Origin of the sequence: Plantibacter sp. ME-Dv--P-095 (assembly GCF_030209365.1) — a bacterium.
In the GTDB taxonomy this organism is placed as follows: Bacteria; Actinomycetota; Actinomycetes; order Actinomycetales; family Microbacteriaceae; genus Plantibacter.
In genome coordinates this window covers 229,305-284,089 of sequence record NZ_JARVSB010000007.1, presented here as the reverse complement: position 1 = coordinate 284,089, position 54,785 = coordinate 229,305, and the positions used below count along the sequence as shown (strand labels likewise).

Sequence of the window (54,785 nt, the reverse complement as noted above, 5' to 3'; positions counted from 1 at the left end):
CGGACCGACCAGCGGTCGCTCGACGGGGCGCGGCGCGCATTGAGCGCGCGCGACTGCGTTCCACCGCGGCCGTTGACGTTGCCTGGCGACTGCCGCCACTCGATGAGGTCGGCCGGGATCTCCTGGAGGTAGCGACTGGGCATCGCGACGGCGGTCTCGCCGTATTGCGCCCTGGTCATCGCGAGCGACAGGTAGAGACGCTTTCTGGCGCGGGTGATGCCGACGTAGAACAGACGACGCTCCTCCGCCGGGCCGCCGGGTTCACTCGCCGACATCCGGTGCGGGAGCAGGTCCTCCTCGATGCCGGTCAGGAAGACCGCGTCGTACTCCAACCCCTTCGCCGTGTGGAGCGTCATGAGGGAGACGCTTCCGGTCGCGTCGTCGAGGTCGTCGGCGGCGGCGACGAGCGAGACCTCGGTGAGGAAGTCCACGATGCCGCCGTCCGGGTTGTTCTTCGCGAACTCCTTGGTGACGGCGACGAGCTCGTCGACGTTCTCGGCACGTGCCTCGTCCTGCGGATCGCGGCTGTTGCGCAGGGAGTCGAGGTAGCCGCTCTTCGTCATGAGGAGGGCCAGGACGTCGCCGACGGCGGTCGCCGACGCGGTGGGGCGGTCGGCCGCCGCGGCGTCGTCGAGCGCGGCCTGCGCCTCGTCGAGCAGCGCGGACAGCTGCAGGATCGCGCTCGTGACCTTCGGGCCGAGCCCGAGCGCGTCGGCGCGCCGCATCGCCTCGCGGAAGGTGACGCCGTTGTTCTCGGCGAAGCTCGCGAGTGCCGTCTCCGTCGCCGGACCGATGCCGCGCTTCGGGGTGTTGAGGATGCGCCGCAGCGCCATGATGTCGGCGGGGTTCGCGACGGACACGAGGTACGCCAGTGCGTCCTTGATCTCTGCTCGTTCGTAGAACTTGGTGCCACCCATGATCCGGTAGGGCAGCGCCGCCCGGATGAAGATCTCCTCGAGCGCACGGGTCTGGGCGTTGGTGCGGTAGAAGACCGCGATGTCGCTGTACGCCGTGCCGCCGTTCCGGAGCTTCTCGATCTCGTCGGCGATGAACTGCGCCTCGTCGTGCCCGGAGTAGCCGGTGAACCCGACGATCTTCTCGCCGTCGCCCACGGCCGTCCACAGCTTCTTGTCCTTGCGGTCGAAGTTGTTGGAGATGACCGCGTTCGCCGCCGAGAGGATGTTCTGGGTGGAGCGGTAGTTCTGCTCGAGGAGGACGACCTTCGCTCCCGGGAAGTCCCGCTCGAACTCGGTGATGTTCCGGATGTCCGCGCCGCGGAACGCGTAGATGGACTGGTCCGAGTCGCCGACGACCGTGAGCGAGGCGCCGTCCGCCTGCGCGATGGCCAGGTGGTCCGAGCCGGCGGCGGGTGCACGGGTGAGTTCGCGGATGAGCGAGTACTGGGCGTGGTTCGTGTCCTGGTACTCGTCGACGAGGATGTGTCGGAACCGCTGCTGGTACTGCGCGGCGACGTGCGGGAACGCCCGGAACAGGAACACGGTCTGGCTGATGAGGTCGTCGAAGTCGAAGGCGTTCGCGTCGGCGAGCGCCCGGGTGTACTTGCGGAAGATCTGCAGGAACACGAGTTCCTGCGGATCGTTCGTGTTGATCGTGCGCGAGTACGACTCGACGTCGGAGAGCTCGTTCTTCAGCTTCGAGATCTTGGCCGAGGTGTTCGACGGTGTGAACCCGTAGGCGTCGGCCTCGAGCTCCTTGATGATGCGCTTCAGCAGGGCGCGCTGATCGCCGCTGTCGTAGATCGTGAAGTTCTTCGTGAACCCGAAGTGTTCCGCCTCCCGACGGAGGATGCGGACGCAGGCGGAGTGGAAGGTCGAGATCCACATCCCCTGGGCGGCCTGGCCGACGAGCGCCTCGACGCGCTCACGCATCTCGGCTGCGGCCTTGTTCGTGAAGGTGATGGCCAGGATCTGGCTGGGCCAGGCCTCGCGCTGCTCCAGCAGCAGGGCGATCCGTCGCGTGAGCACGCTCGTCTTGCCGGAGCCGGCGCCGGCGACGATGAGCAGCGCCTGCCCCCGGTACTCGACGGCGATCCGCTGCTGCGGATTGAGTCCGTCGAGGAGACGACTCCCGGCGGCATGCTCGTCTGAGGGCGTCCCGGGGATGGACGCTGTGGGCCAGTCGACGATCACCGGTTGGACGGCGTCGGCGTTCGAAGAAGGAGTGCTCGCCATATCGCCTGCAAGTCTAGGCGCTGCCTCCGACATCGGCCCGCCCCGGACGCCGGGGCGTCAGTGCTCCCGCCGAGGAGGGAGGGCCGAGCGGGCGGCCACACCGAGGTCGGCGTGGTCGACGAAGACCCCGTCGACGCCCGTCGAGAGCACCAGGGCGAACTCCGCCCGCCAGTCGCCGAAGGCGGCCGGGTCCTCCCCCGAGCGGAACGGCGGCGCGAGGAAGCGGTTCTCCGGTCGGAGCGTCCAGGTGTAGACCCGGAGGCCGGCCGCGTGTGCGCGCTGCACGAGATCGGTCGGGCAGGGGCCGCCGGCCGCGTCCAGATCGATCAGCAGTGCCTTGTCGACGCTGATGGCGTCGACCTCGCCCGCGAGCGTCGCGAGCCCGGCGTCGGTCATGGCGTCGGCGTACGTGGGAGCGGCCTCCCCCAGTCGCGCCACCAGATCGCTCGGCCTGCCGGACCGTTCGAGGAGGTAGACGAACTCCGCTCGCACGTCACGCCGCTGCACGGCCGTGAGCACGGACTGCTCGAACGATTCGACGATGAGCGGTTCGGCGGCGGCGTCCGCGCCGAAGCCGGTCGTGTCGAGCGCATCGGCGAGCAACCGGTCGAGTGGCAGCCCGACGGACGCGAAATGGGTCGCGTGCTTCACCTCCGCGACGATCCCGAGCGGGCGCCCGTGCTCTCGGGCGGCGTCGCGGACGATGGCGACGAGATCGGTGAACCGGAGGATGGGCGACGTCCCGTCGTGGTCGGCACTGCCAGGACGCAGCGCGGGGATGCGCTCCCGGGCGGTCAGCGTCGACAGTTCGGCCCAGGTGAAGTCCTCCGTGAACCACCCGGTCAGCTGATCGCCGTCGATGGTCTTCGTGGTCCGCCGATCGGCGAAGTCCGGCCTCGAAGCGACGTCCGTCGTCCCCGAGATCTCGTTCTCGTGGCGCACCACGAGCACGCCGTCCTTCGACGCGACGAGGTCGGGTTCGACGGCGTCGGCGCCCAGGGCGAAGGCGAGTCGGTAGGACGCCTCGGTGTGCTCCGGGCGATACCCCGGCGCTCCACGGTGTCCGATCACGAGCGGGCTGGGCAAGGAGTCGATGCGCACGCGATCAGCCTAGGGCGAGGATCAGGCGGCCTGGCCGGGTGCCGGCTGTCAGCTGGCGGCGAACATCCGTCGGCGTCCAGACCTTTCCAGGCCCGATCCGGCTGTTTCAAAGGGAACTCGGATACTCTGGGTGCCAGCAGCGCCGCTTGGCGCGACACAGCCTCCACGACTGAGAGTAGGAATCAGCCATGGCCCTCGACAATCCCGCGTTCTCGAAGAACCCGGCATTCGCGAAGCAGGGAGGCGGGACGCTGCAGGCAGCTCAAGCAGCGAACCCCTCGCTGACCGCCGAACAGCTCCAGAAGATGTACGAACAGCCCACCGCACCGGCGGGCGTCGGCACCGCCGACCGCATGACGATCGAGAACACGCTCGTCAAGACCCTCGGCTCGTTCGCCGTCCTCGTCGTGTTCGCCGTCATCTCCTGGATGTGGACGACCTCGCTCCTGCAGGCAGGCAGCGGCTACGCCCTCCCCATGATCATCGGCATGATCGGCGGCCTCGGCCTCGGTCTCGTCAACTCCTTCAAGAAGGAGCCGGTCCCCGCGCTCATCCTCGGGTACGCGGTCTTCCAGGGACTCTTCGTCGGTGGCATCTCGCGCGTCTTCGAGGCGAACCCGGCCTGGTCCGGCGTCGTCGTCCAGGCGGTCCTCGCGACCCTCGCCGTCGTCGGCGTGACCCTCGCCCTCTTCGCGAGCGGCAAGGTCCGCGCCTCGAAGAAGCTCACGAAGGTGTTCCTCGTCGCCATCATCGGCTACGGCGTCTTCCAGCTCCTCAACCTGGTGCTGATGTTCACCGGTGTCCTCAACAACCCCTTCGGGCTGTACGGTGCGACGATCTTCGGCATCCCGCTCGGGATCGTCATCGGCATCTTCGCGGTGCTGATGGGTGCGTACTCGCTCGTGCTCGACTTCGACTTCATCCAGCGCGGCGTGCAGAACCGCGCACCCGCCAAGTACGGCTGGACCGGCGCCTTCGGCATCATGGTCACGGTCATCTGGATCTACGTCGAGATCCTGCGCCTGCTCGCCATCTCGCGCAACTAGCAGCCCGGTTCCACCGAAGGCCCGTCCCATCCGTGGGGCGGGCCTTCGTCGTGCCACCGGGCCGCCAGACGACGGAAGGCCGCCCCGAGACGGGACGGCCTTCCGGTGGATCAGGGAGTGATCACTCCCACTCGATGGTCCCCGGCGGCTTCGACGTGACGTCGAGCACGACGCGGTTCACGTCCTTTACCTCGTTGGTGATGCGGTTGCTGATGCGCGCGAGGACGTCGTATGGCAGGCGCGTCCAGTCGGCGGTCATCGCGTCTTCCGAGGACACCGGGCGGAGGACGATGGGGTGGCCATAGGTGCGACCGTCGCCCTGGACGCCCACGGACCGGACGTCTGCGAGGAGGACGACGGGGCACTGCCAGATCTCCTGGTCGAGGCCGGCCGCGGTGAGTTCCTCGCGGGCGATCGCGTCGGCGTCGCGGAGGAGGTCGAGGCGCTCGGCCGTGACCTCACCGACGATGCGGATGCCGAGCCCCGGGCCGGGGAACGGCTGACGACCGACGATCGCCTCGGGCAGTCCCAGCTCGCGGCCGATCGCGCGCACCTCGTCCTTGAACAGGGTGCGGAGGGGCTCGACGAGCTCGAACTGCAGGTCTTCCGGCAAGCCGCCGACGTTGTGGTGGCTCTTGATGTTGGCCGTTCCCGACCCGCCACCGGACTCGACCACGTCCGGGTACAGCGTGCCCTGCACGAGGAAGCGGATGGGCTCCCCTTCGTCCTGGGCCTCCTTGACGAGGTCGATCTCCGCCTGTTCGAAGGAACGGATGAACTCGCGACCGATGATCTTGCGCTTCTGCTCCGGGTCGCTCACCCCGGCGAGTGCCGACAGGAACTGCTCGCGGGCGTCGACCGTGACCAGTCGGACGCCGGTCGAGGCGACGAAGTCCTCCTCGACCTGGCGACGCTCGTCCTTGCGGAGGAGTCCGTGGTCGACGAAGATGCAGACGAGCTGGTCGCCGACGGCCTCGTGCACGAGCGCAGCGGCGACCGCGGAGTCGACACCGCCGGACAGCCCGCAGATGACCTTGGCGTCGCCGACCTGCGCACGGATGCGCTCGACCTGCTCGGCGATCACGTTACCGCTGTTCCAGTCGGCGGGGATGCCCGCCGCCCGGTGCAGGAAGTTCTCGAGCACCTGCTGCCCGTAGGCGGAGTGCTTGACCTCCGGGTGCCACTGGACCCCGTAGAGCCCGCGCTCGGCGTTGGCGAACGCCGCGACCGGGGTCGAGGCGGTCGAGGCGAGGACCTCGAAGCCCTCCGGCGCCTTCGAGACGGAGTCGCCGTGGCTCATCCACACGTTCTGCTCAATCGGGACGCCGTGCAGCAGCGTGCCCGGGACGTCCACGACGCTCGTCGCGTCGGTGGCGCCGTACTCGCGGAGACCGGTGTGCGCGACCTCGCCACCGAGCTGCTTGGCCATGACCTGGAAGCCGTAGCAGATGCCGAAGGTGGGGACACCGAGCTCGAGGATGCCCTCGTCGAGCGACGGAGCACCCGGCTCGTAGACGCTCGACGGGCCACCGGACAGCACGATGCCGACAGGGTTCTTGGCGGCCACCTCGGCAGCGCTCACGGTGTGCGGCACGATCTCGGAGTACACGCCGGCCTCGCGGACGCGTCGGGCGATCAGCTGGGCGTACTGTGCGCCGAAGTCGACGACCAGGACTGGTCGGGCGGCGGTCTGCTCCGCGACGGCGGGGGTCGGTTCACTCACTGCATGGACTCCACGGGTTCGGCGGCCGCCGCTGCTTCGCGACCGGAGAGGTAGCCCTTCACTTCCCGCGGGATGCGGCTCTCGAAGAAGAAGGACAGGAACGGGATGATGCCGCCGAGCGCGAGCCAGAGCAGACGCAGGACGTTCCACCGCATAAGGCTCCAGAGCCGGAACGCGGCGAACAGGTACACGACGTAGAACCAGCCGTGGATGATGAGGATGCCCGTGCTCAGGTTGACCGCGGTGGCGGTCCCGGACGGGACGAAGGCGAGGAAGCCGTAGGCGCCACCGAGCTCGAGCTCGAGGCCGAACGCGTACTTCATCAGCATCTCGGCGCAGAGCGACAGCAGCAGCACGCCGGTGATCGGCGCGGCCACCTGGTAGAACTTCAGCGCGCCTCGGATCGCGGGAAACGTCGACGGTTTCGGCTGGAGGGGCATGCCCTCCATCTTAGCCGCGGCCATCGGGGCTCCGGACATCACGCGGTGGGCTGCGACGCCTGTTCCTCGGCGTCCTCGAGCTCCTCGATCTCGCGCTCCCAGGCGTCCTTGGCGAGGCGGTACCAGAGGAAGACGGCGAAGCAGGCGAACACGACCCACTCGGCCGCGTAGAAGATGTTCAGCCAGTTGAGCTGGATCTCCTGGCTGGGCGCCGGCGACGAGATGGTCTCGAGTCCGTCGGCGGCGTCGTCGTCCACCAGGAACGCGGTGAACACCCGCAGGCCGTCCGCATCGGACCACCGGTTCAGCAGGGCCGCGACCGACATGTTGTCGAGATCGGTCGGCGCCGCGTCCGACGCGGGCTCCTCCGGTCCCTCCGGCGGGTTCAACCGCCCCTCGAGTTCGACGACACCGCTCGGAGCGTCGGCATTGAGTGCGTCCGCGACCCGGTCGGCGACCTGTCGGTCCTTCGTCCAGCCGACCGCAACCGCGAGGCCCGCCGCATCCGGCCGATCGGTCGCAAGGTGCCCGGTGACCCAGTAGCCGAGCACGCCGTCGTTCACGCGGTCGCCGACGACGAGGTAGTCCCCCGGCACCCAGGTGCCCGTCACGCTGATCCGCTGTCCGGCGTCGACCTCTCGGATCCCGACCCCGGGCTCGAGGACGTCCGCGAGCGGCCGGACCGATTCGGTCTCGCTCGGGACGACCTGTCCCGATTCGATGGCACGGGCCAGCTGCCACTGGCCGAGGGCCGCGAACGCGCCGGCGACGGCCAGGCAGAGGACGAGCACGCCGATCCACCGAGGACGCAGCATGACGGAGCGGAGCGTCGGACGGGCCTGACCGTGGTCGGTCGGCACTGGTGCCGACGGGGCGGGGCTAGTAATCGGGCTCTCGCTTTCGTGCTGGTGGTTCCTGGTCGTTCATCGCCTGTTCGACGAGTCGGTCGATGGCCGCCTGATCGGTGTCGGGAGCGCTGTCGTCCGGGTCGTCGGCCGTCCCCGCGACGAGGGCGATCGCCTCGTCCTCCGTGCGGTCGGGGCCGTCGGGGTGGTCGACGCGCTTCGGCTTGCGGCGACGCGGCCTGAGGATGAACGCGCCGATCTGCTCGGAGCGGCCGGCCACGATGGGACCCATCACCGCCATGATCAGCACATAGAGCCCGGCGAAGGGCTGGATGAGGGGGTTCAACCCGGCACTCAGGGACAGGGTCGCGAGGATGAGCGCGAACTCTCCTCGGTTCTGGAGGATCACCGCCGCGTTGATGCCCGCCTGTGGTCCGAGACCGTTCAGCCAGGCGACGAACTGCCCGGCGATCACGTTGAGCACCACCGTCATCAGGACGGCGAGCAGCACCGGGACGAGGACGCTGCCGAACTTCGTCGCGTCGAGCGCGAGACCGAAGTTCAGGAAGAAGAAGGCACCGAAGACGTCGCGGAGCGGGATCGCGATCTGCTCGATCTTGTTGCGGAATCGGGTCGCGCCGAGCACCAGACCGATGAGGAAGGCGCCGATCGCGTCGGTGACCCCGAGGATCTCGCCGATGCCGCCGAAGGCCACCGCGAGGCCGAAGAACAGAATGGTGAAGAGCTCGTCGTCCTTGGTGCGGAACAACCGCGAGACGAAGCGACCGCCAAACCTGGCGATCGTGAACATCACGAGGATGAACGTGAACGCGATCGCGAGCTTGCCGATGACCGGCCACACCTCCGTCTCGCCGCTCAGGACCACGCCGACGATCGCGAGGTAGATGGCGATGAAGATGTCCTCGACGACGGTGACGCCGAGGATCATCGGTGTCTCGTCGTTCGTCAGTCGCTTGAGCTCGATGAGCAGCTTCGTGACGATGGCACTGGAGCTGGTGGCGGTGATCCCGGCGATGATGAGCGCTTCACGGGTCCCCCACCCGACGAGGAACCCGAAGACGAGGCCGGCGGCCATGTTGACGAGGATGTACGACCCGCCGGACACGATCAGCTTCCCGGCGTTGCCGAAGAACTCGTCCTGGTCGAACTCCAGACCGAGGTTGAACAGCAGCAGGACCAGGCCGAACACCGCGATCAGTTCGATCTGCGCGCTCGCGAAGTCCAACGGGAACCAGCCCGTGTACGGACTCGCGAGGAGCCCGACGAGCATGTAGACGGGGATCGACGGGAGCCCGATGAGCTTGCCGAGACGGCCGAGGATGTAGGCGATGACGAACAGGACGCCGAGGATGAGGAGATCCTGGCCGAGGTGGGGGTTGTCGGTCGCGGCGTGCAGCATCCCTACCCTCCGGGCGGGGCGTCGACGGCGACCTTCTTGACGGCGCCGGAACGGAAGTAGGCGAAGGCCTTGGCGACCTTCTCCGGGCTACCGGCCACGACGAGGGTGTCGCCCGGGAACACCCGGAAGTCGGCCGCGGGGGCCGGGTTCGCAGAATCGCCTCGGACGACGGCCACGACCGTGAGGCCGACCATGCCCTTCTCAGCGGGGTTGCCGAGCGGCTGTCCGGCGATGTGGTCTTCGTAGTCGACCGTGAACCAGTCGATGCTGAGCCCGGGGATCTGGTCGAGTGCGCTCAGCGATTCGGTGATCTGCGTGCCGCCGAGCAGCTCCGCCAGGGTGTGCGCCTCGTCTTCGTTGAGCCGGAGCGACACCTTGCCGGCGTCTGCGCCGTCCTCGTGGTCGGCGAAGGTGATGAGGTCGCTGTGGCCGGATCGGTGGGCGATGACCCCGACCTTGCCGCCGTCGTCCGTGACGAAGGTGTGCAGCACACCGACCCCGGGAAGTTTGACCCGCCGAACATCCACCATGGCTGTACTCCTCAGGCTTGTTGTGGCAGTCCTCCTAGTCTATCCGCCACGCCTGCGTCGCTCGCCCGAGGGGCCCGCAGCGGTTGCGCTGCGGGCGATCACCGGACGGTCAGGCCCCCGGGACGATGTCCGGTGCCTCGAGCCGCACGCGGTCGGCGGCCTCGTCGTTCGGCTGTTCCTGGGACGCCCGCTCGGCGGTGACGCGCTCGAGGTAGTACGAGACCTCCTTGGCGATCCGTTCCTCGTCCCACCCGAGGACGCCTCCCATGAGCTTGGCCGCGACCGGAGCCGCCGACACACCGCGGTCCCAGGCCTCGATGGAGATCCGTGTCCGGCGAGCGAGGACGTCGTCGAGGTGGAGGGCACCCTCGTGGGACGCCGCGTAGACGACCTCGGCGCCGATGTAGTCGTCGGCTCCGGGGAGCGGCTCGGCGAGCGTCGGGTCCTCTTTGAGGAGGTCGAGCAGCTCGTCGGTGAGCACGCCGTAGCGGTTCAACAGGTGCTCGATCCGTGCGGTGTGGACGCCGAACGCACGAGCGATCTTGCCGCGCTTGTTCCACGCGGCCTGGTATCCCTCGGCACCGAGCAGCGCGATGTTCTCCGTCGCGCTGGCCGGGATCTTCCCGTCCAGGGCGTCGACGGCGGCGTCGATCGCGTCCTTCGCCATCACCCGGTACGTGGTCCACTTGCCACCGGCGATCACGACGAGACCCGGCACCGAGTGGGCGACGAGGTGCTCGCGCGACAGCTTCGAAGTCTGCTCCGACTCCCCCGCGAGCAAGGGACGGAGCCCGGCGAAGACCCCCTCGACGTCCTCGCGGGTGAGCGGGACGGCGAGGACGGCGTTGACGCGCTCCAGCAGGTAGTCGATGTCAGCGGCCGTCGCCGCCGGGTGCGCCTTGTCGAGGTGCCAGTCGGTGTCGGTCGTGCCGATGAGCCAGTGGCGGCCCCAGGGGATGACGAAGAGGACGCTCTTCTCGGTGCGCAGCAGGAGACCCATGCTCGACTGGAACCGGTCGCGGGGCACGACGAGGTGGATGCCCTTCGAGGCGCGGACCTTGAACTGGCCGCGCTCCCCCACCATCGACTGGGTGTCGTCGGTCCACACACCCGTCGCGTTCACGACCTGCTTGGCCCGGATCTCGAACCGTTCGTCGGTCTGGAGGTCGTGCGCCTTCACGCCGACGACCCGCTGGCCGACCTTGATGAACCCCTCGACACGCACCCGGCTGGCCACGTGCGCGCCGTAGGCGGAGGCCGTCCGAGCGAGGGAGGCGACGTAGCGCGCGTCGTCGACCTGGGCGTCGTAGTAGGTCAGGCCACCGACGAAGGCGTCCGACTTCAGGCTCGGGATGGAGCTGAGCACCTGGCGCTTCGACAGGTGTCGGTGGTGCGGGACGCCCGGCGGACGGCCACCCGTCCAGCTGAAGAGGTCGTACAGGAGCATGCCGGCGCCGATGTACAACCGCTCGAACACCGGTTTGTTGAGCGGGTACAGGAAGCGGACGGGCTTCACGAGGTGCGGGGCGATGCGCTGCAACAGCAGCCCGCGTTCGATGAGGGCCTCACGGACGAGCCGGAAGTCGAGCTGCTCGAGGTAGCGGATACCGCCGTGCACGAGCTTGGAGGAACGGCTGGAGGTACCGCTCGCCCAGTCGCGGGCCTCGAGCAGGCCGGTGCTCAGACCGCGGGTGACCGCATCGAGCGCCGCTCCCGTACCGACGATGCCGCCGCCGACGACGAGGATGTCGAGTTCTTTGCTCTTCAGCGCTTCGATCGCGGCGTCGCGTTCCTCCATCCCCAGCTTGGTGGATCGGGACACGTTGTTGGGCGTGGTGGCCATCGTCGAACTCCGCTCGCTGGAACCGCCCTCGCGACGGTCCTGCACTGCAGGAGCTCGTCTGCGAGGCTCTGCTTCCGAGGCTAGCGCCGAGCTTCCGAGCCGACAACCGCTTGCGGGAACCCGTGGGCTCCCGCAAGCGTCAGTTGCCCTGGTACGGCGCGACGACGACCTCGACGCGCTGGAACTCCTTGAGGTCCGAGTATCCGGTGGTGGCCATCGAGCGACGGAGCGCACCGATGAGGTTGGCGGTGCCGTCCGACTTCGGCGACGGCCCGTACAGGATCTCCTCGAGCGTGGCGACGGTCCCGACCTCGACACGACGACCGCGCGGCAGCTGCAGGTGGTGCGCCTCGGCACCCCAGTGCCAGCCACCACCCGGCGCATCGGTCGCACGGGCGAGTGCGGTGCCGAGCATGACGGCGTCGGCACCCATCGCGACGGCCTTAACGATGTCGCCGGAGGTGCCGAGACCGCCGTCGGCGATGACGTGGACGTACCGGCCGCCCGACTCGTCGAGGTAGTCGCGGCGAGCGCCGGCCACGTCGGCCACCGCGGTCGCCATGGGTGCGTGGATCCCGAGCGAGGCGCGCGTGGTGGAGGCCGCGCCGCCGCCGAAGCCGACGAGTACGCCGGCCGCACCGGTCCGCATGAGGTGCAGCGCCGCCGTGTAGGTGGCCGCACCGCCCACGATGACCGGGACGTCGAGTTCGTAGATGAACTTCTTGAGGTTGAGCGGCTCCTGGTTCTTGGAGACGTGCTCGGCGGACACGGTCGTGCCGCGGATCACGAAGAGGTCGACACCCGCGGCGACGACGGTCTCGTAGAGCTCCTGCGTGCGCTGCGGCGACAGGGCCGCCGCGACGGTCACGCCGGCGGCGCGGATCTCGGCCAGGCGAGCGGTCACGAGTTCGGGCTTGATGGGCTCGGCGTAGATCTCCTGCATGCGAGCGGTCGCGCGACCGACGGGCAGCGAGCGGATCTCGGCGAGGAGCGGCTCCGGGTCCTCGTACCGGGTCCAGAGGCCCTCGAGGTCGAGGACGCCGACCCCGCCCAGCTGGCCCATCATGATCGCGGTCGTCGGCGAGACGACGGAGTCCATGGGTGCCGCGAGCACGGGGATCTCGAACTGGTAGGCGTCGATGGACCACGACACCGAGACGTCCTGCGGGTCGCGGGTCCGCCGCGACGGGACGACGGCGATGTCGTCGAAGGCAAACGCGCGCCGGGCGCGCTTTGACCGGCCGATCTCAATATCCATGCTCACCCGACCAGCCTATCGGTCGCCTACGACGACGACGGTCCGGCAGGCGGGCGCCTGCCGGACCGTCGAGGTCACGCGGGGGTCACTTGCGGTAGTTCGGCGCCTCGACCACGATCTGCACGTCGTGCGGGTGCGACTCCTTGAGACCGGCGGAGGTGATGCGGACGAACTTGCCCTTCGCCTTCAGCTCGCCGATGTTGCGTGCGCCGACGTAGAACATGGACTGACGCAGCCCGCCGATGAGCTGGTACGCGACGGCCGAGACCGGTCCGCGGTATGGCACCTGGCCCTCGATGCCCTCGGGGATCAGCTTGTCGTCGCTCGGGACGTCGGCCTGGAAGTAGCGGTCCTTGGAGTAGGACGTCTTCTCGCCACGCGTCTGCATGGCTCCGAGCGAACCCATGCCCCGGTAGTTCTTGAACTGCTTGCCGCCGACGAACACGAGGTCGCCGGGGCTCTCGTCGGTACCGGCGAGGAGCGAACCGAGCATGACCGTGTCGGCACCGGCGACGAGGGCCTTGGCGATGTCGCCGGAGTACTGCAGGCCGCCGTCGGCGATGACCGGGACGTTCACCTCGCGGGCCGCGAGCGACGCCTCGTAGACCGCGGTCACCTGGGGCACGCCCACACCGGCGACGACACGGGTGGTGCAGATGGAGCCCGGACCGACGCCCACCTTGATGGCGTCGGCACCCGCCTCGATGAGGGCCTGGGCGCCTGACCGCGTCGCGACGTTGCCGCCGATGACGTCGACACCGGCGAACGCCGGGTCGGCCTTGAGCTTGCGGATGATGTCGAGCACGCCGGCACTCTCTCCGTTGGCGGTGTCGACCACGATGACGTCGACGCCGGCGTCGAGCAGCTGACCGGCACGGGACCAGGCGTCACCGAAGAAGCCGATGGCCGCGCCGACGCGGAGCCGACCGGAGTCGTCCTTCGTGGCGAGCGGGTACTTCTCGCTCTTGTCGAAGTCCTTGACGGTGATGAGGCCCTTGAGCTTGCCCGCCTCGTCGATGAGCGGCAGCTTCTCGATCCGGTGCTGGGCGAGGAGCGCCATGACCGCGTTGCGGTCGGTGCCGACGGGAGCCGTGACGAGGCCCGTGCTCGTCATGACCTCGCTGACCCGCGTGGTCGCCTTCTCGAACGGCGACACGAACCGCATGTCGCGGTTGGTGATGATGCCGACGAGCACGCCCTCACCGTTGACGACGGGGAGCCCTGAGATGCGGAACTGGCCGCACAGTTCGTCGACCTCGGCGACGGTGGCGTCGGCGGTCGTCGTGATCGGGTTCGTGATCATGCCCGACTCGCTCCGCTTGACGCGGTCGACCTGCTCGGCCTGGTCGGTGATCGAGAGGTTCCGATGCAGGATCCCGATGCCGCCCTCGCGAGCCATCGCGATCGCCATGCGTGCCTCGGTGACGGTGTCCATCGCACTCGACAGCAGCGGCGTGTTCACCGTGATCCGCTTCGTCAATCGGGACGAGGTCTCCGCCTCGCTCGGGATGACGTCGGTGTGCCCGGGGAGCAGCAGCACATCGTCATACGTGAGTCCTACGAATCCGAACGGATCAGGCTGGTCCATTTATCCCTCTCATAGCCACGAACACACCGGAGCAACGCAGACCTGCCGGTATCACCATCGTAACCGAGCAGGGCGTACCCCTATTCCACGATCCCGACAAAACCATGCGCAGAAATACGCACGGGCGAAACATGTAGGCAATAATCAGGTTCTATCGTCGAACAGCGTTGTCCGACGCAGGAGAACGGTCCACGAATGTGGGCTGGCACTGGAGGTGCAGTGAAGTTCGCTGGAACAACCCGAAACCCGAGACTGGCACGGAGATTCGTGCTCCTCATCGCCTTGCTGTTCGGGGCGATCACCCTCACGTCCGTCATGAGCGCCGTCCCGGCTCATGCCGACGAAGTGGGTGAGGAGTACGACTTCTACTTCGCTGGGAACGTCAAGTACGACGACAAACCACTCGACGGCGTGAACATCACGGTCGACGGCAACGGCTACAAGGCCGACGTCGACACCGATGCCGACGGCAAGTGGAAGATCGGCGTCCCCGAGAAAGGTACGTACAAGGTCACCCTCGACGAGGAGACCCTCCCGAAGGGCGTCATCGTCGCCGAAGGCGGCGCGACCATCGAGGCCGAGTTCGGCCTCACCCAATCGAAGTCCGTGAACTTCTTCCTCGGTGAGGGCGAACGCGTCACCGTCAGCTTCTGGGATCAGCTCGCCGAACGGCTCGTCAACGGGCTGAACTTCGGACTCATGCTCGCCCTGGCGGCCATCGGAGCGTCGCTCGTGTTCGGCACCACCGGCCTCAGCAACTTCGCCCACGCGGAGATGGTGACGTTCGGCGCGATCATGGCGCTCGTCTTCGGGGTGTTCCTGCAGTGGCCCATCTGGCTGGCCATCATCATCGCCCTCGCGTTGAGCGCCGCCTTCGGCTTCGCGCTCGACGCCGGCATCTGGAGACCCTTGAGACGCAAGGGCGTCGGCATCGTGCAGGTGATGATCGTCTCGATCGGCCTGTCGCTGGCGCTCCGCTACGTCTTCCTCTACTTCGTCGGCGGCGGCACCTTCCAGCTGCCCGGCTCCGGAGAGGAGAACATCAAGCTGTTCGGCACGGTGTCGCTCAGCGTGACCGACATGATCAGCATGGCCGTGAGCGTCGTGGTCCTCCTCGGCGTGGCCTGGTGGCTCATCAAGACGAAGACCGGCAAGGCGACGCGAGCGATCTCGGACAACCCGAGCCTCGCAGCGGCGAGCGGTATCGACGTCGACCGCGTGGTCCGTATCGTCTGGATCCTCGCAGCCACCCTCGCCGGCCTCTCCGGCATCCTGTGGGCGTACTTCCGACCCGGCATCAAGTGGGACATGGGAGCGCAGCTCCTCCTCCTCATCTTCGCGGCCATCACCCTCGGCGGGCTCGGAACCGCCTTCGGCGCCATGGTCGGCGCCCTCATCATCGGCATCCTCGTCGAAGTCTCGACGCTCTGGATCCCGTCTGACATCAAGTACGTCGGCGCCCTCGTGGTGCTCATCGCGGTGCTCCTCGTGAGACCGCAGGGCATCCTCGGACGTCGCGAGAGAATCGGTTAGGGGCACGCGCATGGACTGGGGAAGCATTCTCTCGAACACGCTCGCTTGGGTCATCAGCCCGGAGACGATCGCCTACGCGCTCGCAGCACTCGGATTGGCCGTGCACTTCGGCTATGGCGGGTTGTTGAACTTCGGTATGGCCGGGTTCATGGCGCTCGGCGCCTACGGCTACGCCATCTCGATCCTGAGCTTCGACCTCCCGTGGTGGGCCGGCATCATCGTCGGTTGCCTGGCATCGGTGGTCTTCGCCTTCATCCTCGGCATTCCGACGCTGCGATTGCGGGCCGATTATCTGGCCATCGTGACGATCGCCGCGGCGGAGATCGTCCGCCTGCTCTTCACCACGCAGGTCTTCGACGAGTACACCAACTCCGCTGACGGCCTCGGCAACTACCACGCCGGCTTCCGGGCCGCGAACCCGATCCCGGAGGGCATCTACGGCTTCGGCCCGTGGGAGCTCAACGCGAACCAGTGGTGGGTCCGGATCTTCGGCATCCTGCTGCTGGCCGTCGCCGCCCTCCTCGTGTTCCTCCTCATGCGCAGCCCCTGGGGCCGTGTCCTGAAGGGCATCCGCGAGGACGAGGACGCCGTGCGCGCCCTCGGCAAGAACGTGTTCGCGTACAAGATGCAGGCGCTCGTCGTCGGTGGCGTCTTCGGCGCACTCGGCGGGGTGGTGCTGGCACTGCCCTCCGCGGTCGTGCCCAGCGTGTACGTCACGAGCCTCACGTTCTTCATCTGGACGATCCTCCTGCTCGGTGGGGCCGCCACGGTCTTCGGACCGCTGCTCGGCTCGGTGATCTTCTGGGTGATCATGGCGTTCCTCTCGAACGTCCTCCCGGCGCTCGTGAAGGCCGACGTCCTGCCGTTCATGAGCTCGACGCAGGCGTCGACGCTCCGCTACGTGCTGGTGGGTGTCGCGCTCATGCTGATCGTCATCTTCAGGCCGCAAGGCATCCTCGGAAACAAGAAGGAGCTGACCTTTGTCAAGTAACAGCTCACCCACCTCGCGGCCGGTCAAGACCACCGGTCTCCACGTCGGCGAGATCGTCCCGGGCGTCAAGAAGGTCGACCCCATCCTCATCGCGGACCAGGTCACCCGGACCTTCGGCGGCCTGCAGGCGGTGAACGTGGAGCACCTGGAGGTGCCCCGCAACGCGATCACCGCCCTCATCGGTCCGAACGGTGCCGGTAAGACCACACTGTTCAACCTGCTGACCGGTTTCGACAAGCCCAACACCGGGACGTGGAACTTCGACGGCAAGAGCCTCGGCGGCGTCCCCGCGTTCAAGGTCGCCCGCATGGGTCAGGTCCGCACCTTCCAGCTGACCAAGGCGCTCGGTCTCCTCACCGTGCTCGAGAACATGAAGCTCGGAGCGACCGGTCAGACCGGCGAAGGCATCTTCTCGAGCCTCGTGAAGCCGCTCTGGCGGAAGCAGGAGGCGGACCTCGAGGTCAAGGCCATGGACTTGCTGCGACGGTTCAAGCTCGACACCAAGCGCGACGACTACGCCGCCAGCCTGTCCGGCGGCCAGCGCAAGCTCCTCGAGATGGCGCGGGCGCTCATGAGCGACCCGAAGCTCGTCATGCTCGACGAGCCGATGGCCGGCGTCAACCCGGCACTCACCCAGTCGCTGCTCGACCACATCCTGGCGCTGAAGGACGAGGGCATGACCGTGCTGTTCGTCGAGCACGACATGCAGATGGTGCGCCACATCGCCGACTGGGTGGTCGTCATGGCCGAGGGTCGCGTCGTCGCCGAAGGGCCGCCGGACACCGTCATGGAGAACCCGGCCGTCATCGACGCCTACCTCGGCAGCCACCAGGACGTCGACCTCGGTGTCGTGACCGGCCGGATCGCCGGCGAGGACAGCGCCGCAGCCGAAGAGCTGCTGGCCGAGATCGAAGATGAACGGCTCGCGGCTGGTGCCGAGCCCGAGGAGGAGCGGAAATGAGCGACGTGAAGGGCGCCCCCGTGGGCGGCACCGCGGTCAACACCGCCGAGATGGTCGTCGAGGTCAGCGATCTGACGGCCGGTTACCTGCCCGGGGTGAACATCCTCAACAGCGCGAACCTCACGGCGCGCAAGGGTGAACTCATCGGCATCATCGGGCCGAACGGCGCCGGCAAGTCGACGCTGCTCAAGGCGATCTTCGGGCAGGTGAAGGTGCGGAGCGGTCAAGTCCTCCTGAACGGTGAGGACATCACCGGGCTCCGGGCGAACAAGCTCGTGGCGCGTGGTGTGGGATTCGTCCCGCAGACGAACAACGTCTTCCCGAGCCTCACCATCGAGGACAACCTGAAGATGGGGCTGTTCCAGAAGCCGAAGCAGTACACCGAGCGTCTGGAGTTCGTCACCGGGATCTTCAGTGAACTCGGCAAGCGGCTCAAGCAGCGCGCCGGTTCGCTGTCCGGCGGTGAGCGGCAGATGGTCGCGATGTCGCGGGCGCTCATGATGGACCCGCACGTGCTGCTGCTCGACGAGCCGTCCGCTGGACTGTCGCCCGTCCGCCAGGACGACGCGTTCATCCGGGTCTCCGACATCAACAAGGCCGGTGTCACGACCATCATGGTCGAGCAGAACGCGCGTCGCTGTCTCCAGATCTGCGACCGTGGCTATGTGCTCGATCAGGGCCGCGACGCGTACACCGGCACCGGCCGTGAACTGCTGTCGGACGACAAGGTCATCGGACTCTACCTGGGCACGCTCGGCCAGGACGAGGACTGATCAGGGGTTCCCCACTCGCGGCTCGACGGGGACTTCGGTACCCTCGAACGTGCTCGTCCCAGCCATCGGCCGTGTGACGACCTGAAGCCACCGGAACCCGACCGGTGATCGAACCACAACTCCTCCCTCCCCCGAGGGGCACCGTCGCACCAAGACGGCCTCCTGAGACGGGGACGGAGGAGTTGTGCATTTCGGCCTCCCCTCCCCTCCTTGTGCCAGCGCGGTGCGCTGACGCGAGCGCGGTCCTGGCGCGTGAGCGCGGGTCTCCGGAGCCCCGCGCTCACGCGCCCCACCCGCGCTCACGCCGAGTCACCTCCACCGCGGCACAGCGACCCGCGCTGACGCCCGTGACCAGCAGTGACGCCAGCGCACCGCGCTGGGCACCATCCCCGGCTCGCTTCACCGCGAGCTGGGCGAGTGGCCGTTTCCACACCTACCCTCTCCTCCGTGTTGAAGCGCCACGGAACGGGCACGGTGAATCGATGGAATCCTTCGATCTGAACCTGCTCATCCGCCCGAACGGCCTCCTCCTCGTCCGAGACGCACGTCGGGTCGGTGCCGAGCGTCTGGTGAGTGCTGCTCATCGCGACGGAGACCTGGTGCGTCTGCGAAAAGGCATCTACGTCCCTGAACCGACCTGGCGATCCCTGTCCCCCGATGACCGCTACCGCCTCCGGATCGACGCGGCGGCCGTCGCCCTCCGGAAGGACGCCCTGTTCAGCCACTACTCGGCTGCGCGGCTCTGGGGACTCCCGATCGTCGGCCCATGGCCTGTCGAGGTGCACACGTTGACGAGCGGCGACCGCGGAGGACGCTCAGCGCCGGGAAGACCGGCTGCGCGCGCTCGGCTACACCGTCGTCCGCGCCACTTGGGAGGACCTCGTCCATCCGAGCCGGCTCGCTGCGAAGCTCGAGCGCGCCGGGCTGCAGCGCGCGTTCCGCTGACCCGTGCCCCTGCGTTCACTGCCAGCGCGGTGCGCTGACGTGAGCGCGCAGTACCATCCGTCAGCGCGGTGCGCTGACGTGAGCGCGCCCCACTGTGCAACACCTCTGGCGAACGGGCGTGAGCGCGCCCGAGGCGCGTGAGCGCGGGTCTCCGGAGACCCGCGCTCACGCGCTGAACCCGCGCTCGCGTCAGCGCACCGCGCTGGCACCACCACCACCACCACCACCACCACCACCACCACCACCACCACCACCACCACCAGCGCGAGGTCTGGCGGGAGCTGTCGGGGCCGGACACGACGAAGGCCCCGGATCGCTCCGGGGCCTCGTCAGTCGCTCAGGCGACTAGTTGGTGCGGGTGTACTTGTTGTCGTCACCGTACTGGTAGATACCGATGGTCGCCTCGGTCGGGTCACCGTTCTCGTCGAAGGTGATCGGACCGGAGTTTCCGTCGTAGTCGATCTTCTTGCCTTCGGCGATGGCCTTCGCACCCTCTTCGAAGGTGGACACCTTCTCGCCGTCGTCCTTACCACCGGACACGGACTGGAGCTCGCCTGCCATGTCGGCGCCCTCGGTCGAGCCCGCCTGCAGCGCCGCGAGGGCGAGCAGGATGACCGCGTCGTAGGATTCGGCCGCGTAGCTGTAGTCCTTCAGCGGCTCGCCACCCTCGTCCTTCACGAACGCCTGGAGGCGGTCGGTGAAGTCACCGAGCTTGGCGGTGTCGAGACCGGGCAGCGTTCCCTTGGCGCCCGTGAGGGTGCCGGGAGCGAAGTCCGCGCTGTAGTCGGCGAGGTTGCCGTCGACGAAGTAGAGCTTGTCAGACGGGAACCCGGCGAGACCGGGGACGATCGTCTTGGTCTCCTCGAACGCGATGATCGCGATCGCGTCGGGGTTCTCCGCCTTGACCGCGCTGATCTGCGCGTCGAAGGAGGTGTCGCCCGTGTTGTACGACTGCTCGGCGACCACTTCACCGCCGGCGCTCTCGAACGCCTCCTTGGTGAACTTCGCCAGGCCGGTGCCGTACGAGTCGTTCAGGTAGATGATGCCGAGGGTGGCGTTGCCGTCCTCCGCGATCAGGTTCCCGAGGACCTCGCCCTGCAGCACGTCGGACGGCGCCGTCCGCCAGTAGAGACCGTTGTCGTCCCACGTCGTGAAGTCGGCGGAGGTGTTCGCCGGGGAGAACTGGATGACGCCTGCGCCGGTGACTTCGTCGATGAAGAGCTTCGACACACCCGACGACGCCGCACCGATGATGGCGGTGACGCCCTCGGAGAGCAGACGGGGGACCTCGGTCGCGTACGCCTTGTTGTCGGAGTCACCCGAGTCGCCGAGCGTCAGGTCGATCTTGATGCCCAGGTTGGCGTCGTTGACCTCCTTGACCGCGAGACCGACACCGGCTTCCTCGGGCGGGCCGAGGAACGCAAGGTTGCCCGTCTGGGGCAACGCGGTGCCGAGCTTCAGGGTGAGGTCGCCAGCAGGCTTGCTGCTGCCGCTGCCACTGTCGTCACTGCCACCTGAGGCGCATCCGCTCAGGACCAGCGCGCTGGCTCCGATCAGTGCGATGCCACCGAGAACGATGGCACGAGGGCGGGAGCGAGCGGCCGTGGCCTTCGAAAAGACGCTCATGGTACTCCTTGCTTGTCAGAAGAGTGGCAGCTCCAGGGGCTGCCGTTGTGTCAAGTTATCCGCTGAGAGTGCGCTGGACAATGTCGTTGACGTTACAAGCGTGTAACACGACCAAATCGTTACCTCAGAGGTACCGGTTTCGCGTCTTTCCTGCAGTGGTCGCGCGATCAGCGCCGGAATCCGCTGTTCAGACCCTCGCGGCGCGGCGTCGATCGGCGGCCGCGGACCGTCGGCTGCGCGCGGACGCCACGAGCATGTCGACCGTGAGGATGGCGAGTGCCAACCAGACGAGTCCGAAGCCCAGCCACCGCTCCGGCGGCATCGCCTCGTGGAGGACCGCCACGCCGACGACGAACTGGATGATCGGCGCGAAGTACTGGATGAACCCCATCCAGGTGAGCGGCAACCGCCGAGCCGCCGCGGCGAACAGCAGGAGCGGGACGGCGGTGATGACACCGGCACCGACCAGCAGGAGCGTGTGCCCCACTCCGGCGGTGCCGATCGTGAGCCCGCCGGAGACACCGACGGCGATGAGCTGCGCGATCGCGACAGGCGTCAGCCAAGCCGTCTCGAGCGTCAGACCCGACACCGCGTCGACCACACCACCGACCTGCTTCTTGATGTAGCCGTACAGGCCGAAGGAGAAGGCGAGGATGAGGGCGATCCACGGGACGCTGCCGTGCCCGATCGCGAGGACGAGCACCGCGATCACGCTGACGACCACTGCGGCCCACTGCGCGGGACGAAGCCGCTCGCGGAGGAAGAAGACGCCGAGGAAGACGGTGACGATCGGGTTGATGAAGTACCCGAGCGAGGCCTCGACCACCTGCCCGTTGAGGGCTCCGTAGACGTAGGTCTGCCAGTTGACGTAGATGAGCGCGCCGGCCAACCCCATCGTGAGCACGATGCGCCGCTGCCGCAGGATCCCGAGCAGGCGACGCCAGGAGCGCGTCACGAGGATGAGCACGGCGCAGAACACGAGGGAGAACACGATCCGCCAGGCGACCACCTCGAAGGCTCCGGCCGGCGCGAGCGCGATGAAGTAGAGCGGCAGTGCTCCCCAGAGGCAGTACGCGGCGACGGCCGAGATCAGGCCCGACCGGCTCCCCTGCTGTGGGACCTCGACCCCTGAACGCCCGCGCGCCGCTCCGGCGGCGAGCTCGACATCGACTTCGACTTCCGCTGGATCGCTCGGGTTCTGCACTGGTCCAGGCTAGACCCGCGGCGGGCTGGCCGACCTCGTGAAACGGACACAGCCCGAACGGCTGATGCCATTCGGGCTGTGGAGCGGCCTGAGCCGCTCGGTTCGTTCGTCGGTGTCTAGCGGACGACGACGGCGAGGACGTCGCGCGCGGACAGGACCAGGTAGTCCTCACCGGCGTACTTGACCTCGGTGCCGCCGTACTTGGAGTAGATCACCTTGTCGCCGACGGCGACGTCGAGGGGGACGCGGTTGCCGTTGTCGTCGATGCGACCGGGTCCGACCGCCACGACCTCGCCCTCCTGGGGCTTCTCCTTGGCGGTGTCGGGGATGACCAGACCGGAAGCGGTGGTCTGCTCTGCCTCGACCTGCTTGATGACGATGCGATCCTCGAGCGGCTTGATGGAGACCGACACGGTTGACCTCTTTCTTGAAACGAAGACGTTGTTAGCACTCACACTGCGAGAGTGCTGATTCCAGTCTAGGCATCTTCTGGCACTCACGCAATGCGAGTGCCAATCACCGGCTGCTAGCGTTGCCGGATGCACCCAGCTCCGCGAGAAGTCCGCTGACCATGGAACGATCGGAACTCGTGGAGCTCCTGACGGCCGAGGGGCTCAGACTCCTCGACTCGCTCCCGCCCTACCCGTCCAAGGACGAGGCCGTCCGACTCGTCGGTCGGCTCCGGAACGAGGGGCACTCCCCCGCACTCGTCGCGGCCGTGCTCACGCAGTCGCGCCTCCGGCAGAAGGCGGTCGGCAAGTTCGGCCCCTTCGCCGACCGCATGCTGTTCACGGAGGCAGGCCTCGAACAGGCCACCCGCCTGCCCGTCGCCGCTCTGCACGCCGGGCGCTTCGCCCGGGCCGGCCTGACGCGCATCGCCGATCTCGGGAGCGGCATCGGCGCCGATTCGATGGCGATGGCCTCCCTCGACCTGGAGGTGACGGCGGTCGACATCGACGAGGTCACCGCCGCCATCGCGAGCTACAACCTGGCACCGTTCCCCTCGGCGACCGTCCGGAACGAAGCGGCCGAGGACGTCGCCCTCGAGGGGTTCGACGCCGTCTGGTTCGACCCGGCCCGGCGGACGGCAGGACACGCCGACACGGCGAGGCTCGCCAGCGCCGCCGACTACACCCCCTCCCTCGACACCGTCTTCGCCACGGCGGGCAGCCTCCCGGTCGGCGTCAAACTCGGGCCCGGCTTCGACCGCTCCCTCATCCCGGACGAAGCCGAGGCGCAGTGGGTCTCGGTCGACGGCCAACTCGTCGAGATGACCCTCTGGTTCGGCCCGCTCGCCCGACCGGGTGTCCGGCGTGCCGCGCTCCTGCTCGCTGACGGCGTCCACCACGAGCTCACGGCGGACGGCGACGCGGACGACGCCCCGGTCCGCGACCTCGGTGAGTACGTGCACGAACCCGACGGCTCCGTCATCCGCGCCCGTCTCATCGGCGACCTCGCCGTCCGCTTGGAGGCGGGCATGCTCGGTCAGGGCATCGCGTACCTCACCTCCGACAGCGCGACGACCTCGCCGTTCGCGTCGACGTTCCGTGTGCTCGAACGGCTCCCCATGGATGAGAAGACCCTCAAGCGGACGATGCGCGAGCGCGGGATCGGCGTCCTCGAGATCAAGAAGCGCGGCGTGGACATCGACCCGGCGACGTTCCGCAAACGGCTCGCGTTGCGCGGCGACCACTCGGCCACGATCATCCTCACGAGGATCGCGGGGAAGCACAGCGCCCTGCTGGTGGAGCGCGTCGCTCACTGACGTGCCGCCCCGTGCCTCGTGGGAGCGCTCGGTCACCGAGGCGACGCGCGTCCGCCGCGCCGACTAGGTCGAGACGTATCCGATGATGACGACGACGCTGTAGGCCAGCCAGCCGATCGAACAGGCGAGGCCGACGAAGCCGGTCACGAGCCCGGTCAGCGCGCGACCGCGAGCCCCCGGTTCGCGGCGGCGTGCTCCGAACCCGAGGACGATCGCGACGATCGACAGCGGGAAGCCCCAACCGACGAAGACCGACACGACGAGCCCGACGATCCCGCTGATGAGCGACCAGGTGCTGCGGGTCGTGGACGTGGTGGCGTCCGATGCGCCCGCCGATGCGGGCGGCTGCTGGTACGCGGCATATCCACCCTGGCTCGGAGCCTGGTACACGGCCGTCGGCACGGTCTGGAGGTACGTCGACTGCTCGCCCTGCCAAGCGGACGGAGCCGACTGCTGAGCCGGTCGGCCCGATGGAGCGGCGGGTGCGCCGGCGCGCCAGTCGGTGGCCGGCGGCGCGCCGTACCCCTGCTGGTCGGTCTGAGGCCACTGCTGCTGCGGTGAGGCCTGGTGGTAGGGCGGCTGCGGCTGCGAGGGCTGTTGTGCGGGCTGCTGGTAGGGCTGCTGCTGCTGAGCCGGCGGGTACTGATACCCCTGCGCCGGCTGACCGCCGTGCTCCGGCAGACCGGACTGCTGCTGCGGCTGCTGCGGTCCCGGCCCGCCGTCCTGGTGCGCGGGCCGTCCCTCGGGGTGCTGTTGCTCGTCCATCGCCGCTCCTTCGCTCCGTGACCGGGTACCGGCCCCATCCTATGCGTCGCGAGGTGGACGGGCTCGTCGAGGACGGCCGCGGCGACAGGGCCCCGCTCGAGCCTCGAGGACGTCTATTGGACCTGGATCTCCGTGACCGGCAGGGTCGAGTCGGCGCCGAAGTCGAGCGAGGAGGGCTCGCGTCCGGCGGAGATGAGCTGCGACGCGAGCGCCGCGATCATCGCCCCGTTGTCGGTGCACAACTGGAGCGGCGGGATGCGGAGTTCGATGCCCGCTGCCGCCGTGCGTTCGGCGGCGACCTCGCGGAGGCGGCCGTTCGCGATCACGCCACCGCCGAGCAGGAGGCGTGGCACACCGAGCTCGGTGCACGCCTTGACCGCCTTCGAGACGAGCACGTCGACGACGGCCTCGCGGAAGCTCGCCGCGACGTCGGCGACCGGCACCGGCTCTCCGGCGTCCTGCTTGGCCTCGACCCATCTGGCGACCGCGGTCTTCAGCCCGGAGAAGGAGAAGTCGTAGCGGTGACGCTCCATGTCCTTCGGCAGGCTGAGCCCTCGGGGGAAGCGGATCGCCTTCGGGTCGCCGCCGACCGCCGCCCGGTCGATCTGGGGGCCGCCCGGGTAGGGCAGACCGAGGATGCGCGCGACCTTGTCGAACGCTTCGCCCGCCGCGTCGTCGATGGTCTCGCCGAGGAGTTCGACGTCCGAGACGAGGTCCCGGACGAGGAGGAGCGAGGTGTGTCCACCCGACACGAGCAGCGCGATGGTCGGGTATTCGATCAGGCCGTCCTCGGAATCGAGCACGTCGGCGCCGACATGTCCGACGAGATGGTTGACCGCATACAGCGGCTTGCCGAGGGAGACGGCGAGCGCCTTCGCCGCTCCGACACCGACCATCAGTGCGCCGGACAGCCCCGGACCGCTCGTCACGGCGACGGCGTCGAGATCCGCCAGCGTGACGCCGGCTTCGGCGAGCGCCGTCATGAGGGTGGGCTGGAGCGCCTCGAGGTGTGCTCGCGCAGCCACCTCGGGGACGACTCCGCCGTATCTGGCGTGCTCGTCCATGCTGGACGCGATGGTGTTGGCGAGGAGTCGGTGTCCGCGGACGATACCGATGCCGGTCTCGTCGCAACTCGTCTCGATGCCGAGGACGAGCGGTTCGTCGCGGTTCATGCGATGCTCCCGGGGTGGTGGTCGGCCTGCTCGAGCGGAGGCTGCCCGTGCGTGGGCATCGGTGGCCGCGCCTGGACGGTGAGGCGCATGACGATGGCGTCGACGTCGTCCGGTTGGTAGTAGCCGGGTCGCACCCCGAGCTCCTCGAAGCCGAGGCTCCGGTACAGCGCGATCGCGACGGGGTTGTCGGCCCTGACCTCCAGGAACACCTGCGACACGTACTGCTGTCTCGCCTGCTCGATGAGCGCCTGCATGAGCAGACGCCCGAGCCCACCGCCTCTGGCGTGGCCGGCGACGGCGATGGTCTGGATGTCGGCGTCGTCGGAGCGCGAGGGTGCGAAGAGCCCGGCGTAGCCGGCCAGTGGGGCGTCCTCGGCGTCGACCTCGGTCGCGACGAGGTAGTGGCCGTGCAGCGAGGCGAGTTCGGCGCGCATCATCTCCGTCGACCACGCGTCGTTGAGGAACACGGTGCTCTCGAGCTCCATGATCGCGTCGAGGTCCGCGACGCCGGCCCGGCGCAGGAACCAGGTCATGCCGTCACCCGCTTGGCACCGGTGGACATCGTGACGTCGGGCGAGCGCAGGTAGAGGGGCTCCTCCCCCGCGAACGCTCCGTCGGAGGCGAGGAGCAGTGCCGCAATCCGGCCCAGGGCACCGGCAGGGACGACGACCGCGTCGAAACGGACGGCCTCCGTGCTCGGCAGATCCTTCGGTTTCGCCAGGGCGGGACCCTGGGCTCGGACGGGGAGACCGTTCGCGTCGAGCCCCGCGTAGGCCGACCAGTAGCGCTCGCGCCGCCGGGCGTCGGTGACGACCAGGAGCCCGGCGTCCGGCGCGGCCCGGCCGGTGCCGTACGCGTCGAGCGCGATGCCGTCGTGGCTCACGACGGGGTGGACCGGGAGGCCGGCCCCGACACCGAAGCTGCGTGCGGCCGCGATCCCGATCCGGAGTCCGGTGAAGGGCCCGGGGCCCATGCCGGCGACGACCCCGGTGAGGTCGGCGACGGCGACCCCCGCCTCGTCGAGCGAGCCGGCGATGAGCGTGCCGATCACCTCGGCGTGGCGCATCGGGTCGTCGGACGACCGTTCGGCGAGGATCACGCCGTCCAGGGAGACGACGGCGACGCTCGAGCCCGCGGATGTATCGATCGCCAACAGCACGTCGTCCAGCCTACCCGGGGTCGGTGGCGGGGTGCCGCGAGAGGGTGAGCGTCCGCCGCTCGATCGGTTCCTCACCGGCGTCGCTCGTGGTCGGCGCATCGCCGGCACCCGTCGGCCGCTCGATCACGAGCTCGAACCATTCGGGCACGACGCCGTCGAGGAGTCCGGCGCCCCACTCGACCACGACGACGGATCGGGCGAAGTCGATGTCGAGGTCGTCGAGCTCGAGCGCCGAGCCGAGCCGGTACGCGTCCACGTGCACGAGGGGCGGACCGCCGATGAGACTCGGGTGGGTGCGCGCCAGGACGAAGGTCGGGCTGGTGACCGGACCACGCACCCCGAGCCCCTCCCCGATCCCGCGTGTGAGGGTCGTCTTGCCAGCCCCGAGCGGCCCCGTCAGCACGAGCAGCTGGCCGGCGCGCAGTCCGGCGCCGAGCCGGACGCCGTACGCGTGCATCTCCTCCGGCGTCGCCACGTCGACCGTGCCCGGGGTGAGGACCTGATCCGTCATGACCGCTCCCTCGGCGTCCGCACCACTCGTGGCCCGATCCGGGTGACGAGTTCGTAGTTGATCGTCCCGGCGGCCTCAGCCCACTCCTCGACGCGGGGCGCGCCGGTGGCCGGGTCGCCGAAGAGGACGGCGTCGTCACCCACCGCGACCGGATCGTCTCCCACGTCGACGACGAACTGGTCCATGGCGATCCGGCCGGAGACCCGGTAGCGGCGGCCGTTGATCACGACGGGGCCGGCGTTCGAAGCGCTGCGGGGCACCCCGTCGGCGTAGCCCAGCGGGACGAGGGCGAGCGTCGTCGAGGAGTCCGCCCGGTAGCTGTAGTCGTAGGACACGCCGGTACCCGGCTCGACCCGGCGCACGGCGGCGACGGACGCCCGGAGCGTCATGACGGGGCGGAGACCGAAGGCGCCCGCCGAGCGCGCGGTGTCCTCGGTGGGTTCGAAGGGCGACAGCCCGTAGGCGGCGATCCCGAGACGCACGGCGTCGTACCGGAGCGACGGTTCGCCGAGGGCGGCCGCGGAGGCGGCCAGATGGAGACTCCGGGGCGTGAGCCCTGCGGCGGTGGCGAGGGCGACACCGCGCTCGAACCGCACGGCGGCGGCGGCGTCGTCCGCACCCGAGGTGTTCGACACATGCGAGAACAGACCGTCGATCCGGACGACACCGGAGCGCTCGGCTGCCGCGGCGGCCTGGAACAGCTCCGGCCAGTCGGCCTCGGCCGCCCCGTTCCGGCTGAGGCCGGTCTCGAGCTTGAACTGGACGACGGGCACCCCGGATCCGTGCTCCCTGGCCGCGTCGATCACGCGGTCGAGCTGCGCCACCGACGACAGACCGAGCTCGATCCCGGCGTCGAGCGCTGCACCGAAATCGGCGTCCGGTCCGTGCAACCAGGCCAGGACGGGTGCGGTGACCCCTGCCGCGCGGAGCGCGACCCCCTCGCGGATGTCGGCGACGCCGAGCCGGTCGGCACCGGCCTCGACGGCCGCCCGGGCGATCGCCGCGGCTCCGTGCCCGTAGGCGTCCGCCTTGACGACGACGATGAGTTCGGAGACGCCGGTGATCTCGCGCAGACGACGGACGTTGTGCTGGAGCGCCTCGAGGTCGATGATCGCCTCGCGCGTCGGACGCGTGTCGGAACCGCTCGGCATCAGCCCTCCCGCTCGGCGACGACGAAGGCCACGGCCACCCCGGCGTCGTGGGTCATGCTGAGGTGCAAGTTGGTGATGCCGCGCTCGGCGACGACCCCTGCCGTGACCCCGGACAGCTCGAAGTCGGGCTTCCCCTCCGGACCGTTCACGATCGCCATCTCCTGCCAACGGATCCCATCGGAGGAGCCCAGCGCCTTGATGAGCGCCTCCTTCGCGGCGAAGCGGCCCGCGAGCGATCGCAACGGCAACTCCCGCTCGGCGGGCACGAAGAGTCGGGCGAGGAGGTTCGGGGTCCGGGTCACGGCCCGCTCGAACCTCGCGAGGTCCACGAGGTCCACCCCGATACCGATGATCATCCTTCTACTCTACGGCTGACGCATCATGCGGAGCGGACCGGCCGACGGGCCACCTCGGACCCCGCGGACCGACGTCTACTCGACGGTGACGGACTTCGCCAGGTTGCGGGGCTGGTCGACGTCCAGACCCTTCGCCGTCGCGAGCTCCATCGCGAAGATGTGGAGCGGGATGACCGCGAGGAGCGGCTCGAAGAGCGGACCGGCGAGCGGGATCGGGATGACCTCGTCCGCCGAGGGCAGGACCGCTGCGTCACCCTGTTCGGCGATCGCGATCACCCGGGCACCGCGCGCGCGGATCTCCTCGATGGTCGAGACGACCTTCGGGTGCAGGATCGCAGAACCCCGCGGGCTCGGCACGACCACGAAGACGGGCTGGCCCGGCTCGATGAGGGCGATCGGTCCGTGCTTGAGCTCGCCACCGGCGAACCCTTCGGCATGGATGTAGGCGAGTTCCTTGAGCTTCAACGCACCCTCGAGGGCGATCGGATATCCGACGTGACGGCCGAGGAAGAGCACCGCTCGGGAATCGGCCATCCAGTGCGCGAGCTGAGCGATCTTCTCGGACGCACCGAGGATGCTGGCGATCTTGTCCGGGACGGCCTGCAGCTCCTCGACCTGCGCCGCCAGGAACTCCGGCGTCTGCGTGCCGCGGACGCGGGACAGGTGCAGGCCGAACAGGTAGAGCGCCGTGATCTGGGCGGTGAACGCCTTCGTCGACGCGACCGCGACCTCCGGCCCGGCGTGCGTGTACACGACGGCGTCGGACTCGCGGGCGATCGTCGCGCCCTGGGTGTTGCAGATCGACAGGGTCTTCGCGCCGGACTCGCTCGCGAAACGGACCGCCATGAGCGTGTCCATCGTCTCGCCCGACTGGCTCACCGAGATGACGAGGGTGCGGGCGTCGATCACCGGGTCGCGGTAGCGGAACTCGTGGCTGAGCTCCACGGTGACCGGGATGCCAGCCCAACGCTCGATCGCGTAGGTGCCGACGGTCCCGGCGTACGCGGCCGTCCCGCAGGCGATGATCACGATGCGGTCGATGTCGAGGAAGAGCTCGTCGAGGCCGGCGAGTTCCGGGATGACGACCTGTCCGCCCTCGACCCGTCCGCGGATCGTGTTGGCGACGGCGTCGGGCTCCTCGCTGATCTCCTTCGCCATGAAGCTCGACCAGCCACCCTTGTCGGCCGCGGACGCGTCCCACTGGATCTCGAACGGCTCGGTCACGACGTGGTTGCCGGAGAAGTCGGTGACCGTGACGTCGTCCGGGGTGATGACGACCATCTGGTCCTGGCCGATCGCGACCGCTCGCTGCGTGTACTGCACGAAGGCGGCCACGTCGGATCCGAGGAAGTTCTCGCCGTCGCCGAGGCCGATGACGAGCGGCGAGTTCCGGCGCGCTCCGATCACGACGCCGGGCAGCTCCTGGTGCATCGCGAGCAGGGTGAAGGCCCCGTCGAGCCGGGCGACGACGCGGCGGAAGGCCTCGGTGAGGTCGCCCGTCGACCGGTACTCACGGCCGATGAGGACCGCGGCGATCTCCGTGTCGGTGTCGCTCTCGAAGGTGAACCCGTCGGCGAGGAGTTCGGCACGCAACTCGGCGAAGTTCTCGATGATGCCGTTGTGGATGAGCGCGAGGCGCCCCTCGTCGCCGAGGTGCGGGTGCGCGTTGCGGTCGGTCGGTCCGCCGTGCGTGGCCCAGCGGGTGTGGCCGATGCCGGTCGTCCCGGGGGCGATCGGGTTCGCGGCGAGGTCCTCGGTGAGGACGGCGAGCTTCCCGGCACGCTTGCGCGTGTTCATCGAACCCGTCGCGTCGAGGACGGCGATCCCGGCGGAGTCGTACCCCCGGTACTCGAGCCGCTTCAATCCGCCCATCAGGACGTCGACCGTCTTGTCGTTCCCGACGTACCCCACGATTCCACACATGTAGAGCAGCATAATCGCGCGATTTTGCGAGGATGCTGCACCAACTCGCGCAGCTCGACGGTCAGGTGCCGGACGGGGCGCTCAGAGCTTGCGGAGCAACACCGAGGACACGGTGTGGTCCGAGTCCTTGCGCAGGACGAGCTTCGCCCGGGAGCGGGTCGGGCGGATGTTGTCGACGAGGTTCGGCTCGTTGATCGACCGCCAGAATCCGCGCGCCTGATCGGCGGCCTCCTCGTCGGAGAGCTCGGCGAAGACGTTGAAGAAGGAGTTCGGGTTGGAGAACGCGCCGCGCTTCAACGCCATGAACCGGTCGACGTACCAGGACTCGATGTCGCGCGTCCTGGCGTCGACGTAGATGCTGAAGTCGAAGAGGTCGCTGATCGCGAGGCCACTCGCGGTCGCGGCCGGTTGCAGGACGTTCAGCCCCTCGACGATCAGGACGTCGGGACGCCGCACGACCACCTGCGCCGTCGGGATGATGTCGTAACGGAGATGCGAGTAGAACGGCGCCCGCACCTCGGCGGCCCCACTCTTCACAGCCGTGATGAACCGCAGGAGGGCCCGGCGGTCGTAGGACTCCGGGAAGCCCTTGCGATCCATGATGCCGCGTCGCTGCAGCTCCTCGTTCGGGTACAGGAACCCGTCGGTCGTCACGAGTTCGACGTGCGGGGTGTCCGGCCAGCGCGAGAGCAGCTCCCGCAGCAGTCGGGCGATCGTCGACTTGCCGACGGCCACCGAGCCCGCGACCCCGATGACGAACGGGGTGCGGAGGGCCTGATCACCGAGGAACCGACTCGTCGCCCGCCCGAGGTCCTGCGTCCCCTTCGCGTACAGGCTGAGCAGCCGGCTGAGCGGTACGTAGACTTCCTCGACCTCCCGCATGTCGAGGCGGTCGCCGAGGCCGCGGATCTGCACGACCTCGGTCTCGCTGAGCGGCGTGGACGTCTCGGGAGCGAGTCGCGCCCACTCGGCGCGGTCGATCTCCACGTAGGGCGTCGGTTGCCCGGAGGCCCCACTCGTCGTCGAAGTCATGCGATCACTCTTCCACAGCTGGACCCACCGGCCCGCCGCCGGACGACTCAGATGGCGAGTCGTTCGCGGACGACGTCGGCGAGACGATGGGCCAAGCGGTCCGCCGTCGGCTGGTCGGCCGCCTCGACCATGACCCGGACGAGCGGTTCCGTGCCCGACGGACGCAGGAGCACACGGCCCTCGTCGCCGAGCTCGGCCTCCGCGTCGCGGACCGCGACGTCGACGACCTCGTCGCCGACGAGTCGGTTGCGGTCGACGCCCGTGACGTTGACGAGGATCTGCGGGTACACCTGCATGACCTCGGCGAGCTGGGCGAGGGTCTTGCCGGTGCGCGCCATCTCGGCCACGATGTGCAGGCCCGTGAGGATGCCGTCGCCGGTGGTCGCGTAGTCGGCCATGATGACGTGGCCCGACTGCTCACCGCCCAGCGAGTAGGCGTGCTCGTTCATCGCCTCGAGGACGTAGCGGTCGCCCACACCGGTCTGCACGACCGTGATGCCGTGCTCCCGCATGGCCACGTGCAATCCGAGGTTGCTCATGACGGTCGCGACGAGCGTGTCGTCCTTGAGCTTGCCGCGCTCCTGCATCGAGACCGCGAGGATCGCCATGATCTGGTCGCCGTCGACGATCTTGCCGTCGGCGTCGACCGCCAGGCACCGGTCCGCGTCGCCGTCGTGCGCGATGCCCAGATCGGCGCCGTGCTCGAGGACCGCCCGTGACAGGAGGTCGAGGTGCGTCGAGCCGACCCCGTCGTTGATGTTCATGCCATCGGGGTCGTTGCCGATGATCGTGACCCGCGCGCCGGCGTCGCGGAAGGTCTCCGGTGACACGCCGGCGGCAGCGCCGTGCGCACAGTCCAGGACGACGTGGATGCCGTCCAGGCGGTTGGGCAGGCTGCCGAGCAGGTGGACGACGTAGCGGTCCTCGGCGTCGGCGAACCGGACGATGCGACCGACGTCGGCACCGGTCGGGCTGAGCTTGGGGCGGTCGAGGTATTCCTCGATCCGGCGCTCCACGGCGTCGGGGAGCTTGGTGCCACCACGGGCGAAGATCTTGATGCCGTTGTCGGGCGCGGGGTTGTGCGAGGCGGAGATCATCACGCCGAAGTCGGCGTCGATGTCGGCGATGAGGAACGCCGTCGCGGGCGTCGGCAGGACGCCTGCCTCGAGCACGTCGACGCCCGAGGACGCCAGGCCCGCCGCGACGGCGGCGGACAGGAACTCGCCGGAGATGCGGGGGTCGCGTGCGAGCACGGCGACCGGACGCTTCCCGGCGGCACGGCGGGCCTCAGCACTACGGCCTTGCCCAAGCACCACTGCGGTGGCTTGGGCAAGGCCGAGAGCGAGGTCTGCCGTCAGGTCGGCGTTCGCGAGACCGCGAACACCGTCGGTACCAAACAGCTGAGGCATTGAGCTTCGCTTGTCCTGAGCGCGATTAGCGCTTCGAGAACTGCGGAGCCTTACGGGCCTTCTTGAGTCCGGCCTTCTTGCGCTCCTTGACGCGAGCGTCGCGGGAGAGGAAGCCGGCCTTCTTCAGCGTGGCGCGGTTGTTCTCCTCGTCGATCTGGTTGAGCGAGCGCGCGATGCCGAGACGCAGCGCACCGGCCTGGCCCGAGGGGCCACCACCGGAGATGCGTGCGATGACGTCGTAGCCGCCGACCAGGTCGAGGACGGTGAACGGGTCGTTGATGAGCTGCTGGTGCAGCTTGTTCGGGAAGTAGTCCTCGAGCGTGCGGCCGTTGACCGTGATGGTGCCGCTGCCGGGGACGAGGCGCACGCGGGCGATGGCCTGCTTGCGGCGACCGACGGCTGCGCCGGGGACGCTCAGCACGGCGCGAGGCGCGGTGACAGCTGCTTCAGGAGCCGACTCGGTGGAGTAGCTCTGCGGGGTCTCTTCGATGGAATCTGCGATGTTCGCCACTGTAAAATCCTTTTTTCTTGTCCGGTGCTTACTGGGCGACCTGGTCGAGCGTGAACGGCTTGGGCTGCTGAGCGGCGTGAGGGTGCTCGCTGCCGGTGTAGACCTTGAGCTTCTTCAGCTGGTCGCGGCCGAGGGAGTTCTTCGGCAGCATGCCGCGGATCGCCTTCTCGACGGCGCGGATCGGGTTCTTCTCGAGGAGCTCGGCGTAGGTGACGGCCGAGAGCCCGCCCGGGTAACCGGAGTGGCGATAGGCCTTCTTCTGCAGGAGCTTGGCGCCGGTGAGGGCGACCTTGTCTGCGTTGACGATGATGACGAAGTCGCCACCGTCCATGTGCGGGGAGAAGGTCGCCTTGTGCTTGCCGCGCAGGAGCGCTGCGGCGTGGCTGGCCAGGCGGCCGAGGACCACGTCGGTGGCGTCGATGACGACCCAGTCGTGCGTGATCTCACTGGCCTTCGGGGAATACGTGCGCGTCACAATAGTGCTGCTTTCTGGTCGGAGTTGGTCGTTCGTGAATCCCGCTCCTGTTGGGAGTTCCGATCGGAACGCCCGAGGTGGAGGGCTCAACTTCGGGTACCGCACCGCAGAAGGCGCAGGCACCAACGGGAGAGTCTACGTGATCACCCCTCGTCGGTCAATTCACACCCGCGATCAGTCGGCGCCCGCCGCGACGTGTTCGTGGCTCCGCCGCTGCCGGGTCGTCGCCGCGCGGGACTGCAAGAGACCGGGCTCCGGATACCCGACGTCGACGAGGGTCAGTCCCCGCGCCGGCATGACCCGGAAGTCGATCTCCCGGTGCCCGCCGTCCCGGAGCCGGACGACCTCCTCGAGCGACAGACGCCCCTCCCCCACGGCGACGCAGGCACCGACGAGCGAACGGACCATGCTGTGGCAGAACGCGTCGGCGGTGAGTCGGGCGACGAGCACACCCGCGTCGTCGCGTTCCCAGCTGAAGGCCTGCAGGGTGCGGATGGTCGTGGCCCGAGGTCGCGGCTTGCAGTAAGCCTGGAAGTCGTGGAGTCCGACGAGGGACGCCGCCGCCTGCTGGAGCAGCTCGAGGTCGAGTGAGGAGGTCGTCCAGCTCGTGGTGCGGCGGACGATCGGATCCTTGCGCACGCCGGCGTCTGCGAGCCGGTACCGGTAATGACGCCAGACGGCGGAGAACCGCGCGTCGAAGCCCTCCGGAGCCGGCTCGGCCGCGTGGATGACCACGTCGCGATCCATCCCGAGGACGCCGTTCAGTCGCCGGGCCAGCAGGGTGCTCGCGCTCTCGAAACGCGGAGAGCCGTCGGGGAACTCCGCGTGGCGGCCCTGCAGGCGGGTGATTTTCGCCAACTGGGGTTCGGTCAGGTCGAGGTGCGCCACCTGGCCCGATGCGTGGACACCGGCGTCGGTGCGGCCTGCTACCACGAACCGCGGCACGGGTGGAACGGTCTTCCCGAGCACCCGGTAGAGCGCCTCCTCGAGGACGCCCTCGACCGTCCGCAGGCCGGGTTGCTTCGCCCACCCGGCGAAGTCCGTCCCGTCGTAGGCGATCGCGAGTTTGAACCGCTGCGCCGGAAGGACACCCTCCGCCTCGGACGCGTCACCGCTCACGGACGTACGCCAGATCACGCGTCGTCGCGACGAACCCCTGCCGTTCGTAGAGCCCGAGCGCTCCCGTCGGACTGGCCGTGTCGACCTCGAGCGTCGCCCGCTCCAGACCGGCCGCCTGGATCCGTCGGAGTGCCGCGGCGAGGAGGGCCGGAGCCAGGCGCCGCCCGCGCCAGTCGCGGACGGTACCCACCAGGGCGATGTAGGCGCTCGTGAAGCCCTGAGCAGACCAGCTGTCCTCGTCGACCTCCGCCAGGGTGAACCCGACGACCCGTCCGTCGTCGGCGACCGCCACCACCGAGAGGTCGTCTCGGAAGTGTGCGCCGCCCACGAACTGCGCCCACATCGCCGGAACCGTCTCGAGGCTCCCCCAGTGGTCGCGGAAGGAGTCGTTCCGTGCGTCGCGCGTGCGATCGGCGAACTCGGGCCGGTACTCCTCGAGCGTGACGCCGGCGGGGACGTCGATCTCCTCGACCGGCCGGGAGAGGTCGCGCTCCATGATGGTGAAGTAGCGTGCCACGCCGAACCCGAACCGCTCCAACAACCGCGCCGCCGCGGTGTTGCGTTCGTCGACGTAGGCCCGCGAGGAGGCCGGAGCGCCCGCCTCCACCGAGGCCAGCTGCTGCTCGGACCGCTTGAGGGACCAGGCGAGCAGGACACGACCGATCCCACGCTCGCGCCACGCGGGGTGCACGCCGCCGAACACGTAGGAGTACACGGAGACGTCCCTCGACGGCGACAGGATCACCATCGCGTAGGCGACGAGCGTCCCGTCCTCGGCGAACGCGAGCAGACTGTCGGTCGCCATGTCGATCCACTCGTGATCGAACTCGTCGGCGATCTCGTCACGGCTCGTCACCCGGTGGGGGTTGTCGAAGGGGTCCATCGCGCGGCACAGCGCGACGATGTCGTCGATGTCCGCGCGCTCCGCCGGACGCCACTGCGTGATCTCGGGGTGCTGCGGACCGGCTGGCTGGCCGGCCGGAACGGCAGGAGTGGTACTCATACCTCCAGCCTAGGACACCGTCGAAACGTGCCCGGGAACGACGGAACCCCGCCCTCCGTGCGGAGAGCGGGGTTCCGTTGGTGTGGTGCCGAACCTACTTGGCGTCCTTCGCGGGAGCCTCGTCGGTGGTCTCGCCGGCGTCGACCGACTCGCCGTCGGTCTCCGTTGCCTCGACTGCCTCAGCAGCCTCGACCTCGGCCTCGGCGGCAGCGGGCGTCTCCTCGGCAGGAGCCTCGTCGACCGGCGCTGCGGCGTGCTTCGCCGACTGCTTGGCCGGCTTCGCCTTCGGCGTGACGGGCTCGAGGACGAGCTCGATCACGGCCATCGGAGCGTTGTCGCCCTTGCGGTAGCCGGTCTTGATGATGCGCGTGTAGCCGCCCTGACGGTCGGCGACGAGCGGAGCGATCTCCGTGAAGAGCTCGTGGACGACGCTCTTGTCGGTGATGGTCGCGAGCACCCGACGGCGGGCGTGCAGGTCGCCACGCTTCGCGAAGGTGATCAGGCGCTCAGCGAGCGGACGAAGACGCTTCGCCTTGGTCTCGGTGGTCTGGATGCGCTTGTGGGTGAACAGCGCAGCAGCGAGGTTGGCGAGCAGCAGACGCTCGTGAGCGGGGCCGCCTCCGAGGCGGGGTCCCTTGGTGGGAGTAGGCATTCTTGTCTCTCTTCAGGTTGGAAAGTCGTCAGGTGGATCGCGAGCTAGGAGACGGTCTCGTCGTCGTAGCCGCTGTAGAAGTGGGCGCCGTCGAACCCGGGGACCGAGTCCTTCAGCGAGAGGCCCATTTCGGTGAGCTTGTCGCGAACCTCATCCACCGACTTCTGACCGAAGTTGCGGATGTTCATGAGCTGCGTCTCCGACAGCGCGACGAGCTCGCTGACGTTGTTGATGCCCTCACGCTTGAGGCAGTTGTACGAGCGCACGGAGAGGTCGAGGTCCTCGATCGGGATCGAGAGCTCGCCGGGCAGCACGGCGTCGACCGGCGCGGGGCCGATCTCGATGCCTTCTGCGGCGGTGTTGAGCTCGCGGGCCAGACCGAACAGCTCGGTCAGCGTGCGACCGGCCGACGCGATGGCGTCGCGCGGCGTGATCGCCGGCTTCGACTCGACGTCGACGACCAGGCGGTCGAAGTCGGTGCGCTCACCGGCACGAGTCGCCTCGACGCGGTAGGTGACCTTGAGGACGGGCGAGTAGATCGAGTCGACGGGGATCTGACCGGCTTCGCTGAACTCGTTGCGGTTCTGCGTCGCCGAGACGTAGCCACGGCCACGCTCGATCGTGAGCTCGAGCTCGAACTTCGCCTTGTCGTTGAGCGTCGCGATGACCAGGTCCGGGTTGTGGACCTCGACACCGGCCGGAGCCGAGATGTCGGCCGCGGTGACCTGGCCTGCGCCGGTCTTGCGGAGGTACGCCGTGATCGGCTCGTCGTGCTCGCTGGAGACGACGAGACCCTTGATGTTCAGGATGATCTCGGTGACGTCTTCCTTGACACCGGGGATGGTGCTGAACTCGTGCAGCACACCGTCGATGCGGATGCTCGTGACTGCGGCGCCCGGGATGGACGACAGCAGGGTGCGACGGAGCGAGTTCCCGAGGGTGTACCCGAAGCCTGGCTCGAGCGGCTCGATGATGAACCGGCTGCGGAACTCCGAGATGGATTCTTCGGTGAGCGTAGGGCGCTGTGCGATGAGCACTATGGATTCCTTTCGGCTAAGTGTCCGCTATATGACACTTGCGTTGGCGAGGTATTGAATTGTGTTCGCTGGCCCTGGTCACCAGGACCATGCCGTGATCCGTCCGCGGCGATCAGATGATCGCCACGGACGGATCACGGCCGGTGAACCGAAGGAATTAGACGCGGCGACGCTTCGGGGGGCGGCAACCGTTGTGTGCCTGAGGCGTGACGTCGTTGATCGATCCGACCTCGAGGCCTGCGGCCTGGAGCGAACGGATCGCGGTCTCGCGGCCGGAGCCCGGTCCCTTGACGAAGACGTCGACCTTCTTCATGCCGTGCTCCTGCGCCTGACGCGCAGCCGACTCGGCGGCGAGCTGTGCGGCGAACGGGGTCGACTTGCGCGAACCCTTGAAGCCGACGCCACCGGACGAAGCCCAGCTGATGACCGCGCCCGAGGGGTCGGTGATCGAGACGATCGTGTTGTTGAACGTCGACTTGATGTGGGCCTGGCCCACGGCGATGTTCTTCTTTTCCTTCTTACGCGGCTTCCGAACGGCCGACTTTGGTGCTGCCATGAATATCTCCTGAGTCCTATGACGAGGCGACTAGGCGGGGCCTAGCGGGCCTTCTTCTTGCCGGCGACGGTGCGCTTCGGGCCCTTGCGGGTGCGCGCATTGGTCTTGGTGCGCTGGCCGTGGACCGGAAGGCCACGACGGTGACGGATGCCCTGGTAGGACCCGATCTCCACCTTGCGGCGGATGTCGGCGGCGACCTCACGGCGGAGGTCACCCTCGACCTTGAAGGTGCCCTCGATGTAATCGCGCAGGGCGATCAGCTGGTCATCGGTGAGATCCTTCACGCGGATGTCTCCGCTGATGCCGGTGTCGGCGAGGGTCTTGAGTGACCGCGTGCGGCCAACACCGTAGATGTACGTCAGTGCAACTTCCACGCGCTTGTCGCGTGGGATGTCTACGCCGGCGAGACGTGCCATGGTGGCTTCTCCTAGGAGTTGTGGAGGTGTGGAGCAATTCCGGTGCTCGGGCCTCCGACCCGAGGTGTCCCCCGCCGCGCTTGCGCGTTGCAGGATATGGAACTGCCGTTAGAGGGGTGCTGCTGTGGTGCTTAGGGCTGCGTGCTGCAGGTCCTCTGAGATCAACCCTGGCGCTGCTTGTGGCGCGGGTTCTCGCAGATGACCATGACGCGGCCGTTGCGACGGATGACCTTGCACTTGTCGCAGATCTTCTTGACGCTGGGCTTGACCTTCATAGTTCTCTCTTTTCGCTGTCGTCGTGCCGGGCCCGACACCGGTTGGTGGCGGCGCGTCCGGCCGTTACTTACAGCGCGACCTACTTGTAGCGGTAGACGATCCGACCACGGGTCAGGTCGTAGGGGGTCAGTTCCACGATCACGCGGTCCTCTGGGAGGATGCGGATGTAGTGCTGACGCATTTTGCCCGAAATGTGGGCAAGTACCTTGTGTCCGTTGGTCAGCTCAACGCGGAACATCGCGTTGGGCAGAGCCTCGACCACTTGGCCCTCGATCTCGATGACGCCGTCTTTTTTGGCCATAGCCTCACTGTCGCTCAGGTTGAGTCGCACTGGTCGTGCGGATGGATTGCGGTGCGGATGTCGGCTCGCCGAAGGCATGCAGAAAGCACCAAAGATCGATTCTATGCTATGTTTCGGCGTTTCACCAACTCAACGTCGAGAGGCGCCCGTCGTCACTCGGTCCGCGCGAGGAGGGCGGCGTTCAGCTCCGCCGTGAGTCCTCGGTCGATGCCGACCGGCCGGCCGTCGACGGCTGCGACGGGGGCGGCCAGCCGCACGCTCGACAGCAACCACACCGCATCGGCCTGCATCACATCGTCCGGGGTCAGCATGCGGTGTTCACACGGGTGTCCCTCGGCTTCGAGGTACTCCCAGAGCGCCAGTTGCGTGGTGCCGGGGAGGATCCCGCTCGACGCGGGCGGCGTGACGAAGGTGCCCCTGATCCGGGCGACCACGGTCGAGGTCGGCCCCTCGAGCACGAACCCGTCGCTGCTCACGAAGAGCACGTCGTCCGCGCCACGACGGTGCGCCTCCCGGAGGGCGGCCATGTTGACCGCGTACGAGAGCGTCTTCGCGCCCGCGAGCAGCCAGGGCGACCGCTCCTGGACGTCACTCGACAGGCCACGATCCAGGAGCACGACCTCGATCCCGTCCGCTCGTTCCGGGAATCCGCTCGCCGGTGTCGCCGAGACCCAGGCCGTCGGACGCTCACCGCTCCCCCGGGTGAGGACGAGACGCACCGCGCTCTGCTCGGCGTCCGGGAGCGCTGCGACCGCGCGATCGACAGCCGTCCGCCACTGCGCGTGGTTCGGCGCAGGCAGGTCGAGGATGGCCGCCGATTCGGTCAGCCGGGCGAGGTGCGCGTCGACCGACTGCGCGTGGCGCCCGACCACACCGATCGTCTCGAAGATCCCGTCGCCGCGTGCCGGCCCCAGGTCGAAGACGCTCAGGACACCGGAGCCGTCACCGCCGGAGGTGATCGACGCTTCGAGCGTCGCCTCGTCGGCCACGGCGTCTGCTGGCAGGACGTCGAGCAGGAACACGATCGGAGCACTCATGACGAGCAACTCTACCGGTGGCGCAGCCGACGCCGGCAGCGCGGTGATCAGGCGGGGCGGACCGGTGTGACGCCGAACGCGGCCAGGGCGGCAGCGCCGCCATCTGGCGCCGTCAGCACCCAGATGCCGTCGCGGTGCACGGCCACGCTGTGCTCCCAGTGCGCGGCAGCCGCACCGTCGAGCGTGGCGACCGTCCATTCGTCGTCGCGGACGAAGGTGTCGGGGCTCCCCGCCACCACCATCGGCTCGATGGCCACGACGAGCCCGGGCTTCACCTCGGGGCCGCGCTGGCGGACGCGGTAGTTGAAGACCGGCGGTGCCTCGTGCATCGTGCGACCGATGCCGTGACCGACGTAATCGGTGAGGATGCCGTACGGACGTCCCTTAGGGGAATGGTCCTCGACGTACTCCTCGATCGCCGCACCGACCTGATTGAGGTGACGCGCCGTCGCGAGTTCGGCGATGCCGGCCCACAGCGACCCTTCGGTCACGGCCGACAACCGCTCGCGCTCGGCGACGAGTTCCGGACGGCTCGGGTCGGGCAGGACGATGGTCATCGCCGAATCGCCGTTCCAGCCGTCGATCTCCGCCCCGCTGTCGACCGAGACGATGTCACCGGGAGCGAGGACCCGGCCGCCGGGGATCCCGTGCACGACGTCGTCGTTCACCGAGGTGCAGACCGTGTGCCGGTATCCCGGGACGAGCTTGAAGTTGGAGTGGCCGCCGGCAGCGATGATCGCCGCCTCCGCCACCGCGTCGAGCTGCAGGGTCATGACTCCGGGAGCGATCCGTTCGCGGACCGCGTCGAGCGACGCCGCCGTGGCGAGCCCGGGCGCGATCATCGCGCGCATCTGCTCGGGGGTCTTGTAAATCGACTTCCGGAACACCGTACTGGAGGCGTTCTGCGTCAGACGGCGGGCACGATGATGCCGCGAGCTGCCAACGCGGCATCGATCCGGGCGGTCACCTCGGACACCTCACCGAGTCCGTCCACGGCGACGACGAGTCCGCGCGCGGTGAAGACCTCGATCAGCGGAGCCGTCTCCTTCGCGTACAGCTCGAGCCGGTGACGGATGACCTCTTCGGTGTCGTCGGGGCGACCTTCCGCTTCAGCACGCTTCAGCAACCGGACGACGACCTCCTCCGTCTCGGCCTGCAACTGCACGACCGCGTCGAGACTCGTGCCGTTCTCCGCGAGGAGCGCGTCGAGCGCGACGACCTGGTCGGTCGTGCGCGGGTACCCGTCGAGCAGGAACCCGTCGAGGGCGTCCGGCTGGTGCAGGCGGTCGCGCACGATCTCGTTGGTCAACGAGTCCGGGACGTAGCCGCCCCCGCGGACGAGCTCCTGGACCTGCTTGCCGAGCGGCGTGCCGCCCTTGATGTTCGCGCGGAAGATGTCTCCGGTCGAGATCGCCGGGATGCCGAAGCGCTCCGACAGGAAGGCTGCCTGCGTGCCCTTGCCGGACCCGGGAGGACCGACGATGAGCAGACGGGGCTTTCCGGACGCGCTCAACGCAGGAGTCCTTCGTAGTGGCGCTGCTGGAGCTGCGAGTCGATCTGCTTCACCGTCTCGAGGCCGACGCCGACGATGATGAGGATCGATGCGCCGCCGAAGGGGAAGTTCGCATTCGCGCCGACGAGCGCCAGAGCGATGAGTGGCAGGAGCGCGATCAACCCCAGATAAATCGAGCCGGGGAGCGTGACCCGTGTCAGCACGTAGTCGAGGTACTCGGCCGTCGGGCGACCCGCGCGGATGCCGGGGATGAAGCCGCCGTACTTCTTCATGTTGTCGGCGACCTCTTCTGGGTTGAAGGTGATCGCGACGTAGAAGTAGGTGAACCCGACGATGAGCAGGAAGTACATGAGCATGTACAGCGGGTGGTCGCCCTTGGTGAGGTACTGCTGGATCCAGAGGACCCACGGCGCCGGCGTACCGGTCGTCGGCTGGTTGAACTGCGCGATGAGGGCCGGCAGGTACAGGATCGACGACGCGAAGATGACGGGCACCACACCGGCCATGTTGACCTTGATGGGGATGTAGGTGTTGTTGCCGCCGTAGGTGCGGCGTCCGACCATGCGCTTGGCGTACTGCACGGGGATGCGGCGCTGCGACTGTTCGACGAACACGACGAGCCCGACGATGACCAGCCCGACGGCGAGGACGAGGAGGAAGACCTCCGGTCCCTTCGCAGTCCAGATGGCGGCGAGCGAACCGGGGAAGGTCGCGGCGATCGAGGTGAAGATGAGGAGGGACATGCCGTTGCCGACACCACGCTCGGTGACGAGCTCGGCCATCCACATGACGAGGCCGGTGCCGGCCGTCATGGTGACGACCATGAGGAGCATGCCGTACCAGGTGCCGCCCTGGGCGGTGATGAGGTCGGCGCAGACGCCGCCCTGGTTCCCGAAGAGCGCACCGCTCTTCGCGACCGTGATCAGCGTCGTCGACTGGAGGATGCCGAGGAAGATCGTCAGGTAGCGGGTGTACTGCGTCAGCTTGCCCTGGCCGGACTGGCCTTCCTTGTGCAGCGTCTCGAAGTGCGGGATGACCACGCGGAGCAGCTGGACGATGATCGACGCGGTGATGTAGGGCATGATGCCCAGCGCGAAGATGGAGAGTTGGAGGAGAGCGCCACCGCTGAAGAGGTTGACGAGCTCGTAGAGGCCCGAAGCTCCGGCTGCCTGCTGGTTCGCGAGGCACTGCTGCACGTTCGGGAAGTTCACGAACGGAGCTGGGATGAAGGACCCGAGCCGATAGATGGCGATGATTCCGAGTGTGAACCCGATCTTCCGACGAAGATCCGGGGTCCGGAAGATCCGGCCGATGGCGGTGAACAAAAGGGGCCTCCTGTGGGATGGTGCGGGGTCGGCCCGGGTGACCGGCATGATGCCGGCCACCCGAGTGAGCTCCTGTGCGGAGCCGGCCGAGGGCTACTTGACGCTGCCCCCGGCTGCCACGATCTTCTGCTCAGCTGAGCCGGAGACCTTGTCGACCGCGACATTCAGCTTAACCGAGATGTCACCGTTTCCGAGAACCTTGACCTTCTCGTTCTTCCGGACGGCACCCTTGGCGACGAGGTCGACCGTGGTGACGTCGCCACCCTTGGGGTACAGCTCGGCGAGCTTCTCCAGGTTCACGACCTGGTACTCGACGCGGAAGGGGTTCTTGAAGCCACGGAGCTTCGGGGTGCGCATGTGCAGCGGCATCTGCCCACCCTCGAAGCCGACCTTGACGTTGTAGCGGGCCTTCGTACCCTTGGTACCGCGACCAGCGGTCTTACCCTTGGACGCCTCACCGCGACCGACGCGCATCCGGGCCTTCTTGGCACCGGCGGCGGGACGGAGGTGGTGGACCTTCAGGACCTGCTCGCGCTTCTCGGCGGGCTCGTCCGTCGCGGGCTTCTTGGCAGCAGCAGCCTTGGGGGCCGCCTTCGCCTTCGGCTCGGACTTCGCAGCGGCCGTCTTCGGAGCTGCCTTCGCAGCGGCCTTGGGGGCCTTCTCCTCAGTGGTTTCGTTCTTCTCAGCCATTAGTCGATCTCCTCAACCTGTACGAGGTGAGCAACAGTGTTCACGTAGCCGCGGTTCTGTGCGTTGTCCGGACGGACGACGACAGCACCGATGCGACGGAGCCCCAGGCTGCGAAGCGTGTCGCGCTGGTTCTGCTTCTCACTAATTCTGCCCTTGATCTGGGTGATCCTCAGCTGGGCCATCAGGCACCTACCTTCGCAGCAGCGGCCGCCTGAACGGCCTCTGCCTCTGCGCGGAGCAGACGGGCCGGAGCGACCTGGTCGAACTCGAGACCACGACGAGCTGCAACGGCACGAGGTTCCTCGAGCTGCTTCAGCGCCGTGACGGTCGCGTGGACGATGTTGATCGTGTTGGACGAACCGAGCGACTTGCTCAGGACGTCGTGGATACCGGCGCACTCGAGGACGGCGCGGACCGGACCACCGGCGATGACACCGGTACCGGCGGCGGCGGGGCGCAGGAGCACCACACCGGCTGCCGCCTCACCCTGGGTGGGGTGCGGGATGGTCGAACCGACGCGCGGGACGCGGAAGAAGTTCTTCTTCGCCTCCTCGACGCCCTTCGCGATCGCGAGGGGCACTTCGCGGGCCTTGCCGTAGCCGACGCCGACCATGCCGTTGCCGTCTCCGACGACCACGAGGGCGGTGAAGCTGAAGCGACGACCACCCTTCACGACCTTCGAGACACGGTTGATGGTCACGACGCGCTCCAGGAACTGGCTCTTGTCGCTGTCGCGGCTTCCGCGGTCGCGGTTCGGGTTGCGCTCACGGCCTCCGCGACGCGCCTCGCGCGGCTCGCGGTCACCGGTCGGTGCCGTCGACGCCGCGGTCTCGACCGGGGCCTCGGCCACGGTTGCGACAGGCTCTTGCAGCTGCTTGTTGTCTTCGCTCACAGGTTCAATCCGCCCTCTCGAGCACCATCGGCAATTGCTGCCACGCGACCTGCGTAGCGGTTGCCTCCACGGTCAAATACGACATCTTCGATGCCGGCTGCCTTTGCACGCTCGGCGATGAGTTCGCCGACCTTGCGCGACTTGGCGGTCTTGTCGCCGTCGAACGTCCGGAGGGTGTCCTCCATGGTCGAGGCGGAGACGAGGGTGTGACCCTTCGTGTCATCGACAACCTGCACGAACACGTGACGGGCTGAACGGTTGACGACGAGGCGCGGACGGACCGCGGTGCCCTCGACCTTCTTGCGCAGACGCGCGTGGCGACGGCCACGTGCGGCAGTCTTCGTTGGACGAGCCATGGTTACTTACCAGCCTTTCCGGCCTTGCGACGCACGATCTCGCCGGCGTAGCGCACGCCCTTGCCCTTGTACGGCTCGGGCTTGCGGATCTTACGGATGTTGGCGGCGACCTCGCCGACGGCCTGCTTGTCGATACCGGCGACCGTGAGCTTGTTGTTGCCCTCGACGGTCAGCGTGATGCCGACCGGCGGCTCGACGGTGACGGGGTGCGAGAAGCCGAGCGCGAACTCGACGGCGCTGCCCTTCTGTGCGACGCGGTAACCGGTACCGACGACCTCGAGGCCCTTGGAGTAGCCCTGGGTGACGCCGATGATCTGGTTCGCGATGAGCGTGCGGGTCAGGCCGTGGAGCGAACGCGAGTTGCGCTCGTCGTCGGGACGCGTGACCAGCAACTGTGCGTCTTCGAGCTTGACCTCGATGGGGCTGGCGACGACGAGCGAGAGCTCACCCTTCGGGCCCTTGACGGTGACGTTCTGGCCGGCGACGTCGATGGTGACGCCTGCCGGGATGTCGATGGGGAGTCTTCCAATACGAGACATGACTGGCTACCACACGTAGGCGAGGATTTCCCCACCCACGCCCTTCTTCTCGGCCTGGCGGTCCGTGAGGAGTCCGCTGGAGGTGGACAGGATGACGACGCCGAGGCCGCCGAGGACCTTGGGGATCTCGTTCGACTTCGCGTAGACGCGGAGGCCGGGCTTCGAGACGCGCTTGATGCCGGCGATGGAGCGCTCGCGGTTCGGGCCGAACTTGAGGCTCAGCGAGAGCGTCTGTCCGACGGCCGCGTCTGCGACCTCCCAGCCGGAGATGTAGCCCTCGGACTTGAGGATCTCGGCGATGTTCACCTTGAGCTTGGAGTGCGGCATCGACACGGTGTCGTGGTGCGCCGAGTTCGCATTGCGCAGTCTGGTCAGCATGTCTGCGACCGGATCTGTCATGGTCATATCGAGTGTTTCCTTTGTTCACCAGGTTTCGACATCCTGTGCAAGGGTGCCGACCTGTGGTGGTTGAACCGTTCTGGGCAGGAGCGCCCCGAACGGGCGGAAGCCCGGTCCTCGACATACACCGAGGACCGGGCAGAAGCTCAGCCTACTTGGACTCAGCTGCCTTGAACGGGAAGCCGAGCGCCTTGAGCAGCGCGCGACCCTCGTCGTCGTTCTTGGCCGTGGTCACGACGGTGATGTCGAAGCCGCGGACGCGATCGATCTTGTCCTGGTCGATCTCGTGGAACATGGACTGCTCCTGGAGACCGAAGGTGTAGTTGCCGTTGCCGTCGAACTGCTTGTCCGAGAGGCCGCGGAAGTCGCGGATACGCGGAAGAGCGAGGCTCAGCAGGCGGTCCAGGAACTCCCAGGCGCGGTCGCCACGAAGCGTGACGTGAGCGCCGATGGGCTGACCCTCGCGCAGCTTGAACTGCGCGATGGACTTGCGAGCCTTGGTGACCTGCGGCTTCTGGCCGGTGATCTTGGTGAGGTCCGAAACAGCGCCGTCGATGACCTTGCTGTCGCGGGCTGCCTCGCCCACACCGGTGTTGACGACGACCTTCACGAGACCGGGCACCTGGTGCACGTTCGTGAAGCCGAAGTCCTTCTGCAGCTGCGGAAGGATCTCAGCGCGGTACTTCTGCTTGAGACGGGGCTGGATTTTGCCAGTCGCCACTTCTGTGTCGGTCATTAGAGGTCCTTACCTGACTTCTTGGCGTAACGAACGCGGACCGTCTTGGTGACGCCGTCCTTCGTGACTTCCTCGTTGCGGTGGCCGACCTTCGTCGGGCCCTTGGTCTCCGGGTCGACGAGCGCGACGTTGGAGATGTGGATCGAAGCCTCGACGGTCTCGATGCCGCCGGTCTTCGTCCCACGCTGGGTCTGGCCGACACGGGAGTGCTTCGTGACGTAGTTGACGCCCTCCACGATCACCCGGTTCTTGTCCGCCAGGACCTCGATGACGCGACCCTGCTTGCCGCGGTAACCACCGCGGTCCTGCTTCGGGCCGGAGACGACCTGAACCAGGTCGCCCTTCTTGATCTTTGCCATGACTTAGATAACCTCCGGCGCCAACGAGACGATCTTCATGAACTTCTTGTCACGAAGCTCGCGACCGACCGGTCCGAAGATGCGGGTACCACGGGGGTCCCCGTCAGCCTTCAGGATGACAGCGGCGTTCTCGTCGAACTTGATGTAGGAACCGTCGGGACGACGGGTCTGCTTGCGGGTGCGGACGATGACCGCCTTGACGACGTCGCCCTTCTTGACGTTGCCACCGGGGATCGCGTCCTTGACGGTCGCGACGATGGTGTCACCGAGACCCGCGTAGCGGCGGCCGGAGCCACCGAGCACACGAATGGTCAGGAGCTCCTTGGCACCGGTGTTGTCGGCGACCTTGACTCGTGATTCTTGCTGAAGCATTGTTCGCTTTCCTCTCAGTAAGCCGCGAGGCCTACTTGGCCTTCTCGAGAATCTCGACCAGGCGCCAGCGCTTGGTGGCGCTGGTCGGGCGGGTCTCGCTGATCAGGACGAGGTCGCCGATACCGGCGGAGTTCGCCTCGTCGTGAGCCTTGACCTTGGAGGTGCGGCGGATGACCTTGCCGTAGAGCGGGTGCTTCACGCGGTCCTCGACCTCGACGACGATGGTCTTCTCCATCTTGTCGCTGGTCACCAGACCACGACGGGTCTTGCGGTAGCCACGAGCAGCGGCGTCCTTGACGTCGTGCTCGGCCGACTCGTGACCCTCGGGGGCCTTGTCAGTAGCGGTAGCCATGTCTAGGCCTCCTTCGTGGTCTCGGCGTCGGCTGCAGCGGTGTCCTCGGACTTCGGTGCGGCCTTGGCCTTCTTGGTCTTCTTCTCGGCCTTGGCCTCGACGACCTCGACGGTCGGCGTGGCCCGGATGCCGAGCTCGCGCTCACGGATGACCGTGTAGATGCGAGCGATGTCGCGCTTCACGGCGCGCAGGCGGCCGTGGTTCTCGAGCTGTCCCGTGGCCGACTGGAAGCGCAGGTTGAACAGCTCTTCCTTGGCCTTGCGGAGCTCCTCGACGAGGCGCTGGTCTTCAAAGGTGTCGAGCTCGACGGGGGTGAGCTCCTTGGATCCGATCGCCATTATGCGTCGCCCTCCTCGCGCTTGATGATGCGTGCCTTGAGGGGCAGCTTGTGGATTGCACGGGTGAGCGCCTCGCGGGCCAGGGTCTCATCGACTCCGGCGACCTCGAACAGCACACGACCCGGCTTGACGTTCGCGACCCACCACTCGGGCGAACCCTTACCGGAACCCATGCGGGTTTCGGCGGGCTTCTTGGTCAGCGGACGGTCGGGGTAGATGTTGATCCACACCTTGCCGCCGCGCTTGATGTGACGCGTCATGGCGATACGAGCGGACTCGATCTGACGGTTGGTCACGTAAGCGGGCGTCAGGGCCTGGATGCCGTACTCACCGAACGACACCTTGGTGCCACCGGTTGCCTGGCCGGAACGGCCGGGGTGGTGCTGCTTCCGGTGCTTGACTTTGCGTGGGATCAACATGGTTATGCCTCAACTCCTGCGGCGGCGGGCGCCTCGACAGCTGCCTTGGGGGCGCTGCTCGGACCGGCGTTGCGACGGGGGCGGTCGCCACCGTCACGGCGCTCGGGACGCGTCGACTTCTGGTTGGCCTGCTCGCGAGCAAGCTCCTTGTTGGTGATGTCGCCCTTGTAGATCCAGACCTTCACGCCGATGCGGCCGAACGTGGTCTTCGCCTCGTAGAAGCCGTAGTCGATGTTCGCGCGGAGCGTGTGCAGCGGCACACGGCCTTCGCGGTAGAACTCGGAACGGCTCATCTCAGCGCCGCCGAGACGGCCGGACACCTGGATACGGACACCCTTGACGGTGGACGTGCGCTGGGCGCCCTGCAGGCCCTTACGCATCGCGCGGCGGAAGGCCACACGTGCGGAGAGCTGCTCGGCGATGCCCTGTGCGACGAGCTGAGCGTCGGCCTCGGGGTTCTTGACCTCGAGGATGTTCAGCTGGATCTGCTTCTTCGTGAGCTTCTCGAGGTCGGCACGGATGCGCTCGGCCTCGGCGCCACGACGACCGATCACGATGCCCGGACGGGCGGTGTGAATGTCGACGCGGACGCGGTCACGGGTTCGCTCGATCTCGATGCGGCTGACTCCAGCGCGGTCGAGCGAGGTCGCCAGCAGACGGCGGATCTTGACGTCTTCCGCGACGAAGTCGCTGTAACGCTGACCCTTCTTCGTGCTGTCGGAGAACCAACGCGACACGTGGTCGGTCGTGATTCCCAGACGGAAGCCGTATGGATTGACTTTCTGACCCATTACTTGCTCACCTTCTTGGCCTTGGCAGCGCCGGCAGTCTCATCAGGCGTCGAGAGCTCGACGGTGATGTGGCTGGTGCGCTTGAGGATGCGGAACGCGCGGCCCTGTGCGCGGGGACGGAAACGCTTGAGGGTTGCACCCTCATCGACGTACGCCTTCGCGATGTACAGGTCCTGCTCGTCCAGGAACACGTTGTCCTTGTCGGCCGTGACGCGAGCGTTCGCGATGGCCGAGGCAACGAGCTTGTAGATGGGCTCGCTAGCACTCTGCGGTGCGAACTTCAGGATGGCCAAGGCCTCCTGAGCCTGCTTGCCACGGATGAGCGCGACGACACGACGGGCCTTCTGGGGGGTGACGCGGATGTGTCGCACGCGGGCGATCGACTCCACCATTTCTCTTCCTCCTTCACGTCACCGCGTTAGCGGCGACGGCCCTTCTTGTCGTCCTTCACGTGTCCACGGAAGGTGCGGGTGGGCGCGAACTCGCCGAGCTTGTGCCCGACCATCGTCTCGGTGACGAACACCGGGATGTGCTTGCGACCGTCGTGGACGGCGATGGTGTGACCCAGCATGGCCGGGATGATCATCGATCGACGCGACCAGGTCTTGATCACGTTCTTGTTGCTGGCCTCGTTCGCCGTGACGACCTTGCGGAGCAGGTGGTCGTCGACGAAGGGGCCCTTCTTGAGACTGCGTGGCATCTTCTCTTACTCCTACTTACGCTTCTTGCCGGCGGTACGACGACGAACGATGAGCTTGTCGCTTTCCTTGTTGGGGTGGCGCGTGCGGCCTTCTTTCTGGCCCCACGGGCTGACCGGGTGACGTCCACCGGAGGTCTTGCCCTCACCACCACCGTGCGGGTGGTCGATCGGGTTCATCGCGACACCACGGACGGTCGGGCGGACGCCCAGCCAGCGCTTACGGCCGGCCTTACCCCAGTTGATGTTCGACTGCTCGGCGTTGCCGACCTCACCGATGGTGGCGCGGCAGCGCAGGTCGACGTTGCGGATCTCGCCGGACGGCAGACGGAGCTGCGCGTACGGGCCGTCCTTCGCGACGAGACGCACCGATGCACCCGCGGAGCGGGCCATCTTCGCGCCGCCACCGGGACGGAGCTCGATCGCGTGGATGACGGTACCGGTCGGGATGTTCTTCAAGGGCAGGTTGTTACCCGGCTTGATGTCCGCGCCGGCGCCCGACTCGACGATGTCGCCCTGGCTCAGCTTGTTCGGAGCGAGGATGTAGCGCTTGGTGCCGTCCACGAAGTGGAGCAGCGCGATACGAGCCGTGCGGTTGGGGTCGTACTCGATGTGAGCGACCTTGGCGTTGACGCCGTCCTTGTCGTTGCGACGGAAGTCGATCAGACGGTACTGGCGCTTGTGGCCACCACCGATGTGACGCGTCGTGATGCGGCCCTGGTTGTTGCGACCACCGGTCTTCGACAACGGACGAAGCAGCGACTTCTCCGGCGTCGTACGGGTGATCTCCGCGAAGTCCGCGACAGACGAACCGCGACGACCAGGAGTCGTGGGCTTGTACTTACGAATAGCCATTTCTTATTCCTCTTCGTTCCCGGCCGTCTTAGCCAACAGCCGTGAAGATGTCGATGGAACCCGACTTGAGCGACACGATGGCGCGCTTGGTGTCCTTGCGCTTTCCGGTGCCGAACTTGGTGCGACGGGTCTTGCCCTGACGGGTGAGGGTGTTGATCGAAGCGACCTCGACACCGAAGATCTTCTCGATGGCGAGCTTGATCTCGGTCTTGTTCGAGCGCGGGTCGACGAGGAAGGTGTACTTGCCCTCGTCGATCAGGCTGTAGCTCTTCTCGGAGACGACCGGCGCGAAGATGACGTCGCGGGGGTCCTTGTTGATCGCGGTCATGCCGAGACCTCCTCGGTTGCGGCCTTGGCGCCGGTCTTGCTGGCGACGAATGCCTCGAAGGCGGCCTTGGTGAAGACGATGTCGTCGGAGACGAGCACGTCGTATGCGTTCAGCTGGTCGTACGACAGCACGTGCACGTTCTGCAGGTTGCGGACGCTGCGGTGGCTGAGCTCGTCGTCGCGCTGGAGGACGATCAGGACGTGCTTCGAGGAAGCGACGTTCGTCAGGTACTCGGAGACGACCTTCGTCGACGGCTTCTCGCCGAACGAGAGGGAGTCGACGACGTGGAGGCGGCTGCCACGAGCGCGGTCGGAGATGGCACCGAGCAGAGCTGCGGCGATCATCTTCTTGGGGGTGCGCTGCGAGTAGCTGCGGGGCACTGGACCGTGGACGATGCCACCGCCGGTCATCTGAGGTGCGCGGATGGAGCCCTGACGAGCGTTACCCGTGCCCTTCTGCTTGAACGGCTTGCGGCCTGCACCGGACACTTCGCCGCGGCGCTTGGTCTTGTGCGTGCCCTGGCGTGCGGCAGCGAGCTGCGCGACGACCACCTGGTGGATGAGCGGGATGTTGGTCTGAACGTCGAACACCTCGGCAGGAAGGTCGACGGTGCCGGCCTTCTTGAGCTTGGTGTCGAGCACGTCGAGAGTAGCGATAGCCATGGAACTACGCTCCCTTCACTGCGGTGCGGACGAATACGATGCGGCCACGAGCGCCGGGAACGGCACCCTTGACGAGCAGCAGGCCCTTCTCGGCGTCGATCGCGTGAACCCGGAGGTTCAGCACGGTGACGCGCTCGCCACCCATACGACCGGCCATGCGCATGCCCTTGAAGACACGGCTGGGGGTCGAGGAGGCGCCGATGGAACCCGGCTTGCGGTGGTTGCGGTGAGCACCGTGAGATGCGCCCGTTCCCTTGAAGTTGTGACGCTTCATGACACCGGCGAAACCCTTACCCTTCGAAGTGCCGACGACGTCGACCTTCTGGCCGGCCTCGAAGACACCGTCGACGGTGAGCTCCTGGCCGAGCGAGTACTCGGATGCGTCAGCGGTGCGGACCTCGGTGAGGTGACGACGCGGCGTCACGCCGGCCTTGTCGAAGTGACCCGCGTCAGGCTTGCTGACCTTGCGGGGATCGATCTGGCCGTACGCGATCTGCACGGCGTCGTAGCCGTCGACCTCGGGGGTGCGGACCTGGGTGACCACGTTGGGCGTGATCTCGATGACGGTGACGGGAACGAGCTTGTTGTTCTCGTCCCATACCTGGGTCATGCCGAGCTTGGTGCCGAGCAGACCCTTGCTGGTCTTGGTGTTAGACATGTCTTCCTTCCGTCTCTACCGAGCTCAGAGCTTGATCTCGATGTTGACGTCCGCCGGCAGGTCGAGACGCATGAGCGAGTCGACGGCCTTCGGGGTCGGGTCGATGATGTCGATCAGACGCTTGTGGGTGCGCATTTCGAAGTGCTCCCGGCTGTCCTTGTACTTGTGCGGCGAACGGATCACGCAGACCACGTTCTTCTCCGTCGGAAGCGGCACGGGGCCGACGACGGTTGCGCCTGCACGGGTGACCGTGTCGACGATCTTGCGCGCCGAAGTATCGATGACCTCATGGTCATACGACTTCAGTCGGATGCGGATCTTCTGTCCCGCCATGTGTGACTCACTCTCTGTCTCGCGTCGTGCGGATCTCTCCGTATTGGACGCATATCGTGCGCTTTGCAACGTTCGGTTGCTCCACGCCATTGGCACTACTGGTGTCGCACCACTGTTCTGCTGTCAACGACCACTCGCGTCTTGCGACCCTCGTGGTCATCCACCGGCTTCCACTCCGACTCGTGGTCGGGGCTGGGCGCAGCGCTGCTACGACCTGGATTGCGATGAAGTGATTGGTGTCCTGCTACCCGCGGCCTAGGCTCGATCCCTGTCGCGTTGCCGCGTCTGGGAGCTCCTATGCACTACCTGGCAGTGATCCGCCGGAGCGCACACAGGCACGCTCGTCCGAAATACTGAACTGGACTAGTTTGCCACGGATCCACCATGCGTGCAACCCGGGCGTGTCGCGATCTCAGGATGGTCAGGATCCGCCCAGTCTCGGGAGTTCGAGCAGTCTCCGGGCCGCTCCTCAGCAGGGGTCCACGGCCTTCTCGACCTCGACCGGATGCACCCCCGGGGTGCCGTCGAAGACCACCTCGTCCACGACTGAACCCTCGATCGACGCCTCCACCTCGACCGTGACCGTCGCGCCGGGCGGGATGCTCACGATCGCGTACGCGACCGGCCGTCCGTCGTCGCTCCCCGACACGTACGGGACGTCCACACCACCGACTCGGACCGCGCGGATCGCGGAGTCGTCGGGGGCGTAGGCCATGATGCGGAGGCGGATCGTGCCTCGCTCGAGCCCCTCCCGTTCGTAGAAGCCCGCGATGTAGTCGAACTCCTCCGACCCGAGTGACGCCTCGGTGTCGATCGTGTTGGTGAACGCGGACGAGACCGTCACCGGACGCGTGCCATCGGCAGCACAGGAGCCTGCAGCGACCCGCACCCGCTGCTGCAGGTAGTACTCGAGCTTGGAACCGACGGCGTCGGCGAGGTAGAGACCGAAGGAGGCAGCTCGATCCGAGCGCTCCGGGCCCGCTCCCCCGACCCCCGCGAGCACCAGCGCCCGCTCCTCGACCCGGTCAGGGCTCCAAGCGAGCAGACGATGTTCGTCCACCGCCTGCGCCCAGGCCTCGACCGCCTGCGGGACGTCGACCGCACCACCCTGCAGCTGGGCGACGAGCGCCTGCACGATGGAGGTGAAGGTCGCGTCCTGGGCGCGGTTCGCCTCGTCCGTCAGGCCGGGGTGCTCCCGGTAGACGCCGTTCAGGAGCCGCGCGACCAGGGTGTCGCTCGTGATCGCCGAGCCGTCGTCGAGGGCGACCGGGCCGGTCGCCCTGAGGAGGTAGGAGAGGGCAGCGGGGTCGACCGCGAGGATGAGGTCGGGTTCGACCCCCTGGCTCTCCTGCCACAGCTGGGACGCGACCTGCGCGCCATAGGGGAAGTCCAGGCGAGCGGTCACCTCGTGGATGGAGGTGCCGGCGAGCGCATAGCCGTCGCTTCGGTAGAGCTCGTCGGTGTCTGCCGGGAGCGGCAGGACCGGATCGGCATGGGCCACGAAGTCCGCGGCCGAGAGCGTCCGG

At 67.7% G+C, this 54,785-nt stretch carries 64 protein-coding genes (2 of these 64 cut by a window edge); 6 read left to right on the top strand and 58 right to left on the bottom strand.

Features of this window, described 5'->3' with window-relative positions; translation table 11 throughout:
- Positions 1-2,192 carry the 5' portion of an ATP-dependent helicase gene (locus QRN26_RS11295; protein ID WP_285036795.1) on the bottom strand. It extends 277 nt beyond the left edge of the window, so the window shows 2,192 of its 2,469 coding nt (coding positions 1-2,192); its start codon is at positions 2,190-2,192; the stop codon falls past the left edge of the window.
- A gap of 57 nt (positions 2,193-2,249) precedes the next feature.
- The gene (locus QRN26_RS11290) at positions 2,250-3,287 is read right to left on the bottom strand and encodes a glycerophosphodiester phosphodiesterase family protein (RefSeq protein ID WP_285037040.1); all 1,038 of its coding nucleotides are present in this window, start codon (positions 3,285-3,287) and stop codon (positions 2,250-2,252) included.
- A 194-nt stretch (positions 3,288-3,481) separates the two neighbouring features.
- Between QRN26_RS11290 and QRN26_RS11285 the strand changes: the two genes are divergently transcribed.
- Complete coding sequence (locus QRN26_RS11285; protein ID WP_056008012.1) at positions 3,482-4,339, top strand: Bax inhibitor-1/YccA family protein; 858 nt, start codon at positions 3,482-3,484, stop codon at positions 4,337-4,339.
- A 121-nt stretch (positions 4,340-4,460) separates the two neighbouring features.
- Here the strand turns inward: QRN26_RS11285 and guaA are convergent, their stop codons facing one another.
- From guaA to guaB, 8 genes are all read right to left on the bottom strand, one after another.
- Complete coding sequence (gene guaA, locus QRN26_RS11280; RefSeq protein WP_285036793.1) at positions 4,461-6,062, bottom strand: glutamine-hydrolyzing GMP synthase; 1,602 nt, start codon at positions 6,060-6,062, stop codon at positions 4,461-4,463.
- A complete protein-coding gene (locus QRN26_RS11275) occupies positions 6,059-6,502 on the bottom strand; it encodes a DUF3817 domain-containing protein (protein ID WP_056778703.1) in 444 nt (147 codons plus the stop codon). The genes guaA and QRN26_RS11275 overlap by 4 nt, the downstream gene beginning before the upstream one ends.
- Before the next feature lie 38 nt (positions 6,503-6,540).
- A complete protein-coding gene (locus QRN26_RS11270) occupies positions 6,541-7,317 on the bottom strand; it encodes an SURF1 family protein (protein WP_082456062.1) in 777 nt (258 codons plus the stop codon).
- A gap of 64 nt (positions 7,318-7,381) precedes the next feature.
- Complete coding sequence (locus tag QRN26_RS11265) at positions 7,382-8,767, bottom strand: cation:proton antiporter (RefSeq protein ID WP_056778708.1); 1,386 nt, start codon at positions 8,765-8,767, stop codon at positions 7,382-7,384.
- A 2-nt stretch (positions 8,768-8,769) separates the two neighbouring features.
- A complete protein-coding gene (locus tag QRN26_RS11260) occupies positions 8,770-9,297 on the bottom strand; it encodes a cation:proton antiporter regulatory subunit (protein ID WP_056008027.1) in 528 nt (175 codons plus the stop codon).
- 109 nt (positions 9,298-9,406) lie between these two features.
- Positions 9,407-11,140 (bottom strand): glycerol-3-phosphate dehydrogenase/oxidase, encoded by a 1,734-nt coding sequence (locus QRN26_RS11255; protein WP_285036789.1) that lies wholly within the window; start codon positions 11,138-11,140, stop codon positions 9,407-9,409.
- A gap of 139 nt (positions 11,141-11,279) precedes the next feature.
- Positions 11,280-12,398: a GuaB3 family IMP dehydrogenase-related protein gene (locus tag QRN26_RS11250; RefSeq protein WP_056778711.1), complete on the bottom strand. Its 1,119-nt coding sequence runs from the start codon at positions 12,396-12,398 to the stop codon at positions 11,280-11,282.
- Between the two features lie 85 nt (positions 12,399-12,483).
- On the bottom strand, positions 12,484-13,986 hold the full coding sequence (gene guaB / locus QRN26_RS11245) for an IMP dehydrogenase (protein ID WP_056008033.1): 1,503 nt from the start codon (positions 13,984-13,986) through the stop codon (positions 12,484-12,486).
- A 315-nt stretch (positions 13,987-14,301) separates the two neighbouring features.
- On the opposite strand from guaB, the gene QRN26_RS11240 reads away from it, so the two are divergent.
- The 4 genes from QRN26_RS11240 to QRN26_RS11225 are packed head-to-tail and all read left to right on the top strand — an operon-like array spanning position 14,302 to position 18,244.
- Positions 14,302-15,519, top strand: coding sequence for a branched-chain amino acid ABC transporter permease (locus tag QRN26_RS11240; protein ID WP_056011452.1), 1,218 nt, complete (start codon positions 14,302-14,304; stop codon positions 15,517-15,519).
- 10 nt (positions 15,520-15,529) lie between these two features.
- Positions 15,530-16,510 carry a branched-chain amino acid ABC transporter permease gene (locus QRN26_RS11235; RefSeq protein ID WP_056008035.1) on the top strand — a complete coding sequence of 327 codons (981 nt, stop codon included), beginning with the start codon at positions 15,530-15,532 and terminating at the stop codon, positions 16,508-16,510.
- The gene (locus QRN26_RS11230) at positions 16,500-17,471 is read left to right on the top strand and encodes an ABC transporter ATP-binding protein (protein WP_056008038.1); all 972 of its coding nucleotides are present in this window, start codon (positions 16,500-16,502) and stop codon (positions 17,469-17,471) included. The genes QRN26_RS11235 and QRN26_RS11230 overlap by 11 nt, the downstream gene beginning before the upstream one ends.
- A complete protein-coding gene (locus QRN26_RS11225) occupies positions 17,468-18,244 on the top strand; it encodes an ABC transporter ATP-binding protein (protein ID WP_056008041.1) in 777 nt (258 codons plus the stop codon). Before QRN26_RS11230 ends, QRN26_RS11225 begins: the two co-directional genes overlap by 4 nt.
- Positions 18,245-19,534: 1,290 nt before the next feature.
- Here the strand turns inward: QRN26_RS11225 and QRN26_RS11220 are convergent.
- From QRN26_RS11220 to groES, 3 genes are all read right to left on the bottom strand, one after another.
- Positions 19,535-20,815 (bottom strand): ABC transporter substrate-binding protein, encoded by a 1,281-nt coding sequence (locus QRN26_RS11220; protein ID WP_056778717.1) that lies wholly within the window; start codon positions 20,813-20,815, stop codon positions 19,535-19,537.
- A gap of 187 nt (positions 20,816-21,002) precedes the next feature.
- Positions 21,003-21,908, bottom strand: coding sequence for an EamA family transporter RarD (gene rarD / locus QRN26_RS11215; RefSeq protein WP_056011455.1), 906 nt, complete (start codon positions 21,906-21,908; stop codon positions 21,003-21,005).
- 227 nt (positions 21,909-22,135) lie between these two features.
- Positions 22,136-22,432 carry a co-chaperone GroES gene (gene groES, locus QRN26_RS11210; protein WP_056008047.1) on the bottom strand — a complete coding sequence of 99 codons (297 nt, stop codon included), beginning with the start codon at positions 22,430-22,432 and terminating at the stop codon, positions 22,136-22,138.
- A gap of 158 nt (positions 22,433-22,590) precedes the next feature.
- Here groES and QRN26_RS11205 point away from each other — a divergent pair, with 158 nt between their 5' ends.
- Complete coding sequence (locus QRN26_RS11205) at positions 22,591-23,784, top strand: class I SAM-dependent methyltransferase (RefSeq protein ID WP_056008049.1); 1,194 nt, start codon at positions 22,591-22,593, stop codon at positions 23,782-23,784.
- A gap of 63 nt (positions 23,785-23,847) precedes the next feature.
- Here QRN26_RS11205 and QRN26_RS11200 read toward each other — a convergent pair whose 3' ends face one another.
- The 45 genes from QRN26_RS11200 to QRN26_RS10980 form a co-directional block, all read right to left on the bottom strand.
- On the bottom strand, positions 23,848-24,549 hold the full coding sequence (locus QRN26_RS11200) for a DUF4190 domain-containing protein (RefSeq protein ID WP_056008052.1): 702 nt from the start codon (positions 24,547-24,549) through the stop codon (positions 23,848-23,850).
- Positions 24,550-24,662: 113 nt separating this feature from the next.
- A complete protein-coding gene (gene tsaD, locus QRN26_RS11195; protein ID WP_285036780.1) occupies positions 24,663-25,721 on the bottom strand; it encodes a tRNA (adenosine(37)-N6)-threonylcarbamoyltransferase complex transferase subunit TsaD in 1,059 nt (352 codons plus the stop codon).
- On the bottom strand, positions 25,718-26,254 hold the full coding sequence (gene rimI, locus QRN26_RS11190; RefSeq protein ID WP_285036778.1) for a ribosomal protein S18-alanine N-acetyltransferase: 537 nt from the start codon (positions 26,252-26,254) through the stop codon (positions 25,718-25,720). The genes tsaD and rimI overlap by 4 nt, the downstream gene beginning before the upstream one ends.
- Positions 26,251-26,880, bottom strand: coding sequence for a tRNA (adenosine(37)-N6)-threonylcarbamoyltransferase complex dimerization subunit type 1 TsaB (tsaB, locus tag QRN26_RS11185; RefSeq protein WP_285036776.1), 630 nt, complete (start codon positions 26,878-26,880; stop codon positions 26,251-26,253). The genes rimI and tsaB overlap by 4 nt, the downstream gene beginning before the upstream one ends.
- Positions 26,881-26,890: 10 nt before the next feature.
- On the bottom strand, positions 26,891-27,391 hold the full coding sequence (tsaE, locus tag QRN26_RS11180) for a tRNA (adenosine(37)-N6)-threonylcarbamoyltransferase complex ATPase subunit type 1 TsaE (RefSeq protein ID WP_056008061.1): 501 nt from the start codon (positions 27,389-27,391) through the stop codon (positions 26,891-26,893).
- Positions 27,388-28,542, bottom strand: a complete 1,155-nt coding sequence (gene alr / locus QRN26_RS11175; protein WP_285036774.1) for an alanine racemase — start codon at positions 28,540-28,542, stop codon at positions 27,388-27,390. Before alr ends, tsaE begins: the two co-directional genes overlap by 4 nt.
- Complete coding sequence (locus QRN26_RS11170; RefSeq protein WP_056008067.1) at positions 28,542-28,898, bottom strand: holo-ACP synthase; 357 nt, start codon at positions 28,896-28,898, stop codon at positions 28,542-28,544. Before QRN26_RS11170 ends, alr begins: the two co-directional genes overlap by 1 nt.
- 75 nt (positions 28,899-28,973) lie before the next feature.
- On the bottom strand, positions 28,974-30,821 hold the full coding sequence (glmS, locus tag QRN26_RS11165; protein WP_285036772.1) for a glutamine--fructose-6-phosphate transaminase (isomerizing): 1,848 nt from the start codon (positions 30,819-30,821) through the stop codon (positions 28,974-28,976).
- A gap of 81 nt (positions 30,822-30,902) precedes the next feature.
- A complete protein-coding gene (gene coaA, locus QRN26_RS11160) occupies positions 30,903-31,853 on the bottom strand; it encodes a type I pantothenate kinase (RefSeq protein ID WP_056008070.1) in 951 nt (316 codons plus the stop codon).
- A 47-nt stretch (positions 31,854-31,900) separates the two neighbouring features.
- A complete protein-coding gene (glmM, locus tag QRN26_RS11155) occupies positions 31,901-33,262 on the bottom strand; it encodes a phosphoglucosamine mutase (protein ID WP_285036770.1) in 1,362 nt (453 codons plus the stop codon).
- Between the two features lie 25 nt (positions 33,263-33,287).
- Positions 33,288-33,773: a 30S ribosomal protein S9 gene (rpsI, locus tag QRN26_RS11150; RefSeq protein WP_056008076.1), complete on the bottom strand. Its 486-nt coding sequence runs from the start codon at positions 33,771-33,773 to the stop codon at positions 33,288-33,290.
- 28 nt (positions 33,774-33,801) lie between these two features.
- On the bottom strand, positions 33,802-34,248 hold the full coding sequence (gene rplM / locus QRN26_RS11145) for a 50S ribosomal protein L13 (RefSeq protein ID WP_056008079.1): 447 nt from the start codon (positions 34,246-34,248) through the stop codon (positions 33,802-33,804).
- 174 nt (positions 34,249-34,422) lie between these two features.
- The gene (gene truA / locus QRN26_RS11140) at positions 34,423-35,367 is read right to left on the bottom strand and encodes a tRNA pseudouridine(38-40) synthase TruA (RefSeq protein ID WP_285036767.1); all 945 of its coding nucleotides are present in this window, start codon (positions 35,365-35,367) and stop codon (positions 34,423-34,425) included.
- Positions 35,357-36,370 carry a GNAT family N-acetyltransferase gene (locus tag QRN26_RS11135; protein WP_285036765.1) on the bottom strand — a complete coding sequence of 338 codons (1,014 nt, stop codon included), beginning with the start codon at positions 36,368-36,370 and terminating at the stop codon, positions 35,357-35,359. The genes truA and QRN26_RS11135 overlap by 11 nt, the downstream gene beginning before the upstream one ends.
- Before the next feature lie 94 nt (positions 36,371-36,464).
- Positions 36,465-37,022: a 50S ribosomal protein L17 gene (gene rplQ, locus QRN26_RS11130; protein WP_056778745.1), complete on the bottom strand. Its 558-nt coding sequence runs from the start codon at positions 37,020-37,022 to the stop codon at positions 36,465-36,467.
- Positions 37,023-37,066: 44 nt separating this feature from the next.
- A complete protein-coding gene (locus QRN26_RS11125) occupies positions 37,067-38,059 on the bottom strand; it encodes a DNA-directed RNA polymerase subunit alpha (RefSeq protein WP_056008091.1) in 993 nt (330 codons plus the stop codon).
- 157 nt (positions 38,060-38,216) lie between these two features.
- On the bottom strand, positions 38,217-38,615 hold the full coding sequence (gene rpsK, locus QRN26_RS11120; RefSeq protein WP_056008094.1) for a 30S ribosomal protein S11: 399 nt from the start codon (positions 38,613-38,615) through the stop codon (positions 38,217-38,219).
- Between the two features lie 41 nt (positions 38,616-38,656).
- A complete protein-coding gene (gene rpsM / locus QRN26_RS11115) occupies positions 38,657-39,031 on the bottom strand; it encodes a 30S ribosomal protein S13 (protein ID WP_056008097.1) in 375 nt (124 codons plus the stop codon).
- Positions 39,032-39,192: 161 nt separating this feature from the next.
- Positions 39,193-39,306, bottom strand: a complete 114-nt coding sequence (gene rpmJ / locus QRN26_RS11110) for a 50S ribosomal protein L36 (RefSeq protein WP_021759549.1) — start codon at positions 39,304-39,306, stop codon at positions 39,193-39,195.
- An 80-nt stretch (positions 39,307-39,386) separates the two neighbouring features.
- A complete protein-coding gene (infA, locus tag QRN26_RS11105) occupies positions 39,387-39,608 on the bottom strand; it encodes a translation initiation factor IF-1 (RefSeq protein ID WP_017885304.1) in 222 nt (73 codons plus the stop codon).
- 152 nt (positions 39,609-39,760) lie between these two features.
- Positions 39,761-40,645: an aminodeoxychorismate lyase gene (locus QRN26_RS11100; protein ID WP_285036763.1), complete on the bottom strand. Its 885-nt coding sequence runs from the start codon at positions 40,643-40,645 to the stop codon at positions 39,761-39,763.
- Between the two features lie 47 nt (positions 40,646-40,692).
- Positions 40,693-41,532 (bottom strand): type I methionyl aminopeptidase, encoded by an 840-nt coding sequence (map, locus tag QRN26_RS11095; protein ID WP_285036761.1) that lies wholly within the window; start codon positions 41,530-41,532, stop codon positions 40,693-40,695.
- A gap of 20 nt (positions 41,533-41,552) precedes the next feature.
- Positions 41,553-42,158, bottom strand: a complete 606-nt coding sequence (locus tag QRN26_RS11090; RefSeq protein WP_285036759.1) for an adenylate kinase — start codon at positions 42,156-42,158, stop codon at positions 41,553-41,555.
- Positions 42,155-43,483: a preprotein translocase subunit SecY gene (gene secY / locus QRN26_RS11085; RefSeq protein ID WP_056008105.1), complete on the bottom strand. Its 1,329-nt coding sequence runs from the start codon at positions 43,481-43,483 to the stop codon at positions 42,155-42,157. Before secY ends, QRN26_RS11090 begins: the two co-directional genes overlap by 4 nt.
- Before the next feature lie 93 nt (positions 43,484-43,576).
- The gene (gene rplO / locus QRN26_RS11080; protein WP_082455896.1) at positions 43,577-44,173 is read right to left on the bottom strand and encodes a 50S ribosomal protein L15; all 597 of its coding nucleotides are present in this window, start codon (positions 44,171-44,173) and stop codon (positions 43,577-43,579) included.
- Entirely contained in the window at positions 44,173-44,355 is a 183-nt protein-coding gene (gene rpmD / locus QRN26_RS11075; protein ID WP_079001710.1) for a 50S ribosomal protein L30, read from the bottom strand. The genes rplO and rpmD overlap by 1 nt, the downstream gene beginning before the upstream one ends.
- Positions 44,355-45,065 carry a 30S ribosomal protein S5 gene (gene rpsE / locus QRN26_RS11070; protein WP_056008107.1) on the bottom strand — a complete coding sequence of 237 codons (711 nt, stop codon included), beginning with the start codon at positions 45,063-45,065 and terminating at the stop codon, positions 44,355-44,357. Before rpsE ends, rpmD begins: the two co-directional genes overlap by 1 nt.
- The gene (rplR, locus tag QRN26_RS11065) at positions 45,062-45,421 is read right to left on the bottom strand and encodes a 50S ribosomal protein L18 (RefSeq protein WP_056008110.1); all 360 of its coding nucleotides are present in this window, start codon (positions 45,419-45,421) and stop codon (positions 45,062-45,064) included. Before rplR ends, rpsE begins: the two co-directional genes overlap by 4 nt.
- 2 nt (positions 45,422-45,423) lie before the next feature.
- Positions 45,424-45,960 (bottom strand): 50S ribosomal protein L6, encoded by a 537-nt coding sequence (gene rplF / locus QRN26_RS11060; RefSeq protein ID WP_056008113.1) that lies wholly within the window; start codon positions 45,958-45,960, stop codon positions 45,424-45,426.
- Positions 45,961-45,966: 6 nt separating this feature from the next.
- The gene (gene rpsH / locus QRN26_RS11055) at positions 45,967-46,365 is read right to left on the bottom strand and encodes a 30S ribosomal protein S8 (RefSeq protein ID WP_056008118.1); all 399 of its coding nucleotides are present in this window, start codon (positions 46,363-46,365) and stop codon (positions 45,967-45,969) included.
- 145 nt (positions 46,366-46,510) lie between these two features.
- Positions 46,511-47,095: a 50S ribosomal protein L5 gene (gene rplE / locus QRN26_RS11050; protein ID WP_056008119.1), complete on the bottom strand. Its 585-nt coding sequence runs from the start codon at positions 47,093-47,095 to the stop codon at positions 46,511-46,513.
- Positions 47,095-47,454 carry a 50S ribosomal protein L24 gene (gene rplX, locus QRN26_RS11045; RefSeq protein ID WP_056008121.1) on the bottom strand — a complete coding sequence of 120 codons (360 nt, stop codon included), beginning with the start codon at positions 47,452-47,454 and terminating at the stop codon, positions 47,095-47,097. Before rplX ends, rplE begins: the two co-directional genes overlap by 1 nt.
- A 3-nt stretch (positions 47,455-47,457) precedes the next feature.
- Complete coding sequence (rplN, locus tag QRN26_RS11040; protein WP_056008123.1) at positions 47,458-47,826, bottom strand: 50S ribosomal protein L14; 369 nt, start codon at positions 47,824-47,826, stop codon at positions 47,458-47,460.
- 31 nt (positions 47,827-47,857) lie between these two features.
- Positions 47,858-48,178: a 30S ribosomal protein S17 gene (rpsQ, locus tag QRN26_RS11035; RefSeq protein ID WP_056008125.1), complete on the bottom strand. Its 321-nt coding sequence runs from the start codon at positions 48,176-48,178 to the stop codon at positions 47,858-47,860.
- A 2-nt stretch (positions 48,179-48,180) separates the two neighbouring features.
- The gene (rpmC, locus tag QRN26_RS11030) at positions 48,181-48,516 is read right to left on the bottom strand and encodes a 50S ribosomal protein L29 (protein WP_056008128.1); all 336 of its coding nucleotides are present in this window, start codon (positions 48,514-48,516) and stop codon (positions 48,181-48,183) included.
- A complete protein-coding gene (rplP, locus tag QRN26_RS11025) occupies positions 48,516-48,935 on the bottom strand; it encodes a 50S ribosomal protein L16 (protein WP_056008131.1) in 420 nt (139 codons plus the stop codon). The genes rpmC and rplP overlap by 1 nt, the downstream gene beginning before the upstream one ends.
- A gap of 2 nt (positions 48,936-48,937) precedes the next feature.
- The gene (gene rpsC, locus QRN26_RS11020; RefSeq protein ID WP_056008134.1) at positions 48,938-49,726 is read right to left on the bottom strand and encodes a 30S ribosomal protein S3; all 789 of its coding nucleotides are present in this window, start codon (positions 49,724-49,726) and stop codon (positions 48,938-48,940) included.
- The gene (gene rplV / locus QRN26_RS11015; RefSeq protein WP_056008137.1) at positions 49,726-50,118 is read right to left on the bottom strand and encodes a 50S ribosomal protein L22; all 393 of its coding nucleotides are present in this window, start codon (positions 50,116-50,118) and stop codon (positions 49,726-49,728) included. Before rplV ends, rpsC begins: the two co-directional genes overlap by 1 nt.
- Positions 50,119-50,144: 26 nt before the next feature.
- A complete protein-coding gene (rpsS, locus tag QRN26_RS11010) occupies positions 50,145-50,426 on the bottom strand; it encodes a 30S ribosomal protein S19 (RefSeq protein WP_056008140.1) in 282 nt (93 codons plus the stop codon).
- 12 nt (positions 50,427-50,438) lie between these two features.
- Positions 50,439-51,278, bottom strand: a complete 840-nt coding sequence (gene rplB / locus QRN26_RS11005; RefSeq protein ID WP_056008143.1) for a 50S ribosomal protein L2 — start codon at positions 51,276-51,278, stop codon at positions 50,439-50,441.
- 28 nt (positions 51,279-51,306) lie between these two features.
- On the bottom strand, positions 51,307-51,606 hold the full coding sequence (gene rplW / locus QRN26_RS11000) for a 50S ribosomal protein L23 (RefSeq protein WP_056008147.1): 300 nt from the start codon (positions 51,604-51,606) through the stop codon (positions 51,307-51,309).
- Positions 51,603-52,268 carry a 50S ribosomal protein L4 gene (gene rplD, locus QRN26_RS10995; RefSeq protein WP_056778755.1) on the bottom strand — a complete coding sequence of 222 codons (666 nt, stop codon included), beginning with the start codon at positions 52,266-52,268 and terminating at the stop codon, positions 51,603-51,605. The genes rplW and rplD overlap by 4 nt, the downstream gene beginning before the upstream one ends.
- Positions 52,269-52,272: 4 nt before the next feature.
- Positions 52,273-52,926, bottom strand: coding sequence for a 50S ribosomal protein L3 (gene rplC / locus QRN26_RS10990; protein WP_056008154.1), 654 nt, complete (start codon positions 52,924-52,926; stop codon positions 52,273-52,275).
- A gap of 24 nt (positions 52,927-52,950) precedes the next feature.
- A complete protein-coding gene (gene rpsJ, locus QRN26_RS10985; RefSeq protein ID WP_005050520.1) occupies positions 52,951-53,259 on the bottom strand; it encodes a 30S ribosomal protein S10 in 309 nt (102 codons plus the stop codon).
- Positions 53,260-53,728: 469 nt separating this feature from the next.
- Positions 53,729-54,785, bottom strand: the 3' portion of a protein-coding gene (locus tag QRN26_RS10980; RefSeq protein WP_285036751.1) for a DUF4012 domain-containing protein. The gene runs 713 nt beyond the window's last position; only the last 1,057 of its 1,770 coding nucleotides appear in the window; the start codon falls outside the window, past its right edge — the gene reads right to left on this strand; its stop codon occupies positions 53,729-53,731.

Bases quoted from the DNA above. Each gene is read 5' to 3' on its own strand.
- rpmJ (WP_021759549.1), bottom strand. From the start codon at position 39,306: ATGAAGGTCAAGCCCAGCGTCAAGAAGATCTGCGACAAGTGCAAGGTC.
- rplW (WP_056008147.1), bottom strand. From the start codon at position 51,606: ATGACCGCGATCAACAAGGACCCCCGCGACGTCATCTTCGCGCCGGTC.
- rplC (WP_056008154.1), bottom strand. From the start codon at position 52,926: ATGTCTAACACCAAGACCAGCAAGGGTCTGCTCGGCACCAAGCTCGGC.
- rpsS (WP_056008140.1), bottom strand. From the start codon at position 50,426: ATGCCACGCAGTCTCAAGAAGGGCCCCTTCGTCGACGACCACCTGCTC.
- infA (WP_017885304.1), bottom strand. From the start codon at position 39,608: ATGGCCAAAAAAGACGGCGTCATCGAGATCGAGGGCCAAGTGGTCGAG.
- guaB (WP_056008033.1), bottom strand. From the start codon at position 13,986: ATGGACCAGCCTGATCCGTTCGGATTCGTAGGACTCACGTATGACGAT.
- rpsC (WP_056008134.1), bottom strand. From the start codon at position 49,726: ATGGGTCAGAAAGTCAATCCATACGGCTTCCGTCTGGGAATCACGACC.
- QRN26_RS11260 (WP_056008027.1), bottom strand. From the start codon at position 9,297: ATGGTGGATGTTCGGCGGGTCAAACTTCCCGGGGTCGGTGTGCTGCAC.
- rplR (WP_056008110.1), bottom strand. From the start codon at position 45,421: ATGGCTCGTCCAACGAAGACTGCCGCACGTGGCCGTCGCCACGCGCGT.
- glmS (WP_285036772.1), bottom strand. From the start codon at position 30,821: ATGTGTGGAATCGTGGGGTACGTCGGGAACGACAAGACGGTCGACGTC.
- rpsK (WP_056008094.1), bottom strand. From the start codon at position 38,615: ATGGCAGCACCAAAGTCGGCCGTTCGGAAGCCGCGTAAGAAGGAAAAG.
- QRN26_RS11235 (WP_056008035.1), top strand. From the start codon at position 15,530: ATGGACTGGGGAAGCATTCTCTCGAACACGCTCGCTTGGGTCATCAGC.
- QRN26_RS11240 (WP_056011452.1), top strand. From the start codon at position 14,302: ATGAGCGCCGTCCCGGCTCATGCCGACGAAGTGGGTGAGGAGTACGAC.
- rpmD (WP_079001710.1), bottom strand. From the start codon at position 44,355: ATGGCCCAGCTGAGGATCACCCAGATCAAGGGCAGAATTAGTGAGAAG.
- rplP (WP_056008131.1), bottom strand. From the start codon at position 48,935: ATGTTGATCCCACGCAAAGTCAAGCACCGGAAGCAGCACCACCCCGGC.
- rimI (WP_285036778.1), bottom strand. From the start codon at position 26,254: ATGACCTGGTTCCTGCGCCGGGCCGGCGTCGCGGACCTCGACGCGATC.
- QRN26_RS11265 (WP_056778708.1), bottom strand. From the start codon at position 8,767: ATGCTGCACGCCGCGACCGACAACCCCCACCTCGGCCAGGATCTCCTC.
- QRN26_RS11135 (WP_285036765.1), bottom strand. From the start codon at position 36,370: ATGAGTACCACTCCTGCCGTTCCGGCCGGCCAGCCAGCCGGTCCGCAG.
- rpsH (WP_056008118.1), bottom strand. From the start codon at position 46,365: ATGACCATGACAGATCCGGTCGCAGACATGCTGACCAGACTGCGCAAT.
- rplX (WP_056008121.1), bottom strand. From the start codon at position 47,454: ATGGCAAAGATCAAGAAGGGCGACCTGGTTCAGGTCGTCTCCGGCCCG.
- rplO (WP_082455896.1), bottom strand. From the start codon at position 44,173: ATGGCTGAGAAGAACGAAACCACTGAGGAGAAGGCCCCCAAGGCCGCT.
- QRN26_RS11220 (WP_056778717.1), bottom strand. From the start codon at position 20,815: ATGAGCGTCTTTTCGAAGGCCACGGCCGCTCGCTCCCGCCCTCGTGCC.
- QRN26_RS11270 (WP_082456062.1), bottom strand. From the start codon at position 7,317: ATGCTGCGTCCTCGGTGGATCGGCGTGCTCGTCCTCTGCCTGGCCGTC.
- rpsQ (WP_056008125.1), bottom strand. From the start codon at position 48,178: ATGGCTACCGCTACTGACAAGGCCCCCGAGGGTCACGAGTCGGCCGAG.
- QRN26_RS11200 (WP_056008052.1), bottom strand. From the start codon at position 24,549: ATGGACGAGCAACAGCACCCCGAGGGACGGCCCGCGCACCAGGACGGC.
- rplD (WP_056778755.1), bottom strand. From the start codon at position 52,268: ATGGCTATCGCTACTCTCGACGTGCTCGACACCAAGCTCAAGAAGGCC.
- QRN26_RS11285 (WP_056008012.1), top strand. From the start codon at position 3,482: ATGGCCCTCGACAATCCCGCGTTCTCGAAGAACCCGGCATTCGCGAAG.
- QRN26_RS11205 (WP_056008049.1), top strand. From the start codon at position 22,591: ATGGAACGATCGGAACTCGTGGAGCTCCTGACGGCCGAGGGGCTCAGA.
- rplQ (WP_056778745.1), bottom strand. From the start codon at position 37,022: ATGCCTACTCCCACCAAGGGACCCCGCCTCGGAGGCGGCCCCGCTCAC.
- rplN (WP_056008123.1), bottom strand. From the start codon at position 47,826: ATGCTTCAGCAAGAATCACGAGTCAAGGTCGCCGACAACACCGGTGCC.
- rplE (WP_056008119.1), bottom strand. From the start codon at position 47,095: ATGACCGACACAGAAGTGGCGACTGGCAAAATCCAGCCCCGTCTCAAG.
- glmM (WP_285036770.1), bottom strand. From the start codon at position 33,262: ATGCCTCAGCTGTTTGGTACCGACGGTGTTCGCGGTCTCGCGAACGCC.
- QRN26_RS11170 (WP_056008067.1), bottom strand. From the start codon at position 28,898: ATGATCATCGGTATCGGGGTGGACCTCGTGGACCTCGCGAGGTTCGAG.
- QRN26_RS11225 (WP_056008041.1), top strand. From the start codon at position 17,468: ATGAGCGACGTGAAGGGCGCCCCCGTGGGCGGCACCGCGGTCAACACC.
- coaA (WP_056008070.1), bottom strand. From the start codon at position 31,853: ATGACTTCGACGACGAGTGGGGCCTCCGGGCAACCGACGCCCTACGTG.
- rpsJ (WP_005050520.1), bottom strand. From the start codon at position 53,259: ATGGCGGGACAGAAGATCCGCATCCGACTGAAGTCGTATGACCATGAG.
- rplF (WP_056008113.1), bottom strand. From the start codon at position 45,960: ATGTCTCGTATTGGAAGACTCCCCATCGACATCCCGGCAGGCGTCACC.
- tsaD (WP_285036780.1), bottom strand. From the start codon at position 25,721: ATGAACCGCGACGAACCGCTCGTCCTCGGCATCGAGACGAGTTGCGAC.
- rplB (WP_056008143.1), bottom strand. From the start codon at position 51,278: ATGGCTATTCGTAAGTACAAGCCCACGACTCCTGGTCGTCGCGGTTCG.
- rpsM (WP_056008097.1), bottom strand. From the start codon at position 39,031: ATGGCACGTCTCGCCGGCGTAGACATCCCACGCGACAAGCGCGTGGAA.
- QRN26_RS11250 (WP_056778711.1), bottom strand. From the start codon at position 12,398: ATGGATATTGAGATCGGCCGGTCAAAGCGCGCCCGGCGCGCGTTTGCC.
- alr (WP_285036774.1), bottom strand. From the start codon at position 28,542: ATGCCGAGCGGTTCCGACACGCGTCCGACGCGCGAGGCGATCATCGAC.
- rplV (WP_056008137.1), bottom strand. From the start codon at position 50,118: ATGGTGGAGTCGATCGCCCGCGTGCGACACATCCGCGTCACCCCCCAG.
- rpmC (WP_056008128.1), bottom strand. From the start codon at position 48,516: ATGGCGATCGGATCCAAGGAGCTCACCCCCGTCGAGCTCGACACCTTT.
- QRN26_RS11275 (WP_056778703.1), bottom strand. From the start codon at position 6,502: ATGCCCCTCCAGCCGAAACCGTCGACGTTTCCCGCGATCCGAGGCGCG.
- QRN26_RS11255 (WP_285036789.1), bottom strand. From the start codon at position 11,140: ATGGCCACCACGCCCAACAACGTGTCCCGATCCACCAAGCTGGGGATG.
- QRN26_RS11100 (WP_285036763.1), bottom strand. From the start codon at position 40,645: ATGAGTGCTCCGATCGTGTTCCTGCTCGACGTCCTGCCAGCAGACGCC.
- tsaE (WP_056008061.1), bottom strand. From the start codon at position 27,391: ATGACGGATCAGGTCCTCACCCCGGGCACGGTCGACGTGGCGACGCCG.